Here is a 56,246-nt window from a genome sequence, read left to right on the forward strand (position 1 = left end):
GTGTTCAGCCTGGTATTTTTTCGCCAAACGATTAAATAAAAATTTCAAAACAGAATTTGAATTTGTCTTTTCAAGTTTGTAGTGTGGCTTTACGCAGCCGCTCATTTCGAGCTGTCCGCGCAACAGCCTGCCCTGAATCGAGTTGTTCTGGATCAAGTGAGGTATCCCCCATGGTTATCTGGTTATTGATAGGTGTCGCAGCAGCGATTGCCCTGGCATATCGACAAGCCGCCGCCGCGATTTGGCTTGGCGCTGGCCTGGTCTGGCTGGCGATGGGTTACCTGTTCAACGCGGTGGCAGGTTTTGGCGCCACCGTCGCGGCGGTGCTGGTGGTGTTACCCGCCTTGTTGATGAGCCTCAAGCCGCTGCGCCGCAGCTTGTTGTCGAGTAAGGCGCTGGAGCTGTTTCGTACGATCATGCCGGCGATGTCCGACACAGAGCGCGCCGCCATCGAGTCCGGTACCGTGTGGTGGGACGCCGAGTTGTTCAGTGGCAAACCCAATTGGGCGCGCCTGCTCAACGCGGCACCGGCGCGCCTGAGCGCCGAAGAGCAAGCCTTCCTCGACAACGAGGTCGAAACCCTGTGTGACATCGCCAACGACTGGGAAACCACCCAGGTCTGGCAGGACATGTCCCCTGAAGCCTGGCAGTACACCAAGGACGCCGGCTTCCTCGGCATGATCATTCCCAAGCAGTACGGCGGCAAAGGCTTCTCCCACTACGCCCATTCCCAGGTGGTGATGAAGTTGTCGACGCGCTGCTCGGCGGCGGCGATTTCGGTGATGGTGCCCAACTCCCTCGGCCCGGCGGAATTGCTGCTGCATTACGGCACCGATGCCCAGCGCAACTATTACCTGCCACGTCTGGCGCGGGGCGAAGACATTCCCTGCTTTGCACTGACCAGCCCTTACGCCGGCTCCGACGCCGGGGCGATTCCGGACCTCGGGGTCGTCTGCAAAGGCGTGCACGAGGGCGAGGAGGTGTTGGGTTTCAAAGTGACCTGGGACAAGCGCTACATCACTCTGGGCCCGATCGCCACGGTGCTGGGCCTGGCATTTCGCGCCGAAGACCCGGACGGGCTGCTCGGCCAGCCGGGCTCGTTGGGGATCACCTGCGCATTGATTCCGACGGCTCATCCGGGGGTGAACAGTGGTCGTCGTCACTGGCCACTCAACGCGGTCTTCCAGAACGGTCCGACCACCGGCAAGGATGTGTTCATCCCGCTGGAATGGGTGATCGGCGGGCGCGAACAAGTCGGCAATGGCTGGCGCATGTTGATGGAATGCCTGGCTGCCGGCCGCGCGATTTCCTTGCCTTCGGCTAACGTCGGCCTGGGTAAGGTCGCGGTGCGGGGCACCACCGCCTATGCGGCGATGCGCAAGCAGTTCGGTTTGCCGATCGGCAAGTTCGAAGGCGTACAGGCACCCTTGGCGCGCATGGCCGGACACTTGTATGCCTGCGACGCCGTGCGCAAGGTCTCGGTGGCATCCCTGGATGCCGGCGAGAAACCTTCGGTGATTTCGGCCATCGCCAAATACCACGTCACCGAACGGGCGCGGATGATCGTCAACGACGGCATGGACATCGTCGCCGGCAAGGGTATCTGCATGGGGCCGAACAACTTCCTGGCCCGCGCCTACCAGCAGAGCCCGATTGCGATCACGGTGGAGGGGGCGAACATCATGACCCGCTGCCTGATCATCTTCGGCCAGGGCCTGATCCGCTGCCATCCCTACGTGTTCCGCGAGATGGAAGCGGCGCACCACCCGGACCGGCGCAAGGCGCTGGAAGCGTTCGACAGCGCGATGTTCGGCCATCTGAGCTTTGTGCTGGCCAACACCGTGCGGGCCGCCGTGCATTCGCTGACGGGCGGGCGACTGATTGCTGCACCGGCCAAGACCGACCCGGCGCTGGCGTCCTACTACCGTCAGGCCAACCGGCTGTCGGTGGTGCTGGCGCTGATCTCGGACATGTCCATGGGCGTGCTGGGCGGTGCCCTCAAGCGCAAGGAAAGTATCACCGGGCGCCTGGGGGACATTCTGTCGCAGCTGTACATCTTGTCCTGCGTGCTCAAGCGTTTTGAAGATGATGACCGGCCCCAGGCCGACCTGCCGCTGGTGCATTGGGCGGCCCAGGATGCGTTGCTGCGCGCCCACGAAGCGTTGGCCGAAGTGCTCGATAACTACCCTTCGAAAGCGGCCGCACGGGTGGTGCGAGGCTTGAGTTTCCCCTTCGGTATTCCCCTGCGCAAACCTTCGGACCGTTTGCTGGCACAGGTGGCTGAGGTGGTGCAGACCCCCGGCGAAACCCGTGACCGTCTGTTGGCCAATTCCTACATCCCTCGGCCGGAAATCGACAAGCTGGCCTATGGCGAACTGGGCTTCCGTTTGCTGCCGCAGGTAGAGCTGATCGACGCGCGCCTCAAGTCCGCCGTCAAGCAGGGTCTGATCGAGCCGATGCCGATTTCCACCACCGCCTTTACCGCCTGGCGCGTCAAGGCGCGGGCGCTGGACCTGATCAGCGACGACGAAGACGCCTTGCTCGGGCGTTATGTGGAATACGCCGACCACGGCATCCAGGTCGACGACTTCCCGCAGGACTTCGGCTTGCTGGAAGCCTTGCAGCAGCGCCAGCAGGCGTTGGAACCCAAGGCCAGGCGCCGCACCGCCCAAAACGAAAACGCCCCGGTCAACTAGGCGAATGCGGCCAGTGTGGGGCCGCGTATACAGAGCAAGTGAGTGAGTACCGATATGAGTGACAGCTACCTTTCATTCGTCAATTCGTCCTGGGGGCGTCGCCTGGCCCAGGCCATTGGCCTGCCGCAACCGTTGCCGCTGCAACGCCATCGTAGCGGCCAGCCCGGCCTGGCCAACCCGGTGATCGTCGCCGGGGCCGGGCGCCTGGCGCCACAGGTGCAACAGATCTTCAGCGCCACCGACACAGTCGTCGCCACCCCGGCGACCCTCCAGGCGCCGTCCACGCTCAAGGTGCAGGGCGCGGTGTTCGACGCCAGTGGCGTGGTGGATGTCCAGCAACTCGATGAGCTTTACCTGTTCTTCCACGCCAATGCCAAGCGCCTCGGCCATCACGGTCGCGTGGTGGTGCTCGGCACGGCGCCGGAACAATGCAGCGATTTGCCCCAGGCCATCGCCCAACGAGCCCTGGAAGGGCTGGTGCGTTCCCTGGCCAAGGAACTGCGGCGGGCCATCACCGTGCAATTGATATACGTCGCGCCGGGCGCTGAAGAGGCGCTCGACAGCAGCCTGCGTTTCTTTCTGTCACGCCGTTCGGCCTATGTGTCGGGGCAGGTGGTACGCCTGGAGAAGCCAGTAGAAGGGCACGTCACCGTCAATTGGGAAAAGCCCTTTGCCGGTCGTCGCGCCCTGGTTACCGGCGCCTCACGCGGGATCGGCCTGGCCATTGCCCAAGTGCTGGCCCGCGACGGCGCCCATGTCGTATGCGTCGACGTCCCCCAGGCCCAGGAAGCACTGCAGCAGGCGGCCGGCAGCGTGGGCGGCTCGGCGTTGCCGCTGGACATCACCGCCGCCGATGCGGCCGCCTTGTTGCAGGCGCATGCCAGTCAATACGGTGCCTTTGACGTGGTGGTGCACAACGCCGGGATCACCCGCGACAAGACCATCGCCAAGATGACCGAAACCGCCTGGCGTGAGGTGCTGGCGGTCAACCTGCAAGCGCCCCTGCAACTCAGTGAGGCGTTGCTGCAAAGCCAGGGTTTGAAGGCGGGCGGGCGCATTGTTTGCGTCTCGTCGATATCCGGGATAGCCGGCAACCTGGGGCAAAGCAATTACGCCACCTCCAAGGCTGGCGTGATTGGCCTGGTGCAGGGCTTGGCGGCGCGTGCGGGCGCGCAGCAGGTGACGGTCAACGCCGTCGCGCCCGGGTTTATCGAAACCCAGATGACAGCGAAGATCCCGCTGATGATCCGCGAAGCGGGGCGGCGCATGAACTCGCTGTCCCAGGGCGGGCAGCCAATTGACGTGGCCGAGACCATCGCCTGGCTGGCCCACCCGGCCTCGGGCGGGGTCAACGGCCAAGTCGTACGTGTGTGCGGGCAAAGCCTGCTGGGGGCTTGAGCCATGGACTACGTGACACAGATCATCGACCCGCCGCCGACCCGCACCCAGCTGTTGCTGGGCGGCCTGCGCGCCTTATGCAAACCCACGCTCGATGGCGCCCCGTTGTTGCCCCAGGAGCGGCTGGTGCGCTCAGCCGTGGAATTGTCCGCCAGCGGCATTGCCGCCTACGGCCGCGCCTGCGGTTTTCGCCGCGAGCAGGGCGTGCCGCTGTCGTATCCCCACGTGCTGGCGTTTCCCTTGCATTTGCTGCTGCTGACTCGGCCGAGTTTTCCCTACCCGGCCAGCGGCATGGTGCATCTGGCCAACAGCATTCGGCAGCATCAGCGGCTGGAGGAGGGCCAGGCCCTGCGCCTGGAGGTGTACTGCGAGCGCTGGGTCGCCCACCCCAAGGGGCAGGCGCTGAGCATCGCCACCCGTGCCTACAGTGCCGGCACGCTGGTGTGGGAGAGCGACAGCCTGTACCTGCGCCGCGACGTGCACAACCCCGTCGGCGAGCCCTGGACTGACGGGTTGCCGTTGCAGGAAGAGGGCCTGTTGCGCACCCAGCGTTGGGTGTTGCCCGCCGACCTGGGCCGACGCTTTGCTCAGGTATCGGGGGACTTCAACCCGATTCACACCTCGGTGATCGGTGCCAGGCTCTTCGGTTTCCGCCGCGCCATCGCCCACGGCATGTGGACCCTGGGCCGAGCCTTGGCCGCGCAGCAACCGCCCGGTGGCGTGGACCAGGCGCAAGCCGATTGCGACTTCAAGTTACCGATCTTCCTGCCCGGCCAGGTCGCTCTGTGGAGCCACCCCGTGAGCGGCCCACGCCGCGAGTTTGAAGTGCGCAATTTCGCCGGCGATAAACCGCATATGCGCGGCTTGTTTATCTGGAATGAGACCTGTCGATGAGTGACTACAGCTTCAATCCGGCCCCGACCCGCCGCGTGGCGATTATCGGCGGCAACCGTATTCCGTTCGCCCGCTCCAACACGGTGTACGCCCACGACAGCAACCAGGACCTGCTGGTGGCTGCGTTACAAGGACTGGTCGACCGCTACAACCTGCATGGCCAGCGTCTGGGCGAGTTTGCCGCCGGCGCGGTGATCAAGCATTCGCGGGATTTCAACCTGGCGCGCGAGTCCTTGCTGTCGACCACGCTGTCGCCGCAAACCCCTGCGTACGACCTGCAGCAAGCCTGCGGCACCGGCCTTGAAGCCGCCTTGCTGGTGGCCAATAAAATTGCCCTGGGCCAGATCGAAGTGGGCATTGCCGGTGGTTCCGACACCACCTCCGACGCGCCCATCGGCATCAATGAGTCCTTGCGGCATACCTTACTCGCGGCCAACCGGGGCAAAAGCCTGGGCGACAAGGCCAAGGCGCTGTTGAAGGTCCGCCCCTCGATGTTCTTCAAGCCATTGCTGCCGCGCAACGGCGAGCCGCGCACCGGTTTGTCCATGGGCGAGCACTGCGAAGAAATGGCCAGACGCTGGCAGATCAAGCGCCTGGCCCAGGATGAATTGGCCCTCACCAGTCATCAGCGGTTGGACGCGGCCTACAAACGCGGCTTTTTCGACGATTTGATCAGCCCCTATCGGGGGCTCACGCGGGACAACAACCTGCGCGCCGACACCCGCCTGGAAAAACTCGCCGGGCTCGCCCCGGCCTATGACCGCCAGAACGGCACCCTCACGGCGGGCAACTCCACGCCATTGACGGACGGCGCCTCGGTGGTGCTGCTGGCCAGTGAAGCCTGGGCCGCCGAACGGGGCCTGCCGGTGTTGGCCTATCTGCGCACCGGCGAAACGGCGGCAGTGAATTTTGTCGACGGCACCGAGGGCCTGCTGATGGCCCCGGCCTATGCCGTGCCGCGCATGCTCCAGCGCGAGGGCCTGAGCTTTGCCGATTTCGACTTCTTCGAGATCCACGAAGCCTTCGCTGCCCAGGTGTTGTGCACCCTCAAAGCCTGGGAAGACGCCGATTACTGCCGCGAGCGCCTGGGCCTGGACGCGCCGTTGGGCAGCGTTGATCGCGCCAAGATGAACGTCAACGGTGGCTCGCTGGGCTGCGGTCACCCATTTGCCGCTACGGGCGGCAGGCAGTTGGCGGCGTTGGCTAAAATGATCGATCAGAACGGCGGCGGGCGCGGTTTGATTTCGATTTGTGCGGCGGGTGGGCTGGGCATTACTGCGATCGTCGAAAAATAGCGCTGTCAAAAACAACAACAAGGAGACTGCCATGAACGCTGTAAGCCTGGAACAAACCGAACGGGTCTGGTTGAACGCTTACCTGCCCGGCGTGCCGGCAGACATCGACGCGGGGATCGAGGACTACCCGTCGCTGCGCGAGGTGTTCGTGGAGCACCTGGAAAAATTTCGCGAGCGGGTCGCCTACGTCAGCATCGGCACCGAGATGACCTACGCCGACTGGCACGCGCAAGGGGTCGCGTTTGCGGCCTGGCTACAGGGGCAGGGCGTGAAAAAGGGCGACCGTGTGGCGTTGATGATGCCCAACTGCCTGCAATATCCGATCTGCCTGCTCGGCACCATCCTGGCCGGTGCGGTGGTGGTCAACGTCAACCCGTTGTACACCTCCCATGAGCTCAAGCACCTGCTCAAGGACAGCGAGGCCGAAACCGTGGTGATCTTCGAGAATTTCGCCTACACCCTGGAAAAGGTCATCGCCGGCAGCTGTGTCAAACGCGTGGTGGTGGCGGCCATCGGCGATTTGCTCGGCACCTTCAAGGGCGCAGCCATGAACTTCATCCTGCGCAGCGTGCAGAAGCAGGTGCCGGCATTCAAACTGCCGGGGGCGTTGCGCTTCAACCAGGTGCTCAAGCAAGGGCGGGCGCAGCATCATTTTCCGGTGGCGATGGCCCTCGACGACCTGGCCTTCCTGCAATACACCGGTGGTACGACGGGCGACGCCAAGGGCGTGATGCTCAGCCACCGCAATATTATCGCCAACCTGCTGCAAGCCAAGGCCTGGGTCGGTGACCAACTGGACCAGGACCAGCAGGAAACCAACGTCACCTTGCTGCCGCTGTACCACATCTTTTCCCTGACGGTGAACTGCTTGATGTTCATGTGCCTGGGCGGGCGCAACATCCTGATCGCCAACCCGCGTGATGTGAAACGCGTGCAGATGATCCTGCGTAAAGAGCGCTTCAACGGGATTGCCGGGGTCAACACGTTGTTCAATGGTTTGCTGGAGAACAAAGAGTTCTGTGCCCGGGATTTCTCTGCGCTGCGCATGGTGATCGCCGGTGGCATGGCCACCCACACCGCTGTGGCCAAGCGCTGGAAGGAAGTCACCGGGTTACCGATCATCGAAGGCTACGGCCTCACCGAGTGCTCGCCGGTGGTCAGCATCAGCCCCATCGACATTGCGCGCATGCACGAGATGGAGTTCACCGGTAGCATCGGCGTGCCATTGCCCTCGACCTGGGTGCGCTTCATGCGAGAGGACGGCGAACTGGCCGACATCGGCGAGCAAGGCGAACTGCAAGTACGTGGCCCGCAGGTGATGCAGGGTTACTGGAAGCGGCCCAAGGAAACCGCCGAAGTGCTGGATGACGAAGGCTGGCTGTCGACCGGGGATATCGGTGTGATGGACGAGCGTGGCTATATCCGGCTGGTCGACCGCAAGAAAGACATGATCCTGGTATCAGGTTTCAACGTGTACCCCAATGAAATCGAAGATGTGGTGGCGATGCATCCGGGAGTGGGTGAAGTGGCGGCCATCGGTGTGGAAGACCCGGTGACGGGGGAGCGGGTGAAGATCATTGTGGTGCGCAAGGACCCGAACCTGACCCAGGAACAGATCCTTGCCCACTGCCGGGAATACCTGACGGGGTACAAGGTGCCAAGGTATGTGGAGTTCCGCAGCATCGAACTGCCCAAGACCACGGTGGGTAAAGTACTGCGCCGGGCCTTGCGTTAGAGAGGATCTGATTTTGTAGTGAGCGGGCTTGCCCCGCGCTGGGCGGCGCAGCCGCCCCACCAAAGCCGCCGCGTTATACCAGTGAAACCGAAATCCCCAGATTCTGGGCCACCTTCCAACCCATACCCCCGAAACCGGGGACATCGTTTACACATTTGAAGCTCGGACGCCCCTGTAGTGAGCGGACTTGCCCCGCGCTGGGCGGCGTAGCCGCCCCACCAAAGCCGCCGCGTTATACCAGTGAAACCCAAATCCCCAGATTCTGGGCCGCCTCCCAACCCATATCCCCGAAACCGGGGACATCGTTTACACATTTGAAACGCGGACGCCCCTGTGTGTAGCAGGCCCATTTTTGGGGCCGCTTCGCGGCCCATCGGGAGCAAGCCCCCTCCCACAGTGAAAGCGTTAGGCCTTAGCTGACTGGTATTAGGGCTTGCCCCGCGCTGGGCGGCGCAGCCGCCCCACCAAAGCCGCCGCGTTATACCAGTGAAACCGAAATCCCCGGATTCTAGGCCGCCTCCCAACCCATATCTCCGAAACCGGGGACATCGTTTACACATTCGAAACGCGGACGCCCCTGTAGTGAGCGGGCTTGCCCTAATGCCTGTCAGTTAAGCGACAGAGTGGACGATGGATAACCTGTGGGAGGGGGCTTGCTCCCGATAGGCCGCGCAGCGGCCTCAAAAATGGGCCTGCTACGCAGTCCATCGGGAGCAAGTCGAATCGTCGCACCGCCCCTCCCACAGTGACAGCATTAAGCCTTAACTGACTGGTATTAGGGCTCGCCCAGCGCGGGGCAAGCCCGCTCACTACAAGTTTCGCTTAAACTTCTTGCACTTTGATCCAGCGTTCTTCCTTCGCCGCCACACGGATCGCCGTCGCCAGCCGTTCCACCGCCCATGCCGCGTCAAAGTCAGTGCCCTCGGCCCCTTGGCCGGCCACGGCCATGATCAATTCCTGCACCTCCAGCGTTTTCAACTCGTTGTAGCCCAACTGGTGACCGGCCGCCGGGCTGAACGCGGCATAGCCGGGCAGGGCGGGGCCGGCCAGCAGGCGTTGGAAGCCGTCCTGGGCGACACGGTACAAGCGCAGTTCGTTCAAGCGCTCCTGGTCGAATGCCAACGTGCCCAGGGTGCCGCTGATCTCGAAACTCAGGTGGTTCTTGTAGCCCTGTTTAAGCCAACTGCTGCTCACCGTGCCGCGCGCGCCGTTGGCGAACCGCAGCAATGCATGCACCTGGTCATCCACCGCGATGGCTTTCAACTCGCTGCTGCCCGATGTAACAGGGCGTTGGGCGTGCACGGTGTGGGTGTCGGCACACACGCTTTCCACGTCGCCCACCAGGTAGTGCGCCATTGCCAGCAGGTGGCTGCCCAGATCTGCAAGGGCACCACCGGCATGCGCGACTTCGCAGCGCCATGACCAGGGGGACGTGGGGTCAGCCATGAAGTCTTCACTGAATTCACCCTGAAAACTGATGATTTCGCCAAGGTCGCCCTGGGCGATCATCTGCCGCGCCAGGCTGATCATCGGGTTGTGCTGGTAGTTGTAGCCGACCCGCGTCACGACCCCGGCGGCGCGGGCTGCACGGCGCATGGCGTCGGCCTGTTCCAGGCTGACCGCCAAGGGTTTTTCGCAATACACGGCTTTACCCGCGGCGATTGCCGCCATGGCCATGGGGTAGTGCAGATGGTTGGGAGTGGTGATGGCCACCAGTTCGACGTTGGGGTCGTTGATCAACGCTTGCCAGTCGCCGTGGGCCTGGGCAAACCCCCAGGCGGTGGCGCAGCGCTGGGCGCGTTCGACGTCGGCGTCGGCCAGGGCGGCCAGCTTGAGGGTGACCGGCAGTTCGAATACCGCACGGGCATTATTGAACGCCAATGCATGGGCGCGGCCCATGAAACCTGTGCCGATCAAGCCGATTCCGAGTTCACGCATAGCCGTGGTCCTTTGAATTGTTGTTTTCAGGAGCGGCATTAATGGAATAAAAATTTCTAAAATTCAACATTTGGAATAAAAATTCATCGTCAGACTGTTCCGGCGCAAGATGTAGGAACAATCAACGCTACTGATGTGGCTATATTCAGCACATGGCCAAATGCTGCCAGTTAACAAAAGATAACGTAGCGCCGATTGTCAGACGATTCGAAAGCCCGATAGGATGGCCCCTGCTTCCTTCAGGCGCTCTAGATTGCAGGTTTCAGCGCCTGGTAAAGCCCCTAACAATAATAAAATGGGAGAAGGTCTATGAGTGAGCCTGTCATGGGTTGGGTTGTCTGCCGCCCACGTGCCGCACGCAAGGTTGCGTTGCTGGCCACAGCGCTCTCGTTGCTGGCCGGTGCTGCGTTGTCGGTACCGGTGCTGGCAGCCAGTGATACCGCCGCACCGTCGGTGTTCGCGATTGAATCCCCCAAGGCCGCCAAGGGCCTGATGATTGATGTAGTCCATGCCGGTGCGCGCCTGGTGGCGGTCGGTGACCGTGGGCACATTCTCTACTCCGATGACCAGGGCAGCACCTGGACTCAAGCCAAGGTCCCTACCCGGCAGTTGCTCACGGCAGTGTTTTTCGTCGATGACAAACACGGCTGGGCGGTGGGCCATGATGCGCAGATTCTCGCCAGCACCGACGGCGGTGCCACCTGGGCCCAGCAGTACCAGGACCTCAAGCGCGAAGCGCCGCTGCTCGATGTCTGGTTCAAGGATGCCAACCACGGCATGGCCGTCGGCGCCTACGGTGCGTTGATCGAAACCACCGATGGCGGCAGGACGTGGGCGGACGTCAGCGACCGCCTCGACAACGAAGACCAATATCACCTCAACGCCATCGCCCAGATCAAGGACGCCGGGCTGTTCATTGTGGGCGAGCAGGGCAGCATGTTCCGCTCCAGCGATGAGGGCCAGACCTGGGAAAAACTTGAAGGCCCCTATGCAGGCTCGTTGTTCGGCGTGATCGGCACGGCCCAGCCGCAGACCCTGCTGGCCTATGGCCTGCGCGGCAACCTGTACCGTTCCACGGATTTCGGCAGCAACTGGGAGCCGGTGGCGTTGAATGCCACGCGTGGTGCGTTGGAGTTCGGCCTGTCGGGCGCCACGTTGCTCGATGATGGCACCCTCGTCGTGGTCGGCAACGGCGGCAGCGTGGTGGTCAGCCATGACGATGGCGTGACGTTCAGTGTGTTCAACCGCCCGGATCGCATTTCGCTGTCGTCCGTTACGGCGGCAGGCAATGGCAACTTGATTCTAGCCGGGCAGGGTGGCGTGCGTGTCGCCACGCCGACTGGCGCAGAACTCGTAAAACAATAATAAGGGCGGGGAAAGCATGAGCAGTCATCACAACGATAAAGCGACCCTCCTTGAGCGCCTGATCTTCAACAACCGTCCGGCGGTGATTGTCATCTGCCTGCTGGTGAGCATTTTCCTGTTCTGGCAGGCGACCCTGATTCGCCCCTCCACCAGTTTTGAAAAGATGATCCCCCTGAAGCACCCCTTCATCGAAAAGATGATGGAACACCGCAACGACCTGGCCAACCTGGGCAACACGGTGCGCATCTCGGTGGAGGCCAAGGACGGTGACATCTTCACTCAGGCCTATATGGAGACCCTGCGTCAGATCAACGACGAGGTGTTCTATATCCCCGGCGTCGACCGCTCCGGTCTCAAGTCGCTGTGGAGCCCCAGTGTGCGCTGGACCGAAGTGACCGAAGAAGGCTTCGCCGGCGGCGAAGTGATCCCACAGAGCTATAACGGCTCGGCGGAAAGCCTCGACCAACTGCGCAACAACGTGCTCAAGTCCGGCCAGGTCGGACGCCTGGTGTCCAACGATTTCAAGTCGAGCATCGTCGACATCCCGCTGCTGGAGTCCTACCCCGACCCGCAGGACCAGGGCAAGCTATTGGCCCTGGACTACCGCAAGTTCTCCCATGAACTTGAAGACAAGATCCGCGACAAGTTCGAAGCGCAGAACCCCAACGTCAAGATCCACATCGTCGGCTTCGCCAAGAAGGTCGGCGACCTGATCGACGGCCTGGTGATGGTGGTGATGTTCTTCGGCATTGCGTTCGTCATCACCCTGATTCTGCTGTTGTGGTTCACTCATTGCCTGCGCAGCACCGTCGCGGTGTTGAGCACCACGCTGGTGGCGGTGATCTGGCAGCTCGGGCTGATGCACTTTTTCGGTTTCGGTCTCGACCCGTACTCAATGCTGGTGCCGTTCCTGATTTTTGCCATTGGCATTTCCCACGGCGTACAGAAGATCAACGGCATCGCGCTGCAATCCAGTGAGGCCGATAACGCGTTGACCGCCGCACGTCGCACGTTCCGCCAACTGTTCCTGCCTGGGATGATCGCGATCCTGGCCGACGCGGTGGGCTTCATCACCCTGCTGATCATCGATATCGGCGTTATCCGCGAGCTGGCGATCGGCGCGTCGATCGGTGTCGCGGTGATCGTATTTACCAACCTGATCCTGTTGCCGGTGGCGATCTCCTACGTCGGTATCAGCCAGCGTGCGATCGCCAAGAGCAAGAAAGATGCGCACCGCGAACACCCGTTCTGGCGCCTGCTGTCCCGGTTCGCCAGCGCCAAAGTCGCGCCGGTGTCGATTCTGCTCGCATTGATCGCCTTCGGCGGCGGCCTGTGGTACAGCCAGAACCTCAAGATCGGCGATCTCGACCAAGGCGCGCCGGAACTGCGCCCGGATTCGCGCTACAACAAGGACAACAACTTCATCATCAGCAACTACTCCACCAGTTCCGATGTATTGGTGGTGATGGTCAAGACCAAGGCCGAAGGCTGCTCGCGTTATGAAGCCATGGCACCCATCGATCAGCTGATGTGGAAGATGCAGAACACCGAGGGTGTTCAGTCGGCCATCTCGCTGGTGACGGTATCCAAGCAGATGATCAAGGGCATGAACGAAGGCAACCTGAAATGGGAAACCCTGTCGCGCAACCCCGACGTGTTGAACAACTCCATCGCCCGTGCCGATGGCCTGTACAACAACAATTGCTCCCTGGCGCCGGTGCTGGTGTTCCTCAACGATCACAAGGCCGAAACCCTCGACCGTGCGGTACATGCGGTGCAGGACTTCGCCAAGGAAAACAACAAGGACGGTCTGGAGTTTATCCTCGCCGCCGGTAACGCCGGGATCGAAGCGGCCACCAACGAGGTGATCAAGCAGTCGGAGCTGACCATTCTGGTCCTGGTGTACCTGTGCGTGGCCACCATGTGCATGATCACGTTCCGTTCCTGGGCGGCAACGTTGTGCATCGTGCTGCCGCTGGTGCTGACTTCGGTGCTGGGCAACGCACTGATGGCGTTCATGGGGATCGGCGTCAAGGTCGCGACCTTGCCGGTGGTGGCGTTGGGCGTGGGGATCGGTGTCGACTATGGCATCTATATCTACAGCCGCCTGGAGAGTTTCCTGCGGGCTGGCCTGCCGTTGCAGGAAGCGTACTACCAGACCCTCAAGTCGACCGGCAAAGCCGTACTGTTCACCGGCCTGTGCCTGGCAATCGGCGTGTGCACCTGGATTTTCTCGGCCATCAAGTTCCAGGCCGACATGGGCCTGATGCTGACCTTCATGCTGCTGTGGAACATGTTCGGTGCACTGTGGCTGCTGCCGGCGCTGGCACGCTTCCTGATCAAGCCCGAGAAGCTGGCGGGGCAGAAGGGCAATTCGTTGTTTGCCCACTGAGGTTTGGGCGGGTGGGGGCTCGCCCTGGTGCCCATCAACCAGGAGGCGAATTACTCCTGTGGCGAGGGAGCTTGCTCCCGTGGCGGCCTGTCAACCGACCGCGATGTGGGTTGTGTACATATCCATTGCTGCGGTAACGGCGGCTTATGGTTCCGCTCTTACAGCGGCTCACTTTTGGAGAGGCCCAAAAGTAAGCAAAAGGCCTTCGCCCCACCACTCGGCACCTCGCTCAGGCTCGGTGTGCCCGAACACAGGCTTGAATCCGTGGGCCGCCGCCACGCGCCATCCATGACGCGGGGCGGCTAACCCGGCGTCCTGCCGGGTTACCCACGGATTCAAGCCTGCGTTCGGCCAGCGTGGTTTAACGGGGCGCCTAAGATCAGGATCAAAAGCAGATCAAAAACATAGGCGGTGAGTCAGGGTTGTCATGGGTGCTGGCAACTCAGAGCTTGAGGAACAGCTTCTGGTCCAGCGGTGGTTCGATTTTGGCCCGTACGATGCTGTTGAAGGGTTGGTTGTTGCGCCCGGCATTCTCCACCAGATCCTTCTGGGTCATGTAGCGCTGCTCGGGCAGTTTCAGGTGCGCGGCGCTGTAGGTGTTTCGTGCGGTGGTCGTGTTGGGGTAGTGGAAGTGCGCATACCAGAGCACGTTGGTACTGTTTTTCTCACGAACAGCGTACTCCGTGAGAAAGTCCGCGCCCTTGAGCTTTTTGCCGCGGGTGACCAGGCTGATGTCGACGCGCCCATGGGTCCATAGATAATCGATGTTCTCCGCTCGGGGGAGCTGGCGCAGGTAGCCGTCACAACGGTGCATGATCGCGCGCTCGCGCATGGCCTTGACGGCATTTTTCCACGTTTCGACCAACGCTTTGGTTTCACTGGCTGCCCCGTGGTTGGCGTGGGCATCCTGTGCGACTTGCTCAAGCTGGTCGGCCTGGGCTTCGAGCATGTCGCTCCAATCGCGAGGGTTGACGGTTTCGCGGCGAGCCGGATCATCCAGTTTCTTCTTCTGGAACTGGATTGAGCGCTCGATACCGGCCTGTTCTCCCATCAGTTTGCGGGCCGTGCCGATGGAGGCCGACAGCGGCTTGGGTGATGGCACGGAGGGGGAGCTGACCGGCTCTGCGTTGACGATCCGGACCCAGTCGCCTTCGGTCGAGTGCCAGCTGTAACTGCTCAGGGGTTGGCCGGTGCGGGAGTCAAGCACGTCGATGATCGGGATATCCTGGCCGGGTTGTGTATCCCGTAACGTGCCCACCAGGGTTTGTTTGTCGCGGGTCTTGAAGACCTTCTTGTTCAGCGATTTGCGCGCCCTGTCGTCACGGCGCGGGGCGACCGGTGGCAAATGCTGTTCCTCGCGCATCAGGTCCGCCAGCTCGACCTGGGCCTGGGTGATGACTTCCTGCAGGCACTCAAGATAACGCTTGCCATAGAACACACGGACGCTGTCGGGGCCGGTCTCTTGCAAGGCGTGCGCATTGTTGAATTCGGCCTGATATTTTTCGATCAGGTTGCTCAACACCGCGATACGTTCCTCGCCGGTGTAACCCTCATGTTGTTGCAGCTCGATGTGGGAGTTCGCGGCGGCGTTCAGGTCGGCCTGGTTGAAGCGGTCGCGGAAAAAGGCTTCTTCGGGGGAGCGGGGGTCGATGGTTCGGTCCAGGCTCAACTCCCGCAGCGCGCTGAGGCGCTCCATGGTGGCGGTGAACACCTGATTGGCCGGTGGCTGCGGGAACTCCTTGATGAACGCCTCCGCGAGTTTCTTATTACCGGGGCAGTCGTTCTTCCATTCGTTCAGCACCTGGTTATAGGCTTGGGCGGCCTCAATCTGGCGCCCGAGGCGCTCGACGTGGTCAGCCATGTTCTCGATCAGATCGGCGTAGGCGCCGGGCTCATTGCGTTGGGTTCGTTCAATCAGCTTTGCGAGCGGCTCACCGGACTTCGCATGGGTGAACTGGTCGTTGACGTACACGTGATCAATCGTGCGTGAAAGCAGGGTGGCGGCGATGGCTTTGTACTGGTCCCCGCGTTTTTCCCGGAAAAGATTGAAATTCATCGCAGGGTTATCGCTGCTCAACGCCTGGATCGCAATGCGCCTGTGGGCAAGCATTGCATTGGCGTTTTTCTGATCGTCTTCGAAGCGCATGCGCATCAAGGTCGACAGGTCTTTATTCTTCCTCAACTCTTGTTGGTACTGTTGCGCAAAGCCGGCACCACGCTCGCCACTGTTTACCAGGCCCCATAGCGTCCTCAGGGTTTTGTTCGACTTGCGCAGGGCTTCATCGGTTTCGTTCAAGCGCATATCACTGGTTTCGATAGCGCCCACCAGCGGTTGCATCGAGGCCACTTGTTCGGCGTATCGCCTGAGCATCGCATCGCTGAGTTCGATATTGCGGTCCAGAGTGGCCTTCATCCGTTCGCTGGCCCTGGGCATGCCGCCACGCAGTTTAGGGCGGGTGTCGAACTGCCATTGCCCCTTGGCGTCACGGGTCAGCGGCGGACCCGTGAGGGTTCTGTTTTGCTCGTTGATCACGAAGGGACCATCCAGGTCCCTGGCGACACGATACCAATGGTTCTCGATGCAGGCGTGAAGCTTGCCATCGACGAGGTATAGGCCCGCCCGCGCGCCACTTTGAATGGGGGTGGTTGTACCGGTCGGTTTCGGTACGCTGAACGATTGAATGTGGGCGCGTTGCGAGGGGCTCAAATCACGCGGGCTGGAAAACGAGAAGTCAAAGGGTTGGTCGTGCGTGAGCAGGCCTTTGGCAACCGGTGCGGCGTCTGGCTCGACCACTACCCGCGGTACCTGGGATGTATCCCCTGCGGGTCGGCGCAACGGGGAAGAAACTTCCGGCCGCTGGTTAAAAGGCACATTGCCCACCGCGCGTTCCGGTGGGCGCACAGGCGTGGCATGGCTTAACAACGTGGCCACATTGACCAGCAGGTCCACCATCGCTCCCGCAGGGTCGGAGTTATTCGGGTCGCTGGCCTGCCTGATGTCGTCTTCGACACTGGCCAGTTGCAGCAGCCAGCCGGCCATGGCGCCGGGGCCGCGCAATACCGGCAACAGGGTATTGAACAGTAACCAGCCCAACTCCTTGTAGGAGGCCCAACGGCTCTGGGCATCCGAGGTGGACTGGCCTTGGGCGAGGGTGACCAGGCTTTGGGTGTTGGTAGTGAACAGGTGCTGCATCAACTTGCCGTCCCGTAAGTCCTTGCGCAGTTTCTCGCAGGCGCCATATCCGTCGATGGCCAGGCTCGTCGGGGCGGGTGTGGCGGGCGCATCGAACTCGTTAAAGACCCCGTAGCGGGCGATATGCGGCGTCTTGAAGCCGCCGTTGCCGTAGATCGCCCGCACCTTGTCGCTTGGCAGCCAGGCCAAAACGCTCTGTTGCAGAGGCCCCGGGGCCTGGATCGCAGCGAGCAGGGCATCGCGGCTGGCAAATTCCTGCAAAACCGGTGACAACTGCGGACGGTAGAGCAGGTGAGGGCCGTATGCAGGGTTTTGCGGTTCTATCAGGAACATATTGGCGACGACGTCCGGTGTGGCGCCGGGTTTGCGCACAAATGCCAGGGGGCGCAGGGTAATCGCTTGACCGTCGACCTCCCGTGGGCCGGTGCCGGGCCGGGTCACGGCTTCCACCAACCGATAGCCCGTATCGGTGATGCCGGCTTCGCCCTTTAACTTGAGCTCAAGCGCTTGCAGGTTCAGTTGTAGCGGCACTTGTTCAATGAAAAGCTTTGCGCGTGCCCTGGCTTCGTCGGTATCGCTGAGCAGGTGCTGATTGAGCAATGCGGGGTAGTGTTTGCCGATATCGATCGTGGTGATCAGGTCCTTGAGCATCTGTGGCAATTCGGGGTCTTTGATCAGTTGCCCGCGCAGGCGAACATCCATGGCACCGGCGGGCAGCCCCGCAAGATTCTCCAGGGCCATGTCCACCAGGCTCATTTTCACCGGCTCGATGTAACCACTGCCCAGGTCGCCGACCGGCACCTTGAAGGTCACTTCCAGATCTTTGGCGGCGTAGCCCTTGGAGGCCAGGTGGGCGTTGAGCTGTTGTTCGGCGTAAGTACGGATATCGGGAATATCCGTGAGGAACGTGCGGCCCTGGTTGCGCTGCACGCTGCTGGCCAGTTCCAGTGCCTGACGCTGGTAAGCGAAGCGCTCGGCGTCGGTGGCCTGGGTCAGCCATCCAGGCAGGTCACGGGGGCGGGTTGATGCCGTGTTGTTGAACCACATGGCCGTATCGCTGGCTTGGGAAAACAGCTGTTCCAGATCGCCGGCACGGCTGTTGGCCGGCAACTGTATCGCGTCCAGGTTTTGCAGTTGGCGGTCGAGCATCACGGCCGCCTGGGTATCAAAAATGTTGCCGTCCGGCTCCCGGCGCTTCCAGGTGAGGCGGTCGAACTTGAAGGACTGGTTAAGCTGGTGCTCCCATGCCTGTGTGAACGCCTCCAGGGAGGCGTAAGGCGTGACCTTGCCCGCAGCGGTGGCGTGCAGCACCAACGTTTCGCCGCCGATATTGCGGGTGATCAGCAGGCTCGGGTCCGAATGAGTGGCTGTGATCCCCGCTTGCTCAAGGGTTGTATCCACGATGAACGCGCGCGCGGCGGATTCGCCATAACGGCTGTTGCGTTCGCTGAGGTCGGGGTAGCGGGTGATCTGGTCCAGGGTTTCACGCTGGGTCGCGCTGAGGCCGGGTTGCTGGAGGCCGGCGATGCGCAGCGTATCCTTGAGTGTGTCGCTGAGCCAGCGCCAGCGGCTGGTACCGGCAAACGCGTCCTGCCCCCAGTAATGGCTTAACGCATCGGCGTAAGCGGCCTTCAGGTTGGGACGCAGGCTGCGGATGGCCAGTTCCATGGAGTAGGTGTCCAGGGGCGTGGCTCGGTTGCCGCTGGCGTCGACGACTTTGAGGGTGGTCGCCGTGTCGCGGCTTACCCATTTGGCGCCTTCGGGCAACGCCAGTTCGCCGCCGCTGGCCATGTGCTCGAGCGCCAGGTCCAGCAGCGGGGTCAAGGTGTATTGCAGGGGATCCGTCGAGATCGGTACGGCCAGAGCGGTGTTGGCGCTGTTGAAGCTCAACGTGGGGTAGCGCTGGTTCAAGAGCGAGTCCAACTGCGCGGCCACCACGGAGCGCAACGTCGGGCGTGTGGCGAATTGGTTGGCGACGACACTTGCCGGTGTATCGGCAGCCGGAACGCCCTGGGCGTTCTCTTTCAAGCGGCCTTGCAGGCCCAGCGGCGGCTGGATTGAACGTATCGGCCTTGGAGGTGTTGAAAGCGGCGCCACGGCCGTTGCCGGTTCATCGGCAGGGGGCAGGGGGGCCATCGGCAGTGACACGGAGAAAAGATGAGGACGGGCGTTGATCGACGGCATGCAAGCGCTTCCTTGGCGGAGTGAAAAGAAATCAGCGCCGCGAAAGTACTGGGTTGTCGGCCAGCTAACGGTGCAAATGCGTTATGAACTGTTTCCAGTGCTGCGCGAGAGCTTGGCCAACGCCCCGGTTGGCGCGGGCCGGACACGTTTGTGTCGACGTATTTGCAGCCGGCCTGCCCGCAAAATCGGCACTGCCCCCGACACCCTGGGCTATCATTGGCGCTTTCCCGTAAATGATTGACTGCCATGACTGCCCAAACCCTGACCGCCGCCCTTGAAAATGCCGACATGCTCGAAATTGATGGCTTGCACGCCTTTGATTTCGTGTTGGACGACAGCAAACTGCTGATTACCGCGATGGACGGCCGTGCCGAAAAACGCTGGAGCTTCAGCCTGGAACAGGTACGGGCCGCGACCTTTGATGACACCTTGCAAAGCTGGACGCTCACGGGCGAGTCGGGCGAGCACCGCCTGGTCTGCCTGAGTGCGTTTACCGGCAACAATAACGATGAGGATGAAGCGGATGATCATGCGTAAATTCTGGCCCCTGCTGATGGCCGGCAGTGTGGGTGCAATGTCGGTGCAGGCCGCACCGGCCGACACCTATGAACTGCTGGTGGGCAGCTACACCGCCGGCACCAGTGAAGGGATTTACCGGCTGCAGTTCGACAGCCGTACCGGCCGGTTCAACGGCAAACCTGCGCTGGCGGCCAAGACGGCCAACCCGTCCTGGCTGACCCTTTCCAAGGACCAGAAGCATCTGTTCGTGGTCAATGAGAACGGCCCGGGCCAGAAAGACCCGGTCGGTCGGGTGAGCAGCTACAGCATCGACCCGCAGAACCATCAGCTCACCTTGATCAACCAGGTGCAGAGCCTGGGCAATGAGCCGACTCACTCAAGCGTGGCGGCCGATGGACGTTACCTGTTCATCGCCAACTATTCGGTACTGGAAGATCCGGGCGGAAGCCTGGCTGTCCTGCCGGTGGACGCTGCCGGCAAGCTGTCGGCTCCGGTGCAATTGAGCGCGCACCCGGCCAGCCGCGTGAACCCTGAGCGCCAGGCGTCCAACCATGTGCACTCGGTGGTGTCGTCGCCGGACGGCAAGTATGTGTTTGTCCAGGATCTGGGCGCGGACAAGTTGTTTGCCTACCGTTACGACCCCAAGGCCAACCACGAACTGCCCCTGACCCCGGCCAACCCCGCATCGGTGCAACTGCCACCGGGCAGCGGCCCGCGTCACTTGCTGTTCAGCCCCGATGGCAAGCGCGCCTGGCTGACCACGGAGATGAGCGCGCAAGTGGCCGTTTTCGACTACAACGATGGCAAGCTCAGCCAGACCCAACTGGTGGACTTTGCCGCCGGGCAGCCGGTGTCCGACAAGGCCGGTGCTGCGCTGCACGCGTCCAGCGATGGCAAGTTCCTGTACGTGAGCAACCGTGGCACCGCCAACCAGATGCTGGTGTTCAGCGTTGACCCGGCTACCGCGCACCTCAAGGAGATCCAGCGCCGTTCCGTGGAGGGCGACCACCCGCGCGAGTTCAGCCTGGACCCGAGCGGCAAGTTCCTGCTGATCGCCAATCAGAAAAGTAACGAGATCGTGGTGGTCGAGCGCGACCCCAAGACGGGGTTATTGGGCAAAACCGTGCAAAAACTGCCGATCGATGCGCCCAGCGACCTCAAGTTCCTGGTGCGTCAATAAGCCACAGGCCCCGTATAGCGGGGCCTGAAGCTTTCTATTAATTCTATTAATAGCGGCTACTGTTTCAAAGCATTTCTAAGGTTTAACCCTCGGGCGTAAGTTTGGTTCCAAGGCCTTCCAAGGCCACTTAATCAAACGAACACGAGGGTTACCGCCATGAACTTCAATCTCTTCTCGGTCATCGCCGCTTCCGCTGTTTCCGCCACCGTGGCCCTGCCCGCTGCTGCCAGCGTGGAAGTGACCGGCAAAAAATCCAGCACCAGCGCCTACACCCAGAAATACCTGCAACAAAGCGCTAACTTCTACGCCGCACTGGACCACAAGACCCAACAGTAGGAGCGAGCTTCAAGGTTTTGCCATCACCGCAATAAACAGCGGCGACTCCAGAAAACGTTGTAACCATTTCTGCAGCCGCCGATACGGTGTTGCGGCAAACCACTCCCGGTCCACATGGGCAAACTGGCGCACGAACGGCGCCAGTGCCGCATCCGCCAGGCTCATATGCTCAGCCAGCAGGTATTCATGCTGGGTCAGCAAACCCTCCAGCTTCTGCAAAAACACCTCGCCTTCGGCCCGATAATGCTCCATCGGGTGTTCGGGATAACGTTCGGCGTATTTGTATCGATTCAAGTGATGTTTGAACACCTGGTCATTCTCGGCAATCAGCGACAACACCGCCGGGTCACCTTGCAGCAGCCAATCATCAGGGTCGTGCTGTGCCAGCGCCCATTGCATGATTGGCAGGCTTTCGTCGATCACATGGCTCGCCACACTCAATACCGGCACCGTGCCCTTGGGTGACAGCGCCAGCATCTCGGCCGGCTTTGCCTTGAGGCTCACCTCGATAATGCGCACGGCCACCCCGCAATAACGCAGGGCCAGGCGCGCCCGCATCGCGTACGGGCACCGCCGGAACGAATACAGCAGCGCCTCGCTCACTTGACCTCCAGGGTGCTCAACCCGTTGCCCTGGCGCTTGACCTGGATCTGCACCGGGATGCGCTCATGCATTTCCTGCACGTGGGAAATCACGGCCACCTTGCGCCCCTGGGCCTGCAAACCGTCCAAGGCGTCCATTGCCAATTGCAGTGATTCGGGGTCGAGGCTGCCGAAGCCTTCGTCGATAAACAACGACTCGATCTTCAACGTGCTGGACGCCATCGAAGCCAGGCCCAACGCCAGCGCCAACGACACCAGGAACGTCTCGCCACCGGACAACGAGTGCACCGAGCGCAGTTCATCGCCCATTTCCGTATCCATCACCAACAGCCCCAGCATGCTGCCGCCACGTTTGAGGCGGTAGCGGCGCACCAGTTGGCGCAGTTGCACGTTGGCGTGGTGCACCAGCAGGTCGAGGTTGTAGGCCTGGGCGATTTTGCGGAAGGTATCGCCGGTGGCCGAGCCGATCAGCGCGTTCAGGCGTGCCCAGCGCTGCCATTCGTCATAGGCCTGGGTGATTTGTTCTGCCAGTGCCTGGTTGGCGTCCTGACGCCGCTGGTCCTCGACCTGCCGTGCGCGCAGCGCGTCGCAGTGCTTCTCGTCGTCGGCCAGGTGCTGATTGAGGGCCGCGAGGCTGTTGTCCAGTTGCTCGGCTTCCAGGTTGCCATTGTGCTGGGCCTGGTGTTCGGCAAGGCGTTGTTCGCGCTCCTGCAGCAGCACCCTGGCTTGCTCCACGGCTTTTTCGCTGTGTTGCAACTGCTGGCGCAGCGCGCTGATTGCATGGTCATCGAACGCCAGCAAGCGGGTGAGGCCGGCGTCATCCAGCTCGGGATGCTGGGCGCGCCATTCGCCCAGGCGCAGGTCGAGGGTGTGTTGCTCGGCGCTGAGTGCCTGTTGGCGTTCCTGCTGGGCCTTGAGGTCGGCGGCCAGCTGGATCAGCGTGTTGCGCAAATCTTGCAACTGTTGGTTGGCGTCGGTTTCGTGTTGACGAGCTTGCGCCACCGCCTGGTCCAATTGCTGTTGCCAGTGTTCGGCGCTGGGGTATTCGCCCAACAAGGTGCCGAGTGTTTCCTGAGCCGCTTGCTGCTGGGCGGCCAGTTCCGCGACCTGCTGACGCAGCACGTCCAGTTGTTGCTGGCGATGCTGCTGATGGGTCTGTTCTTTCTCGATGGCTTGCCGGCGCTCTTGTTGCTCGGCGTGTTCATCGCGCTGCTGTCCCAGTTGCTCAAGGCGCTGGCTGACCTGCTGGTCCAACTGCATGAAGGTCGCAGCCGGCTCGCGGCGCAGGCCGTCCAGGGTGGCAGCGGGCAGCAGGTTGGCGAAGGCGCTGAGTTCTTCTTCAAGGCGGTCGCGGTCATTGGACAGCTCGCGTTGCTGGTCTGCCAGCAACTGGCGCGCTTGCTGGCTGGCCTCCTGGGCGGCTTGCAGTTGTTGCTGCAGGCGCCCGGCGTTTTGCTGCAGGTTGAGCAGGGCGCCCTGGCGTTGTTCGTCCTGGCTGATACTTTGCGTCAACTGGTTGAGTTGCTGGGCCAGCCAGGCGCTTCGCTGAGGCGGCTCCTGATTGAACAGCGCGGCGTACAGGGGATGGGCTTCCAGGCTGGGTTTGAGCGCCAGTTGCTGCGCCGCCAACTGCTCCTGCTGTTCCAGAAAACCCTTTTGCTGGGCGATCAAACCGCCCACTTCGCCACGCAGCTCGGTGAGTGTTTCCTTGAGGCTGTCGACCGCTTTCTGCGCCGTGGCCTCTTCATTTTCGTCATGGCGGCCGAGGCTTTGCAGCAGCGCCTCGGGCTGGTGGTACGGGTGCTCATGACTGCCGCACACCGGGCACGGCTGGTCGTCTTGCAACCGCTCGCGCAACTCCTCGACGCTGGCACTGCGGGCCAGGCGCTGGCGCTCCAGCAGTTGCTTGGTCACCGTGAGGGTTTGCTCGGCCACGGCCAATTCAGCCTTGGCTTGCAGGCCCGCCTGGTTGAGCTTTTCTCGCTGCTGCTGGGCCTGCACGAGTTTTTGCGTCAGCGCATCGCTCTGTTGATCCAGCTGTTGCTGGCTGTCCCACAGGCGCGTGAGCTCTTCGAAGGCGCGTTGCTGCTTGCGATTGTCCTGAAGCAGGCTGGCGAGCAATTGGATTTGTTCGGCCACGGCGTGGGGTTCGGCGCCAGCTTCCTGGTACAACAGCTCCAAGGCTTCGCGCTGCTGGGTGAACTGCTCGGCGGCGGCGCTGGCGCGCTGTTCCAGTTGCTGCAGTTCGGCCTGGCCTTTGTTCAGGCGATTGCCGATCAGCATCAGTTGTTGCAGGCGGTCGCGGTAGGCGGCCCAGGCCTCACTCAGCGGTGCGAGGGCGCTGCTGTGCTCAAGTTCGTTGGCCAGATGTTGCAGGCGCACGCCCACTTGCGCTTGTTTCTCCAACAAGCCATCGAGCGCGACCTGGCCCTGGGTGCAGGCGGTTTCCTGCACGTGCTGCTCTTCGGTGCGCTTGGCCAGGTCTTTGCTCAAACGGGCGAGGGTGCTCTGCTCTTCGAAGGCCCGGCGCAATAACGGCACGGCGTCGGCCTGATGTTTCAGAGCCTCGGTCAAGGCTGACTGAGCGGCGGCGTGCTGTTGTTGTGCCTGCTCTTGCTGGCTCTGTAACGCGGTTTGCTGCTCGATGTGCTGCGCAATCTGCGTGGCGAGCGGCGCCAGCAAGGTGCCCAGTTCGGCCTGTCGGGCGAAATGATGGCGCTGCGCCGCCAACTGCTCCAGGCGGCTTAAATCCTGGCGTTGCTGGCCCTGGTCATGCCATTGCTGCTCGGCGTGCTGCAACTGTTCGGCGGCGGCTTGCCGGCGCTCCTGCCATTCGCGTAGCTCCTTGAGCCACGTATGTTGCAGTTCCAACTGTTTGAGCTTAGCCTGCCGGGTCTTGAGCTGTTGCTGGGCTTCGGCCAATTGTTGATCGAGTTCGGCCCGCGCTTCGGGGGCCAGCGGCACTACACCGGTGGCCTGGTCCTGCAGCTGCTTGTGGGCTTCCTTGGCGTCCTTGGCTTTGTCGAACGCACGGCGACCCAACTGCGTGTAAAGCGCGGTGTCGGTGAGTTTTTCCAGCAGTTCGCTGCGTTCGTTATCGTTGGCCTTGAGGAACGCACTGAACTCGCTTTGCGCCAGCAATACGGCCCGGGTGAACTGCTCAAAGTTCAGGCCCAGGGCCTGTTCCAGCTGGGCCTTGTATTCGGTTTTCTGGCTGGCCAGCAGTTGATCGCTGTCCAGGTCGATCAGGCTTTGCCGGCTGTTCTGCAATTTGCCGCTGGCCTTGTCGCGGGCGCGGTTAGCTTCCCAACGCGCACGGTAGCGACGGCCATTGACGCCGACAAAGTCCACCTCGGCGTAACCGCCGCCGGTGCCACGTCGCAGCAGGGTGCGTGGGTCGCCGATGGAAATGTCGCTGTCGGCATCGGGCATCTTGGCCTGGCCGGTGTCGCCCAGGCGCGGCACGGCGCCGAACAACGCCAGGCATAACGCATCGAGCAGCGTGCTTTTACCCGCGCCGGTGGGCCCGGTAATCGCGAACAACCCGGCACTGGCCAAGGGCTCGGCGGTGAAGTCGATTTCAAACGGCCCAGCCAGGGAGGCGAGGTTTTTCAGGCGGATGGCGAGGATCTTCATGGCTGTTCATCCTCCTGTTGCACTTCCTGGAGCAGCACGGCGAAATCCTTCAAGGTCTGTTCATCCACTTCGCTGCCGTAACTGTCCTGCCAGGCGCGGCTGAACAGTTCCTGGGGCGTGAGCTGGTCGAGTTCAACCAGGCGCTCTTCATCGCGGTCTTCGCGGTTGCCCGCGCCTGCGTATTCGGCGGCGATGCGTACCAGGCGCACGGCTTTGCCTTGCAGGGCGGTTTCGATTTGCTGGCGCAGGTCCGGCTGTGGCTCGTCGAGGCGCACACGCACCTCCAGCCAAGGGTGGCGCTGGGTTTCGGCGAGCAGGTCGATGTCGGGCAAGTCGCCCAGTTGCTTGAGGATATCGGCCAGGGGCGCGGCTTCCAGGCGTTGCAGATTGACCGAACGGGGGATCAGGCGCGGTTCGACGTTCACCAGCCGCTCGCCCTGAAACGTTACGTCAAGAATCTGGTGCTTGTAGCCGATTTCGGAAAACGACAGCGGAATCGGCGAGCCGGAATAACGGATGCGTTCTTCGCCATTCACCTGCTGCGGCTTGTGCAAGTGACCGAGGGCGACATAGCCCACACGGTTATCGAACAGGCTGGCGGGCAGTGCTTCGGCATTGCCGATGATCAGGCTGCGCTCGGAGTCTTCCGACACCGAACCACCGGCCATATGCGCGTGGCTGATAGCGATCAACGCCTGGCCCTTTTTGCGTTTGGCCTTGGCCGCAGCGATCAGCCATTCATGCACCTGGCCGATACCGCGCAGGTAATCGTCACCCAAGTGTGCGCCGGTGACTTCCGCCGGGCGCAGAAACGGCAGCGCCAGGCACCATGCGGCGATCTTGCCTTTGGCATCCGGCAGGGGAATCAGCAGGCGTTCGGCGTCGAGTTGCCCGTCGTCCAGCCACAGCACCCGGCCCAACGCATGGGTGCGCAAGCGGCGCATCAACGGCGCCGGCAATTCGATGCGCGAGCCGGAATCGTGGTTGCCGGCAATCATCACAATGGTGAGCTTGGGGTTTTGCTCGTGGGCGCTGATGATGAAATCGTACAGGCGCTCCTGGGCCTTGAGCGGCGGGTTGACCGTGTCAAAGATATCGCCGGCGATCAGCAACGCATCCGGTTGCTCGGCTTTTAATTGGCCCAGCAGCCACTCAAGGAAACAGGCGTGTTCGAAGTCGCGTTCCTGGCCGTGGAGGTTTTGGCCCAGATGCCAGTCGGAGGTATGAAACAAACGCAAGGCGAACTCCGTGGAAAAGATGAAAAGGAGGGGAGTTTACCTGTAAAGCGGTGGGAGGGGGCTGGCTCAAATGCACAGTCAGTAAGGCGCAACGCTGTCCTGTGGCGAGGGAACTTGCTCCCGTTGGGCCGCGAAGCGGCCCCAGCTTCTGGTTTGAAAAGACTGGGCCTGCTACGCAGTCCAACGGGAGCAAGCTCCCTCGCCACAGGTTACCCGCTGCCTGCTCTATCGCTTAACTGACTGGCATTTGAGCAAGCCCCTCCCACCGCTATTTGGGGTACAGCGGCGGCAAGCTGGTGGTGTCGGTGGCCGGGGTTTGGGTGCGTTCGGTCATGGGGATGGCTTTTACGGCGCGCCACAGGTCTTCGCCCAGCCAGTACTGGCCGCTCTCGCTGTACAACGCGCCATTGAGGCCATCCAGGGCGTCGGACAGCGGCACGAACCGCGCCGCCATGTCCGCCAGGGTTTCCGGCTGTTGCCGCGCCCAGGCGTCCAGTGCCTGGCGTGTGGCTTGTGGGTCGTTGGCCTGGGTGGCGCGCTTGAGGTCGTCGAGCAGGGTGCGTGGGCTCGGGCCGGTCTGCGCGGTGCGTTGTACGGCGGGTTGCCGGCGCGCACGCCACCACAGGCCGAAGCCGAGCAAGGTGGTGCAGGCGAGCAGCAGTGTGCTGAGCTGCCATAGCCACAGGCGGTCATCGTCCGGTGCGGTGATTACGGTCGGCGTGGCGGGTGTGTCCACCACCAGGCTGGGGTTGGTCGCCACTTGCAGGGTGCGGGGCGGCAGGCTGGTGCGTTCGAGGTGGTCTTCGTGGGTGTTCCACCACACCACTTCCACTGCCGGCAGCTCCAGGGCCCCGGCGCGGGTCGGCACCAGCGCTTCACGGTCTTCGCGACTGCCGATCAGGCCGCGGTCGCTGCTCTGGTTGCCGAGTACCGGTTGATCCGGGTAGCGCCGCAGGCCACCGATGTCGGTACTCGGCAGGGCCGGCAGTTGCGCGCTGGAAAGACCTTCGGCCTTGACCGTGAGGCTGCGGGTCAGGGAGTCGCCGACTTGCAGGTGGTCGGGCTCGGGGTTCCAGGCTTCGCTCAGGGTCAGGTTGCGTGCGGGTATCCACGGCGCATCCGCCGGGTACAGCGCCGGCTTGGGCTTGACGGTCAGCGGCAGTTCGGCCGAGCTGACATGGATCAGCTTGCCTGGCTTGGTGCCTTGCAGCGTGTTTTCCTGGGGCGGGCGCGGTTCGACCAGCGTGGCGCTGAAGGTCTGCGCCGGAATCAGCAGGGCGCCGCTGTGCTGCGGATAGATCGCGTAACGGGTTTCGATCACCCCATGGCGGATGCTGTTGATGACCTTTTCGTAGGTACGCGATTCGCCCAATTGCTCGATCCGCGCATCGGGGATCTGCAACGGCGTCAGGCTGCTGTCGTCATACAGTGACACCGAATGGTACACGCGCACCGTCAACAATGCCTGGGCCTGCACGTACACGCTGTTCTGGTCGAGGCTGGCTTCGATGAACACCGGCGCCAGTTCGGCGCTGGTGTTCTGGCTGGCGGTCTCCACCACCTGCAGGCTGATCGGCTGGGTCTTGAGGTCGCCCACTTGCAGCGGTGGAATCACCACGGTGCCGTTTTCCCTGGGCAGCAGGGTGATGATCCAGCGTGTGGTGGCGTGGTTGTCGCCGCCCAGGGTGGTGAGCTGGTTGATCTGGCGCGTGCCGCTGACTTCGAACTGTGCATCGAGGGGGGACAGGTCGGGTTTGCCGAATTGGGTGACGTCGCTGGACTCCACCGTCAATTCCACCGTTTCACCGGAGTTGACGCGGCTGCGGTCGACGCTGGCGACCAGGTTCGCCGCCTGGGCGTGGCCTGTCGATAACGCGAGCAGGAGCAGAAGGGTGGTGCGGCGGCTCATCGAGTCTTGTCCTGATGTTGTTGCTGTTCGTACCAGAATTTGCGGCGCAGCAGTTCACCGGGGTTGTCCGGGATCTCCCGCAGCCATTGCTCCAGGGCCTGGCGATGTTCGCCGTCAAGGCTGGCATCGGTGGGGCGCAAGGGTGGCGTAGTGGTTTGCTCATCGCCCAGCTCGCTGCCCGGGACCTCATTGCCGCCGGCCTTTGGCGAGGCGTTTGCCTGGCTGTCGGTATTGCCGGCTTCACCCTGGCCCTGGGTGGACTGTTCGCCACCGGTGGAGCTTTGCCCGCTGGCGCCCGGTTGCGCAGTTTGGCCGGGTTGGGTGGTTTCGTCATCCTCGTTTTTGACAGGCTGCGCCGGTTCGGGCTGGGCCTGTTCCTGGATCAGGCTCTCCACCAGTGCCTTGTTTTTCAACGCCGGTTGCAGGTCGGGCTGCGCTTCAAGGGCTTGTTCGTAGGCGTCGACCGCAGCCTCCAGGGCGCCGGACCTGGCCAGGGCATTACCGCGATTGTAGTGGGAATAGGCGTCATTGCCCTCGGCAAAACGTTTGATCGCTTCGGCATAGTTGCCGGCCTCGTAAAGCGCCACGCCTTGCCATTGCGGGTCTTCAAAGTGCTCGGCGGCTTCGGCCGGGCGTTTGTGCTTGAGCAGGTATTGGCCCTGCTGGTCGGGACGCAGCCACAGGTCCTGGAATTCAAAGGCATAGCTCGGTTGCGGCGCGCCCAGCCACAGCAGGGGTAAGCAGAACAGCCAGCCGCGACGCCCGGCGCAAGCGGCCAGCAGCAACAACGGCAGGAGCAGCCAGTAGCCCTGGTCGGCCCAGGTGTCGAGGTGCAGCAGTTGGCCGTCGTTGCGCAGTGCCTGTGGACCGTCGAGCAGGCCGAGTTGGCGCAAGTCTTTATCATCCAGGCGTGCGGCGCGGTAGCGGCCACCCATTTCGCTGGCGAAGGCCTTGAGGGTCGGGCTGTCGAGGCGTGGTACCAGGATCGCGCCCTGATCGTCCTTGAGGAACTCGCCACTCTCCTGGGTGACCGGGGTGCCTTCGCGGCTACCGATACCGAGGATCGACAACGCCGGGGCCTGCGCCCCTTGCAGCAGCAGGCGGATGCCCTGGCGCTCCTGTTTCGACAGCGACGAGCCCACCAGCAACAGGCGCCCCTGGCCGAGACCGCCTTGCTTGAGCAGGGCCAGCGCCTTGTCCACCGCCAGATCGGCGCGATGGCCGGGCTCGGGCATGATCGAGGGGCGCAAGGCTTCCAGCAGGTTGCGGCTGGTGCCCAGGTCATCCGACAGCGGCACCAGGGTGTGGGCGCTGCCGGCATACACCACGATGGCGGTCGGCGCATTGCCCCGTGCCTGCAGCAAGTCATAGAGCTTGCGGCGCGCCTGCTCCAGGCGGGTGGGCGGGCTGTCGGTGGCGAGCATTTCCGGGGTCAGCTCCAGCAGCACCACCAGCGGGTCGGCGGGTTTCTGGCTGGACTGCTCGACTCTTTGCCAGCTTGGCCCGAGCAATGCCAATACCGCCAGCAGCCAGGCAATGCCCAGCACCACCCACGGCGATTTGCTCTCGCGCCCGCTGCCGCCACTGAGCAATACCGCATGAAAGGCCGGCGGCAGGATCACCTGCCAGCGCCCCGCGCGTTTTTGCCGGTGCCACAGCTGCCACAGCAACCAGCCGAGCAGCGGCAGCAGCAACAGCCACCAGGGGCGGAACCAATGCGGCCACAGATCGATCATCGACGCCTCCGCAAACGCAGGCGTTTAAGGCGTTGGCGCCACTCAGGATGCTGTTGCAGGAACAGGCCTTTGCTCGAGAGTTTATTGAAGGCGCGTTGCAAGGCGTTGTCGGGCCAGCGCTCCTGGATCACCAGCAACATGCTCAGGATCAATGCCAGGGCCAATGGCGCGCTGTACAGCGCCTGGGCCGGGCGGGCCTGGGTGGGTTGTTGCGCCACGGGCTCGAGCTGGTCGAGGGTTTCCTTGATCTTTTGCAGCTCGTCGCCGTCGCGGGCGCGGAAGTAGCGTCCCCCGGTGGCGGCGGCAATGGCCTTCAAGGCGGGTTCATCCAGGTCCAGGCTCGGGTTGACGCCGAGGATCCCCAGGGAACCGGTCTGTTCGGGGTCGGCGCCGATGCCGATCGGGTAGATTTTCACGCCTTCTTCGGCCGCCAGGCGTGCGGCGGTCAGCGGGTCGATCTGCCCGGCGTTGTTGGCGCCGTCGGTGACCAGGATCAGTACGCGACTCTGCGCCGGGCGCTGGCGCAGGCGTTTGAGGGCCAGGCCGATGGCATCACCGATGGCGGTGTTCTTGCCGGCGATGCCGATGCGGGCTTCATCCAGCCAGGTGCGCACGGTGTGCCGGTCGAAGGTCAGCGGTGCTTGCAGGTAAGCCTGGCTGCCGAACAGGATCAGGCCCACACGATCGCCTTCGCGGCTTTCGAGGAAATCCCCGAGCAGGTGTTGCACCAGGCTCAGGCGGCTGACGTCGTCGTCCTGCCAGTGCATATCGGGGAAATCCATGGAACCGGAAACGTCCACCGCCACCAGCAGGTCGCGGCCACTGGCGGCAATCGGTAGCGGTTCACCCAGCCATTGCGGGCGTGCAGCTGCGGTCAACAGCAATAGCCATAACACCACGAACGGCGCTTGCTGGCGCCAGCCCGGCAGGTTGACGCGGGCGCGACGGCGCGCCAGGCCTTCGAGGTCGGCCAGATAGCTGACCTTCAAGGCGGGCTCGCCGCTGTCGGCCACGGGCAGGATAAAGCGCATCAACCAGGGCAATGGCAACAGGGCAAAGATCCACGGCCAGGCGAACTCAAACATGTTTGCGGATCCAGGTGTCGACGGCTTGGGTCAGGCCCGCGATGGCTTTATCGTCGAGTTTGCACTCGGGCTTGTAGGCGCCTTCCACCAACACCATCCAGCGGGTCAGGCCCGCAGCGGGGCAGCGGTTGTCGAGAAAGGCCAGCCACTTGCGACCGTTGAGCGTGTGGCTCTGGCTGTAGGGGTAGTCGTTGCGGCACAGGCGTTTGAGCAGGCCGTTGAGCTGCTGCAGCCAGGCCCCGGCCGGGGCGCCGTCGTAGGGTTTGGGCATCAGGGCCAGCTCGGCGAGGGCGGCGATGCGCAGCGGGTCCAGGGGCTGTTCGGCACGGGCCACGGGGCGTTTTTTGGGCAGGAAGCGGCGCAGCCACCACAAGCCCCAACCGAGCAGTGGAATCAGCAGCAGCAACAGCCACCAGCCCGGTGCAGGCGGCCAGAAACCGATGGCGGGAGGCGCAATCAGCGGTTGCAGTTGGTCAAGGCTGCTCATTGCTTTTTAACCGGGCGTTGCGGGTTGAGGTATTCGCGCAGTTGCTCGACCATTTCGCTCTGGGTGCTCAAGGGCATCAATAACACCCGCAGCTTTTGCGCGAGCAGTTCCCAGCGGGCAATGCGGGCTTCGGCCTGGGCCTTGTAGGCTTGGCGCAGGTCGAAGTTCAGCGTGTCCAGTTCCAGCTGTGCGCCGCGCTCGGCAAAACGCAGCAGCCCGGCGGCCGGCAGGGCATGGTCCAGCGGGTCGGAGATCGGCAGCAGCAGCAGGTCGCAATGGCGTGACAGCAGGCTCAACTGCTGTTCGGCGCCTTCGGTGAGCGCGCGCTCATCACAGATCACGATCACCAGGCTGCCGGGGCGCAGCACTTCGCGGCCACGGCGCAGCGCCATGCCGAGGGCGTCGGCTTCCGGATGGCGTTCGGTATTCAGGCTCTGGTTGACCCGCACCAGCCGATTGAGCAGTTGCAGCAGGCTTTGTTTGCTGCGTCGCGGTTTGATTTCGTAGTGCTCGCTGTCGCCGAATACCAACCCGCCCACGCGGTCGTTGTGCCCCAGCGCGGCCCAGCCGATCAGGCTGGCCGCCTGCGCCGCCAGCACCGACTTGAACATCTGCCCCGAGCCGAAAAACAGCCGGCAGCTCTGTTCCACCATGATGAAGATCGGCCGTTCGCGTTCTTCATGGAAGAGTTTGGTGTGCGGCTCCTGGGTGCGTGCCGTCACGCGCCAGTCGATGGTGCGCACATCGTCCCCGGCCTGGTACACGCGCACCTGGTCGAAATCGACGCCACGCCCACGCAGCTTGGAGTGGTGCAGGCCGATCAACGGGCTGCGCTGGCTTGGGGTGGAAAACAACTGCACTTCCCGCACGCGATGACGCATCTCGATCAATTCGCTGAGAGTGACGCGGATGCCATCGCCTGCGTTCATGGGGTTCAAGCGACGGCAACGACGTCGAGAATGCGCTGCACCACACGGTCCTGGTCAACGCCGGCCGCTTCGGCCTCGAACGACAGAATGATGCGATGGCGCAGCACGTCGAACAACACCGCCTGGATATCTTCCGGGCTCACGAAGTCGCGACCGGCCAGCCAGGCGTGGGCGCGGGCGCAGCGGTCGAGCGCGATGGAGCCCCTGGGGCTGGCGCCGTAGGCGATCCACTCGGCCATTTCCGGGTCGAACTTGGCCGGTGTGCGCGTGGCCATGACCAACTGCACCAGGTATTCCTCAACCGCGTCAGCCATGTACAGGCCGAGGATCTCTTTGCGCGCCGCGAAGATCGCTTGCTGGCTGACCCGGCGTTCAGGCTTGGTTTCGCCGTTGAGCGCCTCGCCACGGGCCTGTTGCAGGATGCGGCGTTCCACGGTGGCATCCGGGAAGCCGATCTTGACGTGCATCAGGAAGCGGTCGAGCTGGGCCTCGGGCAGCGGATAGGTGCCTTCCTGCTCGATAGGGTTTTGCGTCGCCATCACCAGGAACAGCGGTGACAGGTCGTAAGTGCTACGGCCCACGCTGACCTGACGCTCGGCCATGGCCTCCAGCAAGGCCGATTGCACCTTGGCCGGGGCGCGGTTGATTTCGTCCGCCAGCACCAGGTTGTGGAAGATCGGCCCTTGCTGGAACACGAAGCTGCCGGTTTCCGGGCGATAGATCTCGGTGCCGGTGATGTCGGCGGGCAACAGGTCGGGCGTGAACTGAATACGATGGAACTGCGCTTCGATGCCTTCGGCCAGCTCTTTGATCGCTTTGGTCTTGGCCAGGCCCGGCGCGCCTTCGACCAGCATGTGGCCGTCGGCGAGCAGGGCGATCAGCAAGCGATCAATGAGTTTTTCCTGGCCGAGAATCTGCGTAGAAAGAAAGGTTCGCAGCGCAAGCAGCGCTTCACGATGTTCCATCGATGACGGTTCCTGGAGAGATGAGCCCGGGCGTCGAACAAAAACACCGGGCCTGGGGCGCTTACTTTAATGCATCGAGGGGGGCGGCGACTAACGGCATAACCGGTATTTTTGGCAAAACTTGTAGGATTATTGTGTCAGCACCGGCTTCTTGTAGTGAGCGGGCTTGCCCCGCGCTGGGTGGCAAAGCCGCCCCAACATGGACGCCGCAGTGTTTCAGGAAAACCGAGGTGGCTGGGTTTAGGGCGGCTGCGCCACCCAGCGCGGGGCAAGCCCGCTCACTACAATAGAAAACCATCTAGATCCGAGTGAAGGTGCCGGTACCCTTCAGGATGTTTTGCAGGGTTTCCTCGACTTCGGCCATATCCGCCGCTGCAGTGGCATGGGTAATCTCCAGCTGGTCCTTGCCGCCCAGGGCATCGGCATCACCTGCGGCCAGCTCAACCAGCAAGGTCGTCGCGCCCAGGGTGACCTTCACGCCATCCAGGGTCGACGGTTCGTAATCCCAGGTCAGCTCAACTTCGTCCTCGTCCGGGTAGCGCGTGAGCATGAACATCTCGCCGTTCTTGCCGTGGCAGCAGAGCATCGCCATGTTGTCTTCTTCTTCGTCGCACGGGGTGGCCATCAAGGCGTCGGTGTTCAGTTGCAGCATGGGGAATCCTGTCTGGGGGAGGGCGCAATGCGGGCGATTGTGCCATTGCCGCGAATTTTGTGCTGCATGCTATGTCGTGGGCGACATGACCTGATGGGTAAAATCAGTCACTTCCGGCACTTTTTGTCTCGAAAGCAGCCGATTTTTCTATCGGAATCTACGGGTTGCCCAAGTCGCAACCGCGCGCCTGCTTACCGATGACCGAATATGTCGCAGCGCCGCAAGCAGCGGTCTTCCTACACTCGTTAAGCTGCGCAACGGATGTGCATGAGCCAGGCGCCTGACCTGCCCGTCGTACCGTCACCCGGCAAAGTGCGCATCTTATGGAAGTTGTATGTGACCTGATTGTCTTGTCCAGCTTCACCCACCTGTCACCCTGATTCGTTTATGGTGCTTATATGAATACCAGCGAACAGAGTCGACGGTCTCCCCGAAAGGGGATAACACGCGACGCTTCCATCAATAACAAGCCCAAGCGGAGTACCACAGATGGCGTTCTTCACCGCAGCCAGCAAGGCCGACTTCCAGCACCAACTGCAAGCGGCACTGGCGCAGCACATCAGTGAACAGGCACTGCCACAAGTGGCGCTGTTCGCTGAACAATTCTTCGGCATCATTTCCCTGGACGAACTGACCCAACGTCGCCTTTCCGACCTGGCCGGTTGCACCCTGTCTGCCTGGCGCCTGCTTGAGCGCTTTGACCACGCCCAACCGCAAGTGCGGGTCTACAACCCCGATTACGAGCGTCATGGCTGGCAGTCGACCCACACCGCGGTTGAAGTGCTGCACCATGACCTGCCGTTCCTGGTGGACTCGGTGCGTACCGAGCTGAACCGCCGCGGCTACAGCATCCACACCCTGCAAACCACCGTGCTCAGCGTGCGCCGTGGCGGCAAGGGCGAGTTGCTGGAAATCCTGCCCAAGGGCACCCAGGGCGAAGGCGTCCAGCAAGAATCGCTGATGTACCTGGAAATCGATCGCTGCGCCAATGCCGCCGAACTGAACGTGCTGGGCAAAGAGCTGGAGCAGGTGCTGGGCGAAGTGCGCGTGGCCGTGGCCGATTTCGAACCGATGAAAGCCAAGGTCCAGGACCTGCTGGCCGGTATCGATGCCAGCCAGTTCGTCATCGACGGCGAAGAGAAGGCCGAGATCAAGAACTTCCTGGAGTGGCTGGTGGGCAACCACTTCACCTTCCTGGGCTATGAAGAATTCGTGGTACGTGACGACAAGGACGGTGGTCATATCGAATATGACGCCAATTCCTTCCTCGGCCTGACCAAGCTGCTGCGTGCCGGCCTGACCGCCGAAGACCTGCGCATCGAAGATTACGCGGTGACCTACCTGCGTGAACCGACCGTGCTGTCGTTCGCCAAGGCCGCGCACCCAAGCCGTGTGCACCGCCCGGCCTACCCGGACTACGTGTCGATCCGCGAGATCGACGCGAACGGTAAAGTCATCAAGGAACACCGCTTCATGGGCCTGTACACCTCTTCGGTGTATGGTGAAAGCGTGCGCGTGATCCCTTATATCCGCCGCAAGGTCGCGGAAATCGAACGTCGTTCGGGCTTCCAGGCCAAGGCGCACTTGGGCAAGGAGCTGGCTCAGGTCGTCGAAGTACTGCCTCGAGATGACCTGTTCCAGACCCCGGTCGACGAGCTGTTCAGCACTGTGATGTCCATCGTGCAGATCCAGGAACGCAACAAGATCCGCGTGTTCCTGCGCAAAGACCCGTACGGTCGTTTCTGCTACTGCCTGGCCTATGTGCCGCGTGATATCTACTCCACCGAAGTGCGCCAGAAGATCCAGCAAGTGCTGATGGATCGCCTGAAAGCGTCGGACTGCGAGTTCTGGACGTTCTTCTCCGAATCCGTGCTGGCTCGCGTGCAATTGATTCTGCGGGTCGACCCGAAGAACCGCCTGGACATCGATCCGGTCCAGCTGGAAAAAGAAGTGGTGCAAGCCTGCCGCAGCTGGCAGGACGACTACGCAAGCCTGGTCGTCGAGAGCTTCGGCGAAGCCCACGGCACCAACGTGCTGGCTGACTTCCCGAAAGGCTTCCCGGCCGGCTACCGCGAGCGTTTTGCCGCGCATTCGGCCGTGGTCGACATGCAGCACCTGCTCAGCCTGACCGAAGCCAACCCGCTGGTGATGAGCTTCTACCAGCCGCTGGGCCAGGTCTCCGGCCAGCGCGAGCTGCACTGCAAGCTCTACCATGCCGATACCCCGCTGGCGCTGTCCGACGTGCTGCCGATCCTGGAAAACCTCGGCCTGCGCGTGCTGGGTGAATTCCCGTACCGTCTGCGTCACGCCAATGGCCGTGAGTTCTGGATCCATGACTTCGCGTTCATCGCCGCCGAAGGCGTGAACCTGGATATCCAGCAGCTCAACGACACCCTGCAGGATGCGTTCGTGCACATCGTGCATGGCGACGCCGAAAACGATGCGTTCAACCGCCTGGTGCTGACCGCCGGCCTGCCGTGGCGCGACGTGGCGTTGCTGCGTGCCTACGCGCGTTACCTCAAGCAGATCCGCCTGGGCTTTGACCTGGGTTACATCGCCAGCACCCTGAACAACCACACCGACATCGCCCGCGAGTTGACCCGGTTGTTCAAGACGCGCTTCTACCTGGCGCGCAAGCTCACCGCCGACGACCTGGAAGACAAGCAGCAACGCCTGGAGCAAGCGATCCTCAGCGCCCTGGACGACGTCCAGGTGCTCAACGAAGACCGCATCCTGCGTCGCTACCTGGACCTGATCAAGGCGACCCTGCGCACCAACTTCTACCAGACCGACGCCAACGGCCAGAACAAGTCGTACTTCAGCTTCAAGTTCGACCCGCGTGCCATTCCCGAGCTGCCCAAGCCGGTGCCGAAGTTTGAAATCTTCGTCTACTCGCCGCGTGTCGAAGGCGTGCACCTGCGCTTCGGTAATGTTGCGCGGGGTGGCCTGCGCTGGTCGGACCGCGAAGAAGACTACCGTACCGAAGTGCTCGGCCTGGTAAAGGCCCAGCAAGTGAAGAACTCGGTGATCGTGCCGGTGGGCGCCAAGGGCGGCTTCCTGCCGCGTCGCCTGCCGTTGGGCGGCACCCGTGACGAGATCGCGGCCGAGGGCATCGCTTGCTACCGCATCTTCATTTCCGGTTTGCTGGACATCACCGACAACCTGAAGGACGGCGCCCTGGTGCCGCCGGCCAACGTCGTGCGTCATGACGACGATGACCCGTACCTGGTCGTGGCGGCGGACAAGGGCACTGCGACCTTCTCCGACATCGCCAACGGCATCGCCATCGACTACGGCTTCTGGTTGGGCGACGCGTTCGCCTCCGGCGGTTCGGCCGGTTACGACCACAAGAAAATGGGCATCACCGCCAAGGGCGCGTGGGTCGGCGTACAGCGCCACTTCCGCGAGCGTGGCATCAATGTCCAGGAAGACAGCATCACGGTCGTCGGCGTGGGTGACATGGCCGGTGACGTGTTCGGTAACGGCTTGTTGATGTCCGACAAGCTGCAACTGGTCGCGGCCTTCAACCACCTGCACATCTTCATCGATCCGAACCCGAACCCGGCGACCAGCTTTGCCGAGCGCCAGCGCATGTTCGACCTGCCGCGTTCGGCCTGGACTGACTACGACACCAGCATCATGTCCGAAGGCGGCGGTATCTTCTCGCGTAGCGCGAAGAGCATTGCCATCTCGCCACAGATGAAAGAGCGCTTCGACATCAAGGCCGACAAGCTGACCCCGACCGAACTGCTGAACGCTTTGCTCAAGGCACCGGTGGACCTGTTGTGGAACGGCGGTATCGGTACCTACGTCAAGGCCAGCAGCGAAAGCCATGCGGATGTCGGCGACAAGGCCAACGACGCGTTGCGTGTGAACGGTAACGAACTGCGCTGCAAGGTGGTGGGCGAGGGCGGTAACCTCGGCATGACCCAGCTGGGGCGTGTGGAATTCGGCCTCAATGGCGGCGGTTCCAACACCGACTTCATCGACAACGCCGGTGGCGTGGATTGCTCCGACCACGAAGTGAACATCAAGATCCTGCTCAACGAAGTGGTGCAGGCCGGTGACATGACCGACAAGCAGCGCAACCAGTTGCTGGCGAGCATGACCGACGAAGTCGGCGGCCTGGTGTTGGGCAACAACTACAAGCAGACCCAGGCCCTGTCCCTGGCTGCACGCCGTGCCTACGAGCGTGCCGCCGAGTACAAGCGCCTGATGAGCGACCTGGAAGGCCGTGGCAAGCTGGACCGCGCCATCGAGTACCTGCCGACTGAGGAGCAGCTCACCGAGCGTGCTTCGAATGGCAAGGGCCTGACCCGTCCGGAACTGTCTGTGCTGATCTCGTACAGCAAGATCGACCTCAAGGAAGCGCTGCTCAAGTCCCTGGTGCCGGATGACGACTACCTGACCCGTGACATGGAAACCGCGTTTCCGCCAAGCCTGGTGGCCAAGTTCTCCGAGGCCATGCGTCGCCACCGCTTGAAGCGTGAGATCGTCAGCACCCAGATCGCCAACGACCTGGTCAACCACATGGGGATCACCTTCGTTCAGCGGCTCAAGGAGTCCACCGGCATGAGCCCGGCGAACGTCGCCGGTGCTTATGTGATCGTGCGTGACATCTTCCACCTCCCGCACTGGTTCCGTCAGATCGAGGCCCTGGACTATCAGGTTTCGGCTGATGTGCAATTGGAGCTGATGGATGAACTGATGCGCCTGGGCCGTCGCGCCACGCGCTGGTTCCTGCGCAGCCGTCGCAACGAGCAGGACGCGGGTCGTGATACCGCACACTTCGGTCCGCACCTGGCCGCGCTGGGTCTCAAGCTTGACGAACTGCTGGAAGGCCCGACCCGCGAAGGCTGGCAGACCCGTTACCAGGCCTACACCAACGCCGGCGTGCCGGAGTTGTTGGCGCGCATGGTGGCCGGTACCACGCACCTGTACACCTTGCTGCCGATCATCGAAGCGGCCGACGTCACCGGGCATGACGCCGCCGAAGTGGCCAAGGCCTACTTCGCCGTCGGCAGCGCCCTGGACTTGCCGTGGTATCTGCAGCAGATCAGCGATCTGCCGGTGGCCAACAACTGGCAGGCCCAGGCCCGTGAAGCCTTCCGCGATGATGTGGACTGGCAGCAACGGGCGATCACCATCTCCGTCCTGCAAATGGCCGATGCGCCACAAGACATGGAAGCCCGCGTGGCCCTGTGGCTTGAGCAGCACAAGGACATGGCGGATCGTTGGGTCGCGATGATGCTGGAAATCCGCTCTGCGGTCGGCACGGACTACGCCATGTATGCAGTGGCCAACCGTGAACTGCTGGACCTGGCGATGAGTGGTCAGCCGGTAATTTAAACCGTTGATCCATGGCTGTAACCAAGAATCCCCGCATGGAAACATGCGGGGATTTTTTTATGCGATCTTCAAAGGCCGGGGTTCTCGGCGATCAATACGATGGCCTGCCGACAATGATGATGGGGGCCATGAGTTTGAATACCCTGGGAATGCGCGCCTGCAGATCCAGGCGAAGGGTCTCGCAGGTCGAGTACTGTTCCAGGGTCATTTGATGCCAGATAGCATTCATGTCTTGCTTGAGTATCTCAGCCGCCGGGTAGTCCGGCAGTTTCGGCAGTACCAGCCCCAGTACGGCATAGGCCTTGGCAAAATCCCTTGCAAGCCCATAGGTGCGCGGCGCCGAGGGGTGCCTTTGCGCAAAGTTGAGTTTGCCTTTGCCATTACGCGGCATGCCCGCCAGTGCATAGCCGTATTCCAGCAGCGCGTCCAATTGCCCCGTCCCTGCAAGTTGTATCAACCGTTGTTGTTTTTCCAGCACGCTGGCGCTGGACTTGCTGGAAAATACTCGATCAGCCAAGGCTTGCAGGTCGCCGCCGTCCGCCGCTTTTTGCAGCAGCTCTTCAACCAGTGCACGGCGTTCCACTGCGTTGGGGATCAGTTGCGGCGTGTCGCGATAGGCCTGGGCGAGTTGAAATTGTGCGGTGTGATCACCTCTGGCGACGGCCTTGTCCAACCAGCTCACCTCCTTGTCGAGCAGGAACAGAAACCGCATGGCTTGGGTATCGCCCGCAGCGGCGTTGGGCGTCAGTTGTTCGCGTGCCTTTGCAAGGGAGTCGGCATCACCCAGTCGCATCAGGGCAGGGATATGGTTCTGGGCGGCTGCCAGCTTGAGCCATTGGCGCGCTTCTTCAGAGGCTATGCGCAAGTCACCGTCGCGCCGGCTGACACACAGGGACATGGCGTACTGCGCCTCGGCATGACCTCGCGCAGCGGTGATGTTCAGGCATAGCTCGGCCTGGGCGTAGCTTTCCAGGGAAAACAGTTCAAACCCGATCCTGCCCGCGATGCCATTGAGCTGGTCGAGTGATGCCTGGAGGGTTTCGCCCAACAGGCTTTTCTGCGCGTTCAACTGGGTGAGCAGTGTGAACAGTGCAGGCAGTGTTTGAGAGTCTACGTACATGAGGGTTACCTGTGCTTGTGCACTTGATGAGTGAAAACACAGGTTAAGAAAGTTGTCTGGGCCGCAAGCGTTACATAGCTATGGCTGCGCTCGGCGAGTCAGACGATGGGCCAGATGGTTCAGGTGCTGGGTCATCAGGTTCACGGCGTGGTCTGTATCGCCCTGTTCAATCGCGTCTGTCATCGCCAGGTGTTCCTGCCAGGTGCAGTAGGTGCAGGCTTGGGTTTCGTATTGCGCAATGATCAACGATGTCAGCGGTACCAGGCTGTTAAGGAACTGCGCCAACGGCGCGTTACCGGCGATCGCCGCCAACTGCAGGTGAAATTCCCCCGACAATCGAATGGCCGGTGCGCGTTGATCCCGTTCGATACAGTCGCGTTCCCTGGCAATCAGCTCGCGTAGCTGGCGTACCTGGGTTGGGGTAGCTGCGGCGCAGGCCAGTTGCACTACCATGATCTCCGTCAGCCGCCGCGCTTCGAGGATTTGTCGCGTTTGCCGGGCATCCGGCGCCGCCACCTGGGCGCGCTGGTTGGGGCGCAGGATGATCACCTGTTGATGGGACAGTTTCGCCAAGACCCGGCGAATCACACTGCGACTCACACCGAAGATTTCGCCCAGGCCCTCTTCGGTAAAACGGCTGGCCGGGGCGATGCGTTGTTCCAGAATCGCGTCGAACAGCCGTGGGTAGATATCGTCCACCGAGGGTTTTTTGCCCGCGACCAGGCGCATGGCAGGCAGGGTGGTGATGACTGAATTACGGTGTAGCGCGCGGGCGGTCATGGCCTGTCTCCAATAATCAGCTGCCCAGGTGGTCGTCCGGGATATTCAAGCGTATGCCCATGCGCAGACCTTCCTGAAGGATGTGCCGGCGCATCTCGGCGCTGGCCAGGGCGCTGTTCTTGTTGCGGATGGCGCGCACCACGGCTTCATTTTCCTGCAGGCGTTCGGCCAGATGTTCGGGGGAGTTGCGCAGTACCTGGGCGCTCTGCTTGAGGGCGTTGCTGGTCTGTTGCACCACGTTCTGGAAGATCGGGTTGGAGGTCAGGGCGAAGAGCTCTTCGTGGAAGTTGAGGTAGGCGTTCATCCCGGCTTCGGCGTCACCGGCGTCGAGGGCTTCGCGCATATCCATCAGGGTCAGGCGCAATTGGCCGACTTCCTTGCTGCTGATGGACTGCGCCACCAGGCCGACAATGAACGGTTCGAGGGTGTAGCGCAGTTGCAGGATGTCTTCGAGGCTGGCATCGGCCACGGTGTCACTGGCTTGGGGCTCGTTCACGCTGGTTTCGAGCACCACCACGCCCTTGCCGGGCATGGAACGCACCAGGCCGAGGGTTTCCAGCACAATCACCGCTTCGCGCAGGCTGGGGCGGCTGATGCCTAGCTGTTCGGCCAGCTCGCGTTGGCCGGGCAGCATTTCACCCTGGCGCCACTGGCCCCGCTTGAGCGCGGCGCGCAGTTTTTCTACCACTGAATTGACGACGGTTGAGGTGCTGATCACGTCTGCGTCTCCTTGATGTTGCAAACACGGTTGTCAAAGTCTGGGAGGGGGCTTGCTCCCTCCCACAGTTGATCGATGTCTGCCATGAAAATGGATCAGAACTCCTGGTGTGTCGGGAGCACCGGTTTCTTGGCCTGGAAGGTATAACCCTGCTGGCCGTCGAGCACTTTGTTGGCGCGCTGGATATCGATATCTTTTTCCCATCGGGCGATGGCCACGGTCGCCACGCAGTTGCCGATCAGGTTGGTCAGCGCGCGGCCGATGCCCATGAACCAGTCCACCGCCAGTACCAGCACCAGGCCGACCACGGGAATGGCCGGGATGGCGGTGAGTGTCGCCGCCAGAATCACCAGCGCCGACCCGGGAATGCCGTGCGCGCCCTTGGAGGTGATCAATGACACCAGCAGGATGGTCAGCAAGTCAGTCATCGACAGGGGCGTGCCGGTGGCATTGGCGATGAACACAATGGCCAGGGTCAGGTAGATCGAGAAACCATCGAGGTTGAACGAATACCCGGTCGGAATCACCAGGCCCACGGTGGAGCTGCCAATCCCCAGGTGTTCGAGTTTGCGCATGATCTGTGGCAGCACCGCATCGGAGGAGGCGGTGCCCATCACGATCAGCAGTTCTTCACGCAGGTACTTGAGCAACGGCAGCATGCGCAGGCCGGACAGGCGCATCACCAGGCCCAGGATCAGCGCGACAAAGGCAAAGCAAGTCAAGTAGAACAAACCCACCAGGCTGCCCAGGTGCTGCAGCGAATCCAGGCCATAGGTACTGGTGGTAAAAGCGATCGCGCCAAACACGCCAATCGGCGCCAGCCGCACGATCATGCCCATGATGCGGAAGATGATGTGGCTCAGTTCGTTGATCAGGCGCGAAATGCCTGACGCCGCTTCACCCACCAGGTTCAGTGCGCTACCGAAGAGCACCGAGAACAGCAGCACTTGCAGCACATTGTTGTCGGCGAAGGCGCCGATCACCGAGTTGGGGATCAGGTCCATCAGGAACTGGCTGGTGCCACGGATGTGTTGGCCTTTGTCGGCCAGTTCATTCAAACCGGCGGAGGAGAGCTGCTCCAGATGGATATTGGCACCGGTGCCGATGCCGGTACTGAAGGCCATGATCAAGCCGATCACCAGGGCCACGGTGGTGAGTACTTCAAAGTAGATCACCGACTTGAGGCCGATTCGCCCGACTTTCTTCAAGTCGCCGGCACCGGAAATACCGCTGACCACCACGCAGAACACGATCAGGCCGATCAGCATCTTGATCAGCTTGATAAAGCCGTCACCCAGGGGTTTGAGTTGCGAAGAGAATTCGGGAAGGGCCAGGCCGCAGATTATGCCGAGCATCAGGCCAATCACGACTTGCAGGAAAATCGAACGCGAGCACCATCTGAGCATGGGAGGGATCTCTATTCGGTGCCCTGGTGATTCCAGGGCTTAATTGTTGTGGTATTACCGGTAAGTCCAGTGCTGGGCCAGTCTACGCCGGGTTTTTTTGAAATCACAAGTAAAAATTCAGGGCTTGACCGGTCCCGGTCTGACCAGTTGGTCGGTAAGACTCAAGCTTGAGCGGTTGGCGGGTCGGAATTTTTTTCGCTTATTATCCGCGCCTTGATTGAGAGGTAATGCATGGACAAGCCAGGGCTGACCACGGATACAACAGGGCTGACCTACTGCACTTGGCGCACCTCGGCGCCGGAATATCCGCATTATCACGACCACGAGTGGGGCGTGCCGGTGGCGGATGATATTCAGCTGTACGAGAAAATTTGCCTGGAAGGTTTTCAGGCGGGCATGGCGTGGATCACCATCTTGCGTAAGCGCGAGCAGTTTCGGGCGGCATTCGAGGGGTTTGATTTTCGGCGTGTGGCGCAATACGGCGAGGCCGATATAGAGCGCTTGATGAAAGATCCGGGCATCGTGCGTAACCGGGCGAAGATCGTGTCCACGCTCAACAATGCGCGCCGGGCGTGTGAGCTGGTGGATGAAACCGGCTCGCTGGCGCGCTGGTTGTGGGCGTTTGAACCCTCGGATGAGGAGCGTCCGGCGCAGGTGGACTTGGCTTACTGGACGGGTAATCCGACGTCTGCGGCTTCGGTGCGGTTGTCGAAGGCCCTGAAGAAGCGCGGCTGGACCTACGTTGGCCCGACCACGATGTACGCGTTGATGCAGGCCATGGGCATGGTCAATGATCACCTGGAGGGCTGTGCTTGCCGGCCGCGCATTGAAGAGCTGCGCCGGCACTTCAAGCGCCCGTGAGGCGCTGATTTGCGCCTGCGGGGCTTCACCGCGTCGGCGCTCTAGCCCATCTGGCGCAGGATATCGCGCACCCGGTCCAGCGCCGGGTCGATGTCCAGCAGTTCGATCGCGCCGAACCCGAGCGTCAGGCCCTGGCGCACCGGCGCGCTATGAAAGAACACATCCAGCGGGTACAGGCCGACGTCCGCCTCCCGTGCCAACCGAATCAGCTTCGCGATATCCAGCGGCGCCTTGCACAACGCCGCCATATGAAACCCGATCACACTGGGCACCGCTTCGAACCACGGCGACAGGTCCCCGGCCAGGCGCTGCAGGATGCGCTCGCGGCGCCCGGCGTAGACCGAGTGGCAGCGGCGAATATGCTTGAGCAAACAGCCTTCGCTGATGAACTTGGCCAATGCCCATTGCGGCAATGTGGAGCTGTGCTGATCGGTCAATTGCTTGGCCTTGAGCACTGCGCCATGAATGGCTGGCGGCAGTACGGCATAGCCCAGGCGCAGCTGCGGCAGCAGGGATTTGGAGAAGGTCCCGACGTAGGCCACCAAGCCTCGGTTGTCCATGCTTTGCAGGGAGTTGGCGGGGCGACCTTCGTAGCGGAAATCACTGTCGTAGTCGTCTTCGATGATGATCGCGCCCAACGCAAGAGCGCGGGCCAGCAAGGCTTCGCGGCGCGCCAGGCTCATGGGCATGCCCAGGGGGAACTGGTGGGACGGGGTCACATAGATCAGTCGCGTGTCGTCGGGGATCTGGTCGACCTGGATGCCCTGGGCGTCCACCGGCACGTCGGCAATACGCGCGCCCATGGCCGTGAACAGCTGGCGGGCGGGGCTGTAGCCGGGGTCTTCCATGGCGACGAGAGTACCGGGTTCCACCACCACGCGAGCGATCAAGTCCAGCGCCTGTTGCGCGCCATTGGTGACCACAATGTCATTGGCGTGGCATTTCACCCCGCGAGAAAAGGCGATATGCCCGGCGATAGCCTCGCGCAATGCCGGCAGACCTTCCGGTTGGCTGTAAAAACCGCTGTTGAGTGCGATACGGCGTAATGCATCCTGGGTACAACGTCGCCATTCATCCTGGGGAAATTGATTGCGCGTGGTGGCCCCGCCGAGGAATTCATAACGCAGGGTTTTCTCAGGTGTGGGATGGTGCATGGGCGAGGGCAGCGCGGCCCATTTTTCCAGGTTGGCGGCACAGGCCAGGTCGGCGGCGGTTTGCAGGCGCTCGGGCGGCGGCGCCCAGGCGTTGACGAAGGTGCCCCGGCCGATCTTGCCGACCAGCAACCCTTCATACGTCAGCGTGGTGTAGGTGTCGGAGACGGTCTTGCGCGATACGCCTAACTGCTCGGCGAGCAGGCGGCTGGGAGGCAGTTGCGCGCCGGCCGAAAGCCGCCCGGCGGCGATGGCTTCGCGCAACTGCTGGTAAAGCTGGGCGGCCAGGTCCTTGCGGCCATTGATGACGAGGTGCAATTCCATGTTTCATCCTGGGACAGATCGGTCTGCGCCAAGGTTACCCGCAAATCCCCCCTGATACTTGTAGTGAGCGGGCTCGCCCTAATGCCAGTCAGTTAAGCGATAAAGCGGACGATGGATAAATTGTGGGAGGGGCGGTGCGACGATTCGACTTGCTCCCGATGGCCTGCGTAGCAGGCCCATTTTTGAGGCCGCTGCGCGGCCTATCGGGAGCAAGCCCCCTCCCACAGTGACCGCGTTAATCCTTAACTGACTGGCATTAGGGCTTGCCCCGCGCTGGGGGGCGAGCCCGCTCACTACAGTTGGGGTCAGGACAGGAAGCCGCCGTCCACATTCAGCGATACACCGGTGGTGTAGCTCGACGCATCACTGGCCAGGAACAATACCGCACCGGCCATCTCGCTCGGGTCGGCGACACGCTTGAGCGGGATCTGCGCCAGGGCCATTTTCAGGATCGAATCGTTCTTCACCAGCGCCGAGGCGAATTTGGTATCGGTCAGGCCCGGCAGCAGCGCGTTGCAACGAATGCCGAACGCCGCACATTCCTTGGCGAACACCTTGGTCATGTTGATCACGGCCGCCTTGGTCACCGAGTAGATGCCCTGGAACACGCCTGGGGAAATGCCGTTGATCGAGGCCACGTTGATGATGCTGCCGCCGCCGTTCTCGCGCATCAATTTGCCGGCTTCCACCGACATGAAGAAATAGCCGCGAATGTTCACGTCGACGGTCTTCTGGAACGCGCCGAGGTCGGTGTCCAGCACATTGCAGAATTGCGGGTTGGTCGCCGCGTTATTGACCAGGATGTCCAGGCGCCCGAACTGTTCCCGGATACCGGCGAACACTTGGGTGATCTGCTCCATTTCACCAATATGGCAGGCAATCGCCGTGGCTTTGCCGCCATCGGCGATGATCGCGTCGGCCACGTGCTGGCAGCCCTCCAGCTTGCGGCTGGACACGATCACGTGGGCGCCTTGCTGGGCCAGCAGCTTGGCGATGGCCTCACCGATACCGCGGCTGGCACCGGAAACAAAGGCGATCTTGCCGTCGAGGTCGAACAGGTTGGTCTTGGACATGAGGTTTCCTTGTTCTGGTAATCAGAGTGCGGATTTGGCGATGACATTCAGGCTCATCTGCTCGAGCAGCTTGTTCATCTGGATGAACTGCGCAAAGCGTTTGTCCTGGGTCTGGCCATGGAAGAAGCGGTAGTAGATCTGCTGCACGATCCCGGCCAGGCGGAACAGGCCATAGGTGTAGTAGAAGTCGAAGTTGTCGATCTGCAGGCCGGAACGTTCGGCGTAGTAATCGACAAACTGACGGCGGGTGAGCATGCCGGGGGCGTTGCTCGGCTGGCGTCGCATCAGTTGCACCGGTGCGGGGTCGGCAGCTTCGATCCAGTAGGCGAGGGTGTTGCCCAAGTCCATCAAGGGGTCGCCGAGGGTGGTCAGCTCCCAGTCCAGCACGCCGATGATCTGCATCGGGTTGTGCGGGTCGAGGATCACGTTGTCGAAACGGTAGTCGTTGTGCACGATGCTGGACGTCGGATGGTCGGCCGGCATCTTGTCGTTGAGCCACAGACGCACTTTCTCCCAGCTGGGCGCGTCCGGGGTCAGGGCCTTTTCGTAACGCTCGCTCCAGCCACGAATCTGCCGCGCGACATAGCCTTCGGGTTTACCCAGGTCGGCCAGGCCGCAGGCGGTGTAATCCACTTGGTGCAGTTCGACGAATTTATCGATGAAGCTTTTGCACAGGGCTTCGGTCCGGGTCGCGTCCAGTTCCAGTTCGGCCGGCAGGTCAGAGCGCAGGATGATGCCGTTGACCCGTTCCATGACGTAGAACTCGGCGCCGATCACCGATTCATCGGTGCAATGCACGTAGGCTTTCGGGCAGTACGGGAACCCATCCTTGAGCTGGTTGAGAATGCGGTATTCGCGGCCCATGTCGTGGGCGGACTTGGCCTTGTGGCCAAATGGCGGGCGGCGCAGTACGAACTCCTGGCCCGGGTATTCCAGCAGGTAAGTCAGGTTGGACGCACCGCCGGGGAATTGGCTGATCTTGACTGTGCCGCTCAGCCCCGGAATGTGGGCCTTGAGGTAAGGATCGATCAGGCTGGCATCCAGTTCTTCGCCTGGGCGGATCTGAGTCGATTGGTCGTTAAGCGCCATGCTTATCCCTTCTGCTTATTTTAAAGGCCGTGGACTATTGGCTAATCTAATGCGCGCCGCCGCTCAGCGACAAGGTCGGGGCGGCTTAATAGGTTAGCGTGTTGGAGGATGATCAGCGGGCCTGATGTGCTCAAATCACCAGCACGGCACGGCCGCCGGGAGTACAGGACAGGTTGGCACCGATTTCGACTTTTGCCAGGTCCACGCCCAGGCCGGCGAGCAGGTTATTGACCAGCGGGTCGAGCAAAGGGCTGAGCAGGCCGGAGATGACCCCGCTGAGCAGGTTCAGCACGCCGGTCAGCACGTCGACCACCAGGCCCACCACCAAACCGAGAAGCCCGGTGAGTGTCGGTGTATGGCTGGTCAGCCGGATACCGTTGAGGGTGTCGCTCAAGCTGCCGACCACGTTATTGGCGCTGAAACTGAAATAGCTCGGCGGTTGCTTGACCTCCGGTGGCGACACATAGACATGGGCGCGGGTGGTCTTGGCCACGCTGCTGTCGACGCGCAGGCTCAGGCCACCGACCGCGTAGGGTTGTCGTGGGTCGCACACGCCTTTGCTGCAGGTCTTGACGCCAAGGTCGAGCAGCGGGAAGTCGTCGACTTTCAGCGGGGCGGTGGATGAGAACAGGTTCTTCGGGTCGACCTGGCCCACCATCAGCCTGACGGCGGAGGTTGTGCCTGACACCGAGAGGGATTTGTCGGCGGGTCCGTTGCAACGATAGCCGGTCACGTAGCTGCTGCCGCTGGCGGCCTCCAGGGCGATATCGATTTGCGTGCCAGGCACCACATCCAATGAGCTGCCCAGCAGCAAACCCACCAGGTCGGTGACCAGGCCGATCACCTTGGTGAGCCCGTCGATCACCGGCAGTTTAAGGGAAATCCAGGTCCTGACTTGCGCCGTGCGCACCGCAATCGGCTGGGTGTCGATCAACTGAGGGTTACCGATAGCGGAGATCTGGGCCGGCTCGATGACCCGGGTCTTGACCGTGACATTCAACAAGCCCAGCACATCGACCGGCAGCTCGACCGCCACCGCGCTGGCCTTGTTCGACAGTTGCACAAAGCCCTGGATCAGGTTGAACAGTTGCAGGTCGACATTCAGTGCGCTTTTATCGGTGCCGTTCTGGATCTTGACCAGGTCACCCAGGTGCAGGATCTGCGTGCCGGGTGCGATCAGCTTGATGGTTTCCAGGTTGTTGATCACCACCTGGACCGCGTCGCCGCCCAGCTTGAGCACGTCGATGGCGGCCTGGATCAACTGGCCAACGGTGGCGTCGGTCTGGAGCAGTTGGTCGTAGTTGCCGGCGCTGACATTCAGGCGGATGGCCAGGGCATCCAGGTAGCTGAGCAGGCTGATATCGGTGTTGATCAAGCCATTCCAACCCACCGCGTCGAGCTGCAGCTTGCCGCCCAGCAGGCCGCCGATCAGGCCATTGAGGGCGGCGGACTGAGTGCTGTCTATCGTCAGCAAGGTGCTGCGCACGGTGAGCGTGGCCACCGGTGGTGCGGGGGCGGCGGCTACGGCGGTAGCGTTCAGCAGCGTGGTCAGGCTGATGGGCTGTGCCGAAAACAGTGTGTGCAGGGCATGGGCGATGCTGGTGGCAACGCGGTGGGTGGCGATCACCTGGATGGCATCGGTTTTGCTCGGGTCGGCGCTGAAGGTGCGCATAAAGTCCGCGCCGGTGGCCAGGGCGCCGCAGGCGGTGCTCAACGTACGGTTTGCATCGACCGGGAAGTCATTGCGCAGGGCGCTTTGGGTCGCGAATTGCGCGGCATTGTCATTCGGCGCGGTGCATTTGCCGCCGCGGCTGACGGCTTCCAGCGCCGCAGTGTCGACGACGCGTTGCAGCTTGCGTTTTTCCAGGTACAGGCGGCCACTGTCGACCACCAATAGCAGAAACAACAGCGCGATCCCAAGCGTCAATGCGCCGATCAAACCAATGGCACCGCGTTGACGGGCCGGGCCGGGTCCATGGCCAACCATTGTGCGTTCCTTCGCCGGTCCTGCACCGGCGTCCTGAGCATCCCCGCATGCAGTGTAGACAGGTTTTACGACGTAGCTGGCTAATCGCTACTAGTTGCGTGGCGGGAGGGGTACCGGGGTCAGCACCGGACGGCCGGCGAAATATTCCACCAGGTTGTCGGCCACGCGTTGCACCGTGTCATGGGCGGCTTCCGGCGACAGGCCGGCCACATGGGAGGTGAGCACGGTATTGCTCAGGCGCTTGAGGGCGTCCGGCACTTTGGGCTCATCATCGAACACATCCAGCGCCGCGCCGCCGATACGCCGTTGCTCAAGGGCGGCGACCAGGTCAGCGGTGACCACCACGCTGCCACGTCCGATGTTCACCAGATAGCCGTTCGGCCCCAGGGCGTCGAGCGCATGGCGATCGATCAGATGGCGGGTGCCCGCGCCGCCCGGCGTGGCCAGGATCAGGAAGTCCGAGGTGCGCGCCAGTTCTATCGCCGTTGCGCAGTAGGTGTAGTCCACATCATCACGAGGCTGGCGGTTGTGATAACTGATCTCCATGCCGAAACCGAGTGAAGCGCGCTTGGCGATCTCCATGCCGACTGCACCGAGCCCGAGAATGCCCAATTGTTTACCGCCCAGGGAAGGGCGCATGACCTTCGGCCATTCACTGCGCCGTACCGCCGCATCGGTCTGGGGAATACCGCGCACCAGCGACAGCAGCAACGCCATGGCGTGGTCGGCCACCGACGGCGCATTCACCCCGGCGCCATTGGTCACCACGATCCCGCGATTGCTCGCCGCCTGCAGGTCCACATGCTCGTAGCCGGCACCGATCACGCAGATGATCTCCAGCAGCGGCAACGCAGCGATTTCCTCGGCGTACAGCCCCAGTGGCCCACGGGTCAGCACAGCCTTGATCTGCCCGCCGTGGGTCTTGATCGCCTGGGCGCGTTCGGCGGGCGTCGGAGCCAGGATTACATGGAACTCGCTGTCCTCGATGATGGACAGGTAGTCGTTGATGGTTTCAACCAGGACCAGAACAGTGGTGGACATCGCAAGGCTCTTCCTGAAGGGTTTGATAGGGGCAGTATGCGGGATTTGCAGGGCACAGCGTTTTGTTCAAGTAGAAAAAGTTCTTCTTGCGTAAGGCCATTCTGAATTTTCTGCTTCCCCCTCCAGCGTCGAAAAGCTGCGCCAGACTTTGTCGACTTTCCCACTTTGCAGAGACGACATGGATGCTTGTTCCTGCCACACCCGAAGAGATTGAATGGACGCCGTACGGTTACAAACACAGCCCTTCGACGCTAATACCCTGGAGAACAGTCATCGCTGGCACGTTGGTAGGCCCGGCTAAATACAGGCCCGGTATCGCTATTGAAATGCTTGAACGAGAGGCTTATAAAAATGGTGTCTGCACCACTAATGGAAAACCCTGGAAAGTCATGGAGTATCCACACTGCATTGGCGCCAGCCATGGCAGGCTCAGTCGCTGGGTCCGCATAGAACTGAGTGCTGGCGCTATTCATGGTCATCCGATTTCTGAACAGGAATTCAGGAGGTTAACAAATTGATCCCATTTCACTTTGCCGGTGGCACCGTCACTCATGATGACTTGTCGATCCTGCAGGATGTAGCGTTAGCGAAGCAGATCGACCTATTGAAGGAAGATATGCTCCAAGTCGAATTCGCGGGTGGGTTGCTGCTGGATGTGGGCTGGTACCCGGAATTTGATGCCGCGGGTGGCTTTCGAATTAATGTCATCAAGGATTTCGACTGGGCCCGCCCTGTGATTGCACTGACCGCCCACGAAACTGCTGAGCTGGTCGAAAAACTGGATATTGCGCAGAACGCTATCAATGGCGAACTGCGCAACACCCACTTGGGTACCTCGGCTTATTAGTTGAAAGCCCGTTGCCTCAGTTCCAGATGTCCAAGGCTTTGACTCGCTTCACAAACGCGCCCGCCAACGTCGCATTGTGATGCTCAATGATCGCCTCGGCCTTCAGCGCCGGGGTGTCCATGCACGTATGGCCATCCTCCGGCAACACCACCGAGAAACCCAGCTCGGCTGCCACTCGACAGGTGGTGTCGATACAGAACTGGGTCTTCATGCCCACGATCACCAATTCATTGACCTGCGCCGCTGCCAGTTGCTGCGCCAGGCGGGTGCCGAGAAAGCAACTGGGGCGGGTTTTATCGAACAGATGGTCGCGGGCCGGGTCGACGTCCAGGCCCGGCCAGAGCTGCCAGAGCGCGCTGCCGGCTGCGATCGGTGAACCCTCGGGGCCGGTGTGGCGGGCCACGAATATCGGTGCCTGGGCTTTGCGAGCGCGCTGAATCAGCTGGTTGATGGTGCCCAGAACGCGTTCGCGCTCGAAGGGTTTTTCCGGCCCATCGTATAAACCGGTTTGCATATCGATGATCAACAGGGCGTTAGCCATGGTCTTGCTCCTTGCAGTGGCCAGAGGGCGAGGCAATAAAAAGGCCCCGTCCATTGCTGGCGGGGCCTTGGGTTGTTTGCGGGTGTCTCTAGTTCACGCACCCACGGCAACCGCACGACCCGCCATGAGCGGTCGTGGTGGTGGTACGGGTGAGGCGCAACGGGATTGGGTTCATGGTTTGATGATGCTGGTAAGGGCAGATGGCTGTCAATGGACACGACTGAAAGCCCTTCCGGTTGCCCTGTATTGTGCTGCGGCCCGCTGATACTGCGGCTTATGGCCGACCTTGCGCATCTGCACCGCAACACCGTTCCTCAGCTAAGTCTTTGCTTATTCGAAAGAATCCCGGAGAATCGCGCGCTTGTTATGGCTGGGGCGCTGCCTGTCAGGTATTTCTGACTCGTCCCGGCCGTGTGAATGCGGAGATCCGACCGGATGAATGATCAGGCCAATAGCGTCGACGAACGTTATGCAACGACACCTGCAACCCTCACAAGCTGGAGCCGCCAGGACACGACCTGGATGCTCGGCCTGTTCGGCACCGCCATTGGCGCCGGTACTTTGTTCTTGCCGATCAACGCGGGTCTGGGGGGCTTCTGGCCGCTGGTGATCCTCGCGGTACTGGCATTCCCGATGACATTCTTTGCCCACCGTGGCCTGACCCGTTTCGTCCTGTCCGGCCGCGACGGTTCCGACATTACCGACGTCGTCGAAGAGCATTTCGGCCTCAAGGCCGGCGCATTGATCACCCTGTTGTACTTCTTCGCGATCTTCCCGATCCTGCTGATCTACAGCGTGGCGCTGACCAACACCGTCAGCAGCTTCATGGAGCACCAATTGCACATCCTGCCTCCGCCTCGTGCGGTCCTGGCGTTCGTGCTGATCCTCGGCCTACTGGCGGTAGTGCGCTGCGGTGAACAAGTGATCGTCAAGGCCATGAGCCTGATGGTGTACCCGTTCATCGTGGCCTTGCTGTTTCTGGCGGTGTACCTGGTACCGCACTGGACCGGCGGCATCCTGAGCACCGCCAATGAAGTGCCGGCACCCTCGGCGCTGCTCAACACGCTGTGGCTGGCGATTCCGGTGATGGTGTTCTCGTTCAACCATTCGCCGATCATCTCGGCGTTCGCCGTTGATCAGAAACGCCAGTACGGCGCCCATGCTGATGAGCGCAGTTCACAGATCCTGTCCCGTGCGCACCTGTTGATGGTGGCGATGGTGCTGTTCTTCGTGTTCAGTTGTGTGTTGACCTTGTCGCCGGCGCAACTGGCGGAAGCGAAAGCCCAGAACCTGTCGATCCTGTCGTACCTGGCCAACCACTTCGATAACCCGACTATCGCTTTCGCCGCGCCGCTGATTGCATTTGTGGCGATTGCCAAGTCGTTCCTGGGCCACTACATCGGGGCCAGCGAAGGTCTCAAGGGCCTGGTGCTCAAGACCGGTCGCCGTCCGGCCGCCAAGTCACTGGACCGCCTGACCGCCGCGTTTATGCTGATCGTGTGCTGGCTCGTTGCCACGCTTAACCCAAGCATCCTTGGCATGATCGAAACCCTGGGCGGCCCGGTGATCGCGTCGATCCTGTTCCTGATGCCGATGTATGCCATTCGCAAGGTGCCGGCCATGGCCAAGTACCGCGGGCAGGCATCCAACGTGTTCGTCACGGCCGTGGGCCTGGTGGCCATCACAGCATTGATCTACTCGCTGCTGTCCTGACCTCAGGGCATTAGGCACAAGGCCGATTCGCGCACACCGCGAATCGGCTTTTTTTTGCCGGTACAAAAGCTGACGCGGCTCAACCGCGGCCCGGCAATGAGGGCTAAGCTTACGCACGCTTTTTGCCAGGATGGGTTGGGCCGATTGAAGACTGAAACCGATGTACCTGCCGCCGTACCCTCAAACCGTATCCAGGACCTGCTGGCCGGATTATCCATTGCCGGTTTGCTCCTGCCGGAGGCCGTGGCCTATTCCAGCATTGCCGCACTGCCGCCTCAGGCCGGGGTGATTGCCTTGTTTGCCGGGCTGGTGTGCTACGGCCTGTTCGGCACCAGCCGTTTTGCGATTGTCTCGGCCACCTCGTCGTCAGCGGCCGTATTGGCGGCGGCAACGGCCAGCCTGGCCGGTGATGACCCGGCCCTGAGGCTGTCCCTGGCCTTCGGATTGGTGTTGCTCACTGGGGTGTTTTTCCTGTTGGCCGGCCTGTTCAAGCTCGGCGGCGTCACCTCCTTCATCGCCAAACCGGTGTTGCGTGGCTTTGCCTTCGGCCTGGCGCTGACCATCATCCTCAAGCAATTGGCCAGTGTGGTGGGCGTGCACCTGACCGATAACAACCTGATCCGTTTTCTACCGCAGTTGCTGGAGCAACTGCCGCGCTGGAACTGGCCTGCGGCCCTGGTGGCGGCTCTGGCGTTGCTGGTGCTGTGGCTGTGCGCGCGCTTGCCGCGCGTGCCTGGTGGGCTGGTGGTTGTGGTGCTGGGCATCGCTGCCGGGCAGTATCTGGACCTGCAGGCTCATGGCGTGGCGCTGATCGGCATGATCGACCTGCGCCTGGAGCTGGGGCATTTGCCAGTGCTGCCGTTTGCCGATTGGCTGCGTCTGGGCGAGTTGGCGTTTGCGCTGGTGATGATCCTGTACGCCGAGTCCTACGGCTCTATCAGTTCGTTCGCGCTCAAGCATGGCGACCGTGTGTCGTCCAACCGCGACCTGCTCGCGTTGGGCGCTGCCAACCTAGTTTCCGGGCTGTTCCACGGCATGCCGGCCGGTGCCGGGTACTCCGCGACGTCGGCCAATGAGGCGGCTGGCGCTTATTCACGCTTGGCGGGGATCGTCGCGGCGCTGGTGACCTTGCTGATTGTGCTGACGGTGCTGCCCTATGTCGCGCTCACGCCGGAGCCGGTGCTGGCGGCCGTCGTTATCTATGCGCTGGGGCGCGGCTTGAGTTTGCAGCCGCTGGGGCGTTATTTCCTCTGGCGGCGCGATCGTTTACTGGTGATCTGTGCGGTGGCGGCGGTGCTGGTATTGGGGGTGCTGGATGGTTTGCTGCTCGCGGTCGCAATCAGTGTGATGTTGATGCTGCGCCAGATGTCGTCAGCCGATATCCAGGTACTGGGGCGCCTGGGTGACAGCCATGACTTTGTCGACCGTCAGCACCATGCCGATGCTTCGGCTGTACCGGGGGTACTGATCGTACGGCCCAGCGAAGCCCTGTTTTTTGCGAATGCCGAGCGCATCCTTGGCGCGGCCTTGCGCCTGATGCGGCAGTCGCCGGTCGAGGCGATGGTGTTGAGCCTGGAGGAATCGCCGGACCTTGACGGCACCAGCATCGAAGCGCTGGCGGCATTTTTTGCCCAGGTCCATGCGCAGGGCAAGCGCCTGGTGTTGGCCCGTGTGCGACATGATGCCCGCGAGGTCTTGCAGGGGTTGCCTGAAGCGTTGGCACCGCAGGTGCGGCTCAGTGGCTTGAGTGTCGATGGCGCGGTGCAATTGGCGCTTGAGATGAGTAACGCGTGACGCAGACATGATGTGGGAGGGGCGGTGCGACGATTCGACTTGCTCCCGATGGACTGCGTAGCAGGCCCATTTTTGAGGCCGCTGCGCG

General features: G+C 62.0%; 37 protein-coding genes. 15 read left to right on the plus strand and 22 right to left on the minus strand.

Going from position 1 to position 56,246, the window contains the following annotated elements:
• Window positions 1–170 precede the first annotated feature (170 nt).
• From DK870_RS23520 to DK870_RS23540, 5 genes are read left to right on the plus strand one after another with little or no spacing between them, the layout of a single operon-like run.
• Complete coding sequence (locus DK870_RS23520) at window positions 171–2,696, plus strand: acyl-CoA dehydrogenase (protein WP_161549817.1); 2,526 nt, start codon at window positions 171–173, stop codon at window positions 2,694–2,696.
• Between the two features lie 54 nt (window positions 2,697–2,750).
• Window positions 2,751–4,094, plus strand: a complete 1,344-nt coding sequence (locus DK870_RS23525) for a 3-oxoacyl-ACP reductase (protein ID WP_161549818.1) — start codon at window positions 2,751–2,753, stop codon at window positions 4,092–4,094.
• 3 nt (window positions 4,095–4,097) lie between these two features.
• Window positions 4,098–4,988, plus strand: coding sequence for a MaoC/PaaZ C-terminal domain-containing protein (locus DK870_RS23530; protein WP_161549819.1), 891 nt, complete (start codon window positions 4,098–4,100; stop codon window positions 4,986–4,988).
• Complete coding sequence (locus DK870_RS23535; protein ID WP_161549820.1) at window positions 4,985–6,283, plus strand: acetyl-CoA C-acetyltransferase; 1,299 nt, start codon at window positions 4,985–4,987, stop codon at window positions 6,281–6,283. Before DK870_RS23530 ends, DK870_RS23535 begins: the two co-directional genes overlap by 4 nt.
• 31 nt (window positions 6,284–6,314) lie before the next feature.
• A complete protein-coding gene (locus tag DK870_RS23540) occupies window positions 6,315–8,018 on the plus strand; it encodes an AMP-binding protein (protein WP_161549821.1) in 1,704 nt (567 codons plus the stop codon).
• Window positions 8,019–8,840: 822 nt separating this feature from the next.
• Here DK870_RS23540 and DK870_RS23545 read toward each other — a convergent pair.
• Complete coding sequence (locus tag DK870_RS23545; protein ID WP_161549822.1) at window positions 8,841–9,956, minus strand: Gfo/Idh/MocA family protein; 1,116 nt, start codon at window positions 9,954–9,956, stop codon at window positions 8,841–8,843.
• A 324-nt stretch (window positions 9,957–10,280) separates the two neighbouring features.
• Here DK870_RS23545 and DK870_RS23550 point away from each other — a divergent pair, with 324 nt between their 5' ends.
• Together DK870_RS23550 and DK870_RS23555 are read left to right on the plus strand one after the other, a co-directional pair.
• Window positions 10,281–11,321 (plus strand): YCF48-related protein, encoded by a 1,041-nt coding sequence (locus DK870_RS23550; protein ID WP_060752612.1) that lies wholly within the window; start codon window positions 10,281–10,283, stop codon window positions 11,319–11,321.
• A gap of 16 nt (window positions 11,322–11,337) precedes the next feature.
• Window positions 11,338–13,713 carry an RND family transporter gene (locus DK870_RS23555; RefSeq protein ID WP_161549823.1) on the plus strand — a complete coding sequence of 792 codons (2,376 nt, stop codon included), beginning with the start codon at window positions 11,338–11,340 and terminating at the stop codon, window positions 13,711–13,713.
• Between the two features lie 442 nt (window positions 13,714–14,155).
• Here DK870_RS23555 and DK870_RS23560 read toward each other — a convergent pair whose 3' ends face one another.
• Window positions 14,156–19,090, minus strand: coding sequence for a dermonecrotic toxin domain-containing protein (locus tag DK870_RS23560; RefSeq protein WP_256679908.1), 4,935 nt, complete (start codon window positions 19,088–19,090; stop codon window positions 14,156–14,158).
• A gap of 246 nt (window positions 19,091–19,336) precedes the next feature.
• On the opposite strand from DK870_RS23560, the gene DK870_RS23565 reads away from it, so the two are divergent.
• From DK870_RS23565 to DK870_RS23575, 3 genes are all read left to right on the plus strand, one after another.
• The gene (locus DK870_RS23565) at window positions 19,337–19,627 is read left to right on the plus strand and encodes a DUF5629 family protein (RefSeq protein WP_090370655.1); all 291 of its coding nucleotides are present in this window, start codon (window positions 19,337–19,339) and stop codon (window positions 19,625–19,627) included.
• The gene (locus tag DK870_RS23570; RefSeq protein ID WP_161549824.1) at window positions 19,614–20,789 is read left to right on the plus strand and encodes a lactonase family protein; all 1,176 of its coding nucleotides are present in this window, start codon (window positions 19,614–19,616) and stop codon (window positions 20,787–20,789) included. Before DK870_RS23565 ends, DK870_RS23570 begins: the two co-directional genes overlap by 14 nt.
• A gap of 156 nt (window positions 20,790–20,945) precedes the next feature.
• Complete coding sequence (locus DK870_RS23575; RefSeq protein WP_060752616.1) at window positions 20,946–21,125, plus strand: hypothetical protein; 180 nt, start codon at window positions 20,946–20,948, stop codon at window positions 21,123–21,125.
• Window positions 21,126–21,134: 9 nt separating this feature from the next.
• Here the strand turns inward: DK870_RS23575 and DK870_RS23580 are convergent, their stop codons facing one another.
• The 10 genes from DK870_RS23580 to DK870_RS23625 all read right to left on the minus strand — a co-directional run bounded on the left by DK870_RS23580 (window position 21,135) and on the right by DK870_RS23625 (window position 34,364).
• Entirely contained in the window at window positions 21,135–21,728 is a 594-nt protein-coding gene (locus tag DK870_RS23580; RefSeq protein WP_161549825.1) for a glutathione S-transferase, read from the minus strand.
• On the minus strand, window positions 21,725–25,363 hold the full coding sequence (locus tag DK870_RS23585) for an AAA family ATPase (RefSeq protein ID WP_161549826.1): 3,639 nt from the start codon (window positions 25,361–25,363) through the stop codon (window positions 21,725–21,727). The genes DK870_RS23580 and DK870_RS23585 overlap by 4 nt, the downstream gene beginning before the upstream one ends.
• Window positions 25,360–26,601, minus strand: a complete 1,242-nt coding sequence (locus tag DK870_RS23590; RefSeq protein ID WP_060752619.1) for an exonuclease SbcCD subunit D C-terminal domain-containing protein — start codon at window positions 26,599–26,601, stop codon at window positions 25,360–25,362. The genes DK870_RS23585 and DK870_RS23590 overlap by 4 nt, the downstream gene beginning before the upstream one ends.
• Window positions 26,602–26,869: 268 nt before the next feature.
• Window positions 26,870–28,510 carry a BatD family protein gene (locus DK870_RS23595; protein ID WP_161549827.1) on the minus strand — a complete coding sequence of 547 codons (1,641 nt, stop codon included), beginning with the start codon at window positions 28,508–28,510 and terminating at the stop codon, window positions 26,870–26,872.
• Window positions 28,507–30,246: a tetratricopeptide repeat protein gene (locus DK870_RS23600; RefSeq protein WP_060752621.1), complete on the minus strand. Its 1,740-nt coding sequence runs from the start codon at window positions 30,244–30,246 to the stop codon at window positions 28,507–28,509. The genes DK870_RS23595 and DK870_RS23600 overlap by 4 nt, the downstream gene beginning before the upstream one ends.
• Window positions 30,243–31,331: a VWA domain-containing protein gene (locus DK870_RS23605; protein ID WP_060752622.1), complete on the minus strand. Its 1,089-nt coding sequence runs from the start codon at window positions 31,329–31,331 to the stop codon at window positions 30,243–30,245. Before DK870_RS23605 ends, DK870_RS23600 begins: the two co-directional genes overlap by 4 nt.
• Window positions 31,324–31,818, minus strand: coding sequence for a DUF4381 domain-containing protein (locus DK870_RS23610; protein WP_060752623.1), 495 nt, complete (start codon window positions 31,816–31,818; stop codon window positions 31,324–31,326). The genes DK870_RS23605 and DK870_RS23610 overlap by 8 nt, the downstream gene beginning before the upstream one ends.
• A complete protein-coding gene (locus DK870_RS23615) occupies window positions 31,815–32,747 on the minus strand; it encodes a DUF58 domain-containing protein (RefSeq protein ID WP_161549828.1) in 933 nt (310 codons plus the stop codon). Before DK870_RS23615 ends, DK870_RS23610 begins: the two co-directional genes overlap by 4 nt.
• Window positions 32,748–32,752: 5 nt before the next feature.
• Window positions 32,753–33,712, minus strand: a complete 960-nt coding sequence (locus tag DK870_RS23620) for a MoxR family ATPase (protein ID WP_060752625.1) — start codon at window positions 33,710–33,712, stop codon at window positions 32,753–32,755.
• A gap of 298 nt (window positions 33,713–34,010) precedes the next feature.
• Window positions 34,011–34,364, minus strand: coding sequence for a hypothetical protein (locus DK870_RS23625; protein WP_060752626.1), 354 nt, complete (start codon window positions 34,362–34,364; stop codon window positions 34,011–34,013).
• Between the two features lie 489 nt (window positions 34,365–34,853).
• On the opposite strand from DK870_RS23625, the gene DK870_RS23630 reads away from it, so the two are divergent.
• Window positions 34,854–39,713 carry an NAD-glutamate dehydrogenase gene (locus DK870_RS23630; RefSeq protein ID WP_161549829.1) on the plus strand — a complete coding sequence of 1,620 codons (4,860 nt, stop codon included), beginning with the start codon at window positions 34,854–34,856 and terminating at the stop codon, window positions 39,711–39,713.
• Between the two features lie 91 nt (window positions 39,714–39,804).
• Here DK870_RS23630 and DK870_RS23635 read toward each other — a convergent pair whose 3' ends face one another.
• The 4 genes from DK870_RS23635 to DK870_RS23650 form a co-directional block, all read right to left on the minus strand.
• Window positions 39,805–40,833, minus strand: coding sequence for a tetratricopeptide repeat protein (locus DK870_RS23635; protein WP_161549830.1), 1,029 nt, complete (start codon window positions 40,831–40,833; stop codon window positions 39,805–39,807).
• Window positions 40,834–40,911: 78 nt separating this feature from the next.
• Window positions 40,912–41,613: a GntR family transcriptional regulator gene (locus DK870_RS23640; protein WP_161549831.1), complete on the minus strand. Its 702-nt coding sequence runs from the start codon at window positions 41,611–41,613 to the stop codon at window positions 40,912–40,914.
• A 16-nt stretch (window positions 41,614–41,629) separates the two neighbouring features.
• Window positions 41,630–42,331: a FadR/GntR family transcriptional regulator gene (locus DK870_RS23645; RefSeq protein WP_060752630.1), complete on the minus strand. Its 702-nt coding sequence runs from the start codon at window positions 42,329–42,331 to the stop codon at window positions 41,630–41,632.
• 95 nt (window positions 42,332–42,426) lie between these two features.
• Window positions 42,427–43,752, minus strand: coding sequence for a C4-dicarboxylate transporter DctA (locus tag DK870_RS23650; RefSeq protein WP_174554059.1), 1,326 nt, complete (start codon window positions 43,750–43,752; stop codon window positions 42,427–42,429).
• A gap of 216 nt (window positions 43,753–43,968) precedes the next feature.
• On the opposite strand from DK870_RS23650, the gene DK870_RS23655 reads away from it, so the two are divergent.
• Window positions 43,969–44,598: a DNA-3-methyladenine glycosylase I gene (locus DK870_RS23655; RefSeq protein ID WP_090370680.1), complete on the plus strand. Its 630-nt coding sequence runs from the start codon at window positions 43,969–43,971 to the stop codon at window positions 44,596–44,598.
• Window positions 44,599–44,639: 41 nt separating this feature from the next.
• Here the strand turns inward: DK870_RS23655 and DK870_RS23660 are convergent, their stop codons facing one another.
• From DK870_RS23660 to DK870_RS23680, 5 genes are all read right to left on the minus strand, one after another.
• The gene (locus tag DK870_RS23660; RefSeq protein WP_161549832.1) at window positions 44,640–46,073 is read right to left on the minus strand and encodes a PLP-dependent aminotransferase family protein; all 1,434 of its coding nucleotides are present in this window, start codon (window positions 46,071–46,073) and stop codon (window positions 44,640–44,642) included.
• Window positions 46,074–46,378: 305 nt separating this feature from the next.
• Window positions 46,379–47,146: an SDR family oxidoreductase gene (locus tag DK870_RS23665; RefSeq protein WP_060752634.1), complete on the minus strand. Its 768-nt coding sequence runs from the start codon at window positions 47,144–47,146 to the stop codon at window positions 46,379–46,381.
• Window positions 47,147–47,167: 21 nt separating this feature from the next.
• Window positions 47,168–48,235 (minus strand): phosphotransferase family protein, encoded by a 1,068-nt coding sequence (locus tag DK870_RS23670; RefSeq protein ID WP_161549833.1) that lies wholly within the window; start codon window positions 48,233–48,235, stop codon window positions 47,168–47,170.
• A gap of 130 nt (window positions 48,236–48,365) precedes the next feature.
• Window positions 48,366–50,222 (minus strand): pilus assembly protein TadG-related protein, encoded by a 1,857-nt coding sequence (locus DK870_RS23675; protein ID WP_161549834.1) that lies wholly within the window; start codon window positions 50,220–50,222, stop codon window positions 48,366–48,368.
• A 90-nt stretch (window positions 50,223–50,312) separates the two neighbouring features.
• Window positions 50,313–51,263, minus strand: coding sequence for a 2-hydroxyacid dehydrogenase (locus tag DK870_RS23680; protein ID WP_161549835.1), 951 nt, complete (start codon window positions 51,261–51,263; stop codon window positions 50,313–50,315).
• Between the two features lie 514 nt (window positions 51,264–51,777).
• Here DK870_RS23680 and DK870_RS23685 point away from each other — a divergent pair.
• Window positions 51,778–52,110 carry a hypothetical protein gene (locus tag DK870_RS23685; RefSeq protein ID WP_090370688.1) on the plus strand — a complete coding sequence of 111 codons (333 nt, stop codon included), beginning with the start codon at window positions 51,778–51,780 and terminating at the stop codon, window positions 52,108–52,110.
• 16 nt (window positions 52,111–52,126) lie between these two features.
• On the opposite strand, the gene DK870_RS23690 is transcribed toward DK870_RS23685, so the two are convergent.
• Entirely contained in the window at window positions 52,127–52,651 is a 525-nt protein-coding gene (locus tag DK870_RS23690) for a cysteine hydrolase family protein (protein ID WP_161549836.1), read from the minus strand.
• Between the two features lie 435 nt (window positions 52,652–53,086).
• Here DK870_RS23690 and DK870_RS23695 point away from each other — a divergent pair, with 435 nt between their 5' ends.
• Window positions 53,087–54,364, plus strand: a complete 1,278-nt coding sequence (locus tag DK870_RS23695) for a serine/threonine transporter (RefSeq protein ID WP_090370692.1) — start codon at window positions 53,087–53,089, stop codon at window positions 54,362–54,364.
• A 144-nt stretch (window positions 54,365–54,508) separates the two neighbouring features.
• Entirely contained in the window at window positions 54,509–56,158 is a 1,650-nt protein-coding gene (locus DK870_RS23700; RefSeq protein WP_161549837.1) for a SulP family inorganic anion transporter, read from the plus strand.
• The last annotated feature ends 88 nt before the right edge of the window (window positions 56,159–56,246 follow it).

This window comes from Pseudomonas sp. Q1 (assembly GCF_009935975.1).
GTDB lineage: Bacteria > Pseudomonadota > Gammaproteobacteria > Pseudomonadales > Pseudomonadaceae > Aquipseudomonas > Aquipseudomonas palleroniana.

Coding starts and splice junctions, on each gene's coding strand:
- DK870_RS23520 (WP_161549817.1), top strand. CDS start 171: ATGGTTATCTGGTTATTGATAGGTGTCGCAGCAGCGATTGCCCTGGCA.
- DK870_RS23525 (WP_161549818.1), top strand. CDS start 2,751: ATGAGTGACAGCTACCTTTCATTCGTCAATTCGTCCTGGGGGCGTCGC.
- DK870_RS23530 (WP_161549819.1), top strand. CDS start 4,098: ATGGACTACGTGACACAGATCATCGACCCGCCGCCGACCCGCACCCAG.
- DK870_RS23535 (WP_161549820.1), top strand. CDS start 4,985: ATGAGTGACTACAGCTTCAATCCGGCCCCGACCCGCCGCGTGGCGATT.
- DK870_RS23540 (WP_161549821.1), top strand. CDS start 6,315: ATGAACGCTGTAAGCCTGGAACAAACCGAACGGGTCTGGTTGAACGCT.
- DK870_RS23545 (WP_161549822.1), bottom strand. CDS start 9,956: ATGCGTGAACTCGGAATCGGCTTGATCGGCACAGGTTTCATGGGCCGC.
- DK870_RS23550 (WP_060752612.1), top strand. CDS start 10,281: ATGGGTTGGGTTGTCTGCCGCCCACGTGCCGCACGCAAGGTTGCGTTG.
- DK870_RS23555 (WP_161549823.1), top strand. CDS start 11,338: ATGAGCAGTCATCACAACGATAAAGCGACCCTCCTTGAGCGCCTGATC.
- DK870_RS23560 (WP_256679908.1), bottom strand. CDS start 19,090: ATGCCGTCGATCAACGCCCGTCCTCATCTTTTCTCCGTGTCACTGCCG.
- DK870_RS23565 (WP_090370655.1), top strand. CDS start 19,337: ATGACTGCCCAAACCCTGACCGCCGCCCTTGAAAATGCCGACATGCTC.
- DK870_RS23570 (WP_161549824.1), top strand. CDS start 19,614: ATGATCATGCGTAAATTCTGGCCCCTGCTGATGGCCGGCAGTGTGGGT.
- DK870_RS23575 (WP_060752616.1), top strand. CDS start 20,946: ATGAACTTCAATCTCTTCTCGGTCATCGCCGCTTCCGCTGTTTCCGCC.
- DK870_RS23585 (WP_161549826.1), bottom strand. CDS start 25,363: ATGAAGATCCTCGCCATCCGCCTGAAAAACCTCGCCTCCCTGGCTGGG.
- DK870_RS23595 (WP_161549827.1), bottom strand. CDS start 28,510: ATGAGCCGCCGCACCACCCTTCTGCTCCTGCTCGCGTTATCGACAGGC.
- DK870_RS23600 (WP_060752621.1), bottom strand. CDS start 30,246: ATGATCGATCTGTGGCCGCATTGGTTCCGCCCCTGGTGGCTGTTGCTG.
- DK870_RS23605 (WP_060752622.1), bottom strand. CDS start 31,331: ATGTTTGAGTTCGCCTGGCCGTGGATCTTTGCCCTGTTGCCATTGCCC.
- DK870_RS23610 (WP_060752623.1), bottom strand. CDS start 31,818: ATGAGCAGCCTTGACCAACTGCAACCGCTGATTGCGCCTCCCGCCATC.
- DK870_RS23615 (WP_161549828.1), bottom strand. CDS start 32,747: ATGAACGCAGGCGATGGCATCCGCGTCACTCTCAGCGAATTGATCGAG.
- DK870_RS23620 (WP_060752625.1), bottom strand. CDS start 33,712: ATGGAACATCGTGAAGCGCTGCTTGCGCTGCGAACCTTTCTTTCTACG.
- DK870_RS23625 (WP_060752626.1), bottom strand. CDS start 34,364: ATGCTGCAACTGAACACCGACGCCTTGATGGCCACCCCGTGCGACGAA.
- DK870_RS23630 (WP_161549829.1), top strand. CDS start 34,854: ATGGCGTTCTTCACCGCAGCCAGCAAGGCCGACTTCCAGCACCAACTG.
- DK870_RS23635 (WP_161549830.1), bottom strand. CDS start 40,833: ATGTACGTAGACTCTCAAACACTGCCTGCACTGTTCACACTGCTCACC.
- DK870_RS23640 (WP_161549831.1), bottom strand. CDS start 41,613: ATGACCGCCCGCGCGCTACACCGTAATTCAGTCATCACCACCCTGCCT.
- DK870_RS23655 (WP_090370680.1), top strand. CDS start 43,969: ATGGACAAGCCAGGGCTGACCACGGATACAACAGGGCTGACCTACTGC.
- DK870_RS23660 (WP_161549832.1), bottom strand. CDS start 46,073: ATGGAATTGCACCTCGTCATCAATGGCCGCAAGGACCTGGCCGCCCAG.
- DK870_RS23665 (WP_060752634.1), bottom strand. CDS start 47,146: ATGTCCAAGACCAACCTGTTCGACCTCGACGGCAAGATCGCCTTTGTT.
- DK870_RS23670 (WP_161549833.1), bottom strand. CDS start 48,235: ATGGCGCTTAACGACCAATCGACTCAGATCCGCCCAGGCGAAGAACTG.
- DK870_RS23675 (WP_161549834.1), bottom strand. CDS start 50,222: ATGGTTGGCCATGGACCCGGCCCGGCCCGTCAACGCGGTGCCATTGGT.
- DK870_RS23680 (WP_161549835.1), bottom strand. CDS start 51,263: ATGTCCACCACTGTTCTGGTCCTGGTTGAAACCATCAACGACTACCTG.
- DK870_RS23690 (WP_161549836.1), bottom strand. CDS start 52,651: ATGGCTAACGCCCTGTTGATCATCGATATGCAAACCGGTTTATACGAT.
- DK870_RS23695 (WP_090370692.1), top strand. CDS start 53,087: ATGAATGATCAGGCCAATAGCGTCGACGAACGTTATGCAACGACACCT.